Here is a 54898-nt window from a genome sequence, read left to right as displayed (position 1 = left end):
CACCCGCCGGAGAGCGTCGCCAGTGCCCGCAGGAACGCCTCCCGGTCGGCGGGAGGGAGTTTGGCCAGCAGGTCGTCCTCGGTCCGTTGGATGTCGGCCTGCACGGCGCGGCGCTTCGAGCGGCCCTCGTCGGTGATGGCGACGAATCGCGCGCGTCGGTCCGCGGGGTCGCGGGTGCGGTCGAGCAGGCCGTTGTCCTCCAGCTCGTCCAGCACGCCGATGATGCGGCTCTTGTCGGCGCCGATGAACTCGGCGAGCGCGGTCTGGGTGCGCACGGGCTCGCCGTCCAGGGCGTTGAGCACGACATAGCCCCACATGCTCAGCCCGTGCGCCCGCAGCACCGGCAGCTCGGCGGCGATCAGCGCGCGTTGCAGCGGCGCGATCATCGCCGCGAGATCCTGCCGCCCGCCATCCATGATCGGCATGATACCGAGCTTGACGAAATAGTGTGCACCTGCGTATCGTAAGCATGTGCTTATTAATGAACTGCTGGCCGCCCACCGGGTCGTCGTCGACGCCAGCGTTGCCATCGTTTCCCAGGTCCAGGCCGATGACCTGGGCCGACCGACGCCCTGCGCCGAGTGGACGCTCGCCGACCTGCTCGCCCACATGACCGCCCAGCACCGCGGCTTCGCCGCGGCGGGCCGGGGGCATGGCGGTGATCACGCGGCGTGGGAGGTCCGACCGGCCGGCCCGGACGACTACGCCGTCGCCGCCAAGGACGTCCTCGCCGCCTTCGCCGAGTCGGAAGTGCCGGAGTTCGAGCTGCCGGAGTTCCAACCCGTGCCGCATTTCCCCGCTGCCCAGGCGATCGGCTTCCACCTGATCGACTACGTGGTGCACGGCTGGGACGTGGCCCGCTCGCTCGGACTCGACTACGAACTGGCCCCGGAAGTCGCCGAACCGGCGCTGCGGATCGCGCTCGCGGTGCCGAACGGGGACAACCGGCTCGCGCCGGGCGCGGCCTTCGCGCCCGCGCTGGCCACGAGCGACGCGGACCCGCTGCGCCGGATCCTCACCGCGTTGGGGCGCTCGCCGGAGTGGCCCGACGCCGTGTGACCCGCTACTCGACCGGCGCCGGGGCGCGCTCGATCTTCCACGCGCACAAGGCAGTCACGGGGATGAGCAGCAACCAGAGCAGTCCCAGCCCGGCCGAGACGAACGCCAGCATCCCGTACAGGCCCGGCGTGATGGACTGGGAACCCGACAGCACGGCGACCGGCGCCGTCGGATCGGTGTCGCCCGCGTCGGGGAACAGCAGGCCGACGAGCACCAGCGCGACGGCCTGCACGATGAACCAGGTCGAGGTCCAACGGCCGAGCCAACGCCTATGCAGCAACATCAACGCCACCACCACCGGAGCCAGCAGTATCAGGGCCGCGCCGCTGTAGACGAAGGCGAACGTCGCCCACCCGCCGGCAATGCTGCGAAGTTCCCACCAGGCGCCCACGGCCGCGACGGTGATCAGCAGAATGAGCCACGGCCGCATGGTGGATCCCCCTTCTCCGTTCCCAGCACAAGGTTCGGCGGGAGCGGGGTGGGGCACCAGCGCAGAACTACTTATGCGGCCATGACTTCTCGGGTGGCCCAGGCGGCGAGCGTGGGCGCCAGCGCCGCGTAGACGTGCGGGTCGAACGGCATGCCGGTGTGCGTGCTGCCGACCTCGACGCAGGTGGCGTACGGGTCGAGGCACAGCCGCCACGGCGCGATGGCGTCGTGGCGCGAGTAGAAGGCGACGGCCGGCACCGACGGCGGCAGCTCGGCGCGGAGCGCGCGGGTGTTGACCGTGTAGCAGTCGCCGTGGAAGCAGTCGTCGTCGATCAAACCGGCGAAGCCGAGTGCGGACAGGCGTGTGAGCATGCGTGCCATCGGGATGACGCCGAGTCGCGCGCCGAGCAGGTCCAGGACGGGGCTGGCCAGCATCACCAAACCCTGTACCAGATCCGGACGGCGGGCGGCGGCGAGTCGGGCCAACGCGCCGCCGCGGCTGTGTCCCAGCAGGACGACCTTGCGGCCGGTCGCCTCGGCGTGCGCCTCCAGCCGGCGCTCGATTCGCTCGACCAGCGTCGACGTGCAGCCGATGTCGAGGCCGATTCGAGCCGGCGCGGGCCGGAAACCCCGCGCGGCCAGCCACTTTCCGGTCAACGCCAGGCTGACGTCGGCAGCCCCGAAGCCCGGCACCAGGACCACGCCCTGCCCGCCGCCCAGGTCGGGGTCGGGCGTGTGCCAGACGGGGTGCCTCAGCAGTGTCGGCACGCCCAGCATGGCCACGAGGATGTGTTCGCGCGCAACGCATCGCGCCGTCTCGACGAGTCTGCTGACTTCCATGTCACCCTCGCTCACGCCGGTTGGAGCGCGCCGCTCACCGTGTCGCCCAGCTGCCGCCAGCTCTGCTCGAATTTGTGCAGCCCCTCCCGCTCGAGTTGGACGGCCACCTCGTCGAGATCTACGCCGCAGCCCATCAGTTGGCTCAACACGTACCGAGCCTCCGCGTAGCGCGGGCGGATCGTGTCGCCGACGACGTAGCCGTGGTCGGCGAAGGCCTCCAGCGTGGCGCCGGGCATCGTGTTCACGGTGTCCGGGGCGACGAGCTCGGTGACGTACATGGTGTCGGGGTAAGCGGGATCCTTGACGCCGGTGGACGCCCACAGCGGCCGCTGCGGATTCGCGCCGAAGCCGGCGAGGCGCTGCCAGCGCTCGGAGGTGAGCAGCCCCTCGTAGGCCTGATACGCCACCCGCGCGTTCGCGACGGCGGCCCGGCCGCGCAGCTCCGCCACGTGAGGATCACTCAACTTGTCCAGCCGGGCATCCACCTCCGTGTCCACCCGGGAGACGAAGAACGAGGCCACGGAACGGATCCCGGCCAGATCGATGCCGGCCTCGCGGGCTCGCTCCAGGCCCGTCAGATACGCCTCGGCCACCGCGAGATAGCGGTCCACGGAGAAGATCAGCGTCACGTTGACGCTGATGCCCGCCGCTGTCGCCGCGGTGATCGCCGGCAGGCCCTCGACGGTCGCCGGGATCTTGACGAACAGGTTCTCCCGACCGACCGCCTGCCACAGGCTGCCGGCCATCTCGACGGTCGCGGCGGTGTCCCGCGCCAGCCGGGGATCGACCTCGATCGACACCCGGCCGTCGCGGCCGTCGGTGCGCCGGTGGACATCGGCGAACACGTCGCACGCGTCCCGCACGTCCTCGGTGGTGATCGCGAACACCGCCTCGTCCACGCCGACGCCGCGGGCGGCGAGCCCCCGGAGCTGCTCGTCGTAGCGTTCGCCGTGGGACAGCGCGGAGGCGAAGATCGTCGGGTTGGTGGTGACGCCGACGACGTGCCGGTCGGCGATCAGCGCGGCCAGCCGCCCGCCGGCGAGCAGCTCGCGGGAGAGGTCGTCGAGCCAGACCGAGACTCCCTGCGCCGACAGCTCACCGAGCGGGTCCTGGGTCCTTGTCATGGCAACGGCTGCCCTCGGCAAGGCCGTTGAAACCGAAAAGGACGGAAATCACGCCTGTGACTGGTGGGTGGGCCGGCCCAGGCCCAGCCGCCCGGCACGGGCCAGCGGGCGCAGCGGGTGGCTGCCCGTGCCGGCGCCCGCCCGCAGGCCGGCGGCCATCTCGTCCAGCACCTCGCGCGCGTCCCGCTCGGGACGCCAACCCAGCACGCGGCGGGCCCGGTCGGTCTGCACCAGCGCGGCCTTGTCGGCCAGGGCCAGCCAGCCCGGATGCAACGGCTGGAGCCCCAGCCGCCAGGTGAGGCCCGCGAGCGCGCAGCCGGCCGCACGCGGCACCGGAATCCGCGGGCCGCCGCCGAACGGCCGCGCGAGGTCCGCACCGGACAGCACGGGCTCGGCGGCGAGGTTGAACGCCCCGCTCGCACCGCGGACGAGGATCGACCGCAGCGCGGCCGCCACGTCCTGCGCGTGCACCACCTGGAGGCGCAGGTCCGTCCACCACGGCAGCGGCAGCCAGCTCTGGCCGATGACCCGTTCCGGCAGCAGGGGGCTCAGCAGCCAGCGGGCGAACTCGCCGCCGGCGTCGTGCTGGAGGACCGCGCACGGCCGGACCCTCGCGACCGTCCGGTCGTGATGGCCCGCCGCGAACTCGTCCAACATCCGCTCGAACGTGACCTTCCCTCGACTGTAGGCGCTGTGCGGGATGCCTTCGCACGGCCAGTCCTCCGCCACCCGCGTCCACCGATCCGGCGCCGCGTAGGCCGCTACCGAGGAGGCCGCCACCAGGTGCGGCACCTCCGCCCACGCCGTCGCCGCGAGCACGTGTCGACTGCCGGCGAGGTTCGTCCGCTGCATGGGCGGATCGTCGCGGGCCGGGTGGATCGCCCACACCAGATGCACCACGGCGCTCGCCCCGGCGAACACCTCGGCCAGGCGGTCGGTCGCCTCGGGCTCGCCGACGTCGCAGGCCACCCATTCGGCCACGTCGTACGGTGGCCGCGACCGGTCCGGCAGGTGCCGCGCGACCCCCGTGACCTGCCAGTACCCGTCGCGCCGGAGAGCTCTCAGCAGGGCCGTGCCCACGTTTCCGCTGGCTCCCGTCACCACGATCCGCACGGCGACGAGTACCCGTCGATTCCGCGTCCTAACGAGGGTTCAGCGCCGCCGGGACGGTGACGCCGGCGGCGAGCTGTACGTCCGCTGGTCACAAGGCGGCGGACCCGGGGTGCGGCCGTGGGTGGTGCGAGAAGGAGGTCGCGGCGCAGCAGTCGGCCGAGTGGGGGCCGCCGGACCGGCGCTCCTGACGCTGTTTCGAACGGGGAAAGCGGTGGAATCCGCGCCCATGACGGAGGAGTGCGCGGACGCCGTGGTAGTCGGCGCCGGTCACAACGGGCTGGTGGCGGCGAACCTGCTGGCCGACGCGGGGTGGCAGGTCCTCGTGCTGGAGGCGGCCGAGCAGCCCGGCGGCGCGGTCCGCACGGCGGAGATCGCCGCGCCGGGCTACCGCAGCGATCTGTGCAGCGCCTTCTTCCCGATGTCGGCGGCCTCGCCGGTCTTCGCCGACCTGGACCTTCCCCGCTACGGCCTGACCTGGCGGCACGCACCGGACGTCCTCGCGCACGTCCTGCCGGACGATCGCAGCGTGGTGCTGTCCCGTGACATCGACCGCACGGCACGGTCGGTGTCGGCGTTCGCCCGCCACGACGGCGCGGCCTGGCGTCGCATGTACGACCAGTGGATGCGGCTGCGGGATCCGTTCCTGGACGCCCTGTTCCGGCCGTTCCCGCCGGTCCGTGCGGGTGCACGCCTGCTGCGCAGGGTCGGCACGGCCGAGGCGCTGCGCCTGGCGCGCATGGTGGCGTTGTCGGCGCGGACGTTCACCGACGAGTGGTTCGAGGGGGAGGGTGCGCGCCTGCTGGTGGCCGGCAACGCCATGCACGCCGACGTCGGCGTGGACAACGCCGGTAGCGGCGTGTTCGGCTGGCTGCTGGCGATGCTGGCCCAGGACGTGGGCTTTCCGGTGCCGGAAGGCGGCGCCGGCCAGATCACGGCGGCCCTCGTCGGCCGGCTGAAGGACCGTGGCGGCGAACTTCGGTGCGGCCGCCGCGTGGACCGGATCCTCATCGCCGGCGGCCGGGCCGTGGGCGTACGCGACACCGAGGGACAACCGGTGCGGGCGCGCCGCGCCGTGCTGGCCGACGTGCCGGCGCCGGCGCTGTACCTGGACCTGGTCGGCGCCGACCACCTACCGGCGCGGCTCGTCGACGACCTGGGCCGCTTCCACTGGGATCCCGCGACGATCAAGGTGGACTGGGCGCTGTCCGGTCCGGTGCCGTGGACGGCGGAGCAGGTCCGTGGCGCGGGCACCGTGCACATCAGCGCCGACATGGACGGGCTGTCGGCGTTCACCCTCGACCTCGCCCGTGGGCGCACGCCACGCGACCCGTTCCTGCTGCTGGGGCAGATGGCCGCCGCCGACCCGTCGCGCTCACCGGGCGGCACCGAAACCGTGTGGGCGTACACGCACGTGCCGCACCGTCAGCGCTGGGACAAGGCGAAACTGGCGCGGGCCGCCGACCGGATCGAGCGGGTCGTCGAACGCCATGCCCCGGGCTTCGGCGGACTCGTGGTCGGCCGCGCCATCCAGGGCCCGGACGATCTGCACGACCACGATCCGAGCCTGGTCGACGGCGCGATCAGCGGCGGCACCGCGGCGATGCACCAGGAGCTGTTCCTACGACCCGTGCCCGGCCTGGCCCGCGCCGACACGCCCGTGCAGCGGCTGTTCCTCGCCAGCGCCTCGGCCCATCCCGGCGGGGCCGTGCACGGAGGTCCCGGCAGCAATGCCGCACGGGCCGCGCTGGCCCGTGACGGCTGGGCCGGCGGCGGCTACCAGGCCGTGATCAACGCCGCCCACCGCCTGGTCTACGGCTGAGGCCGCCCGGCGGCGAGGTCGGCCAGCCGGCGCAGCACCTCGTGGTTGCGGGCCCGCAGCAGCAGGCCCTGCATCACGCCCGGCAGCAGCGCCACCGGGCCGTCCGTGGCCCGTTCCCCCATCACGATGCGGGTGCCCCCGCTCGTGGCCGTCAGGTCGAAGCGGACGGTGCCCGCGCCCAGCGGCCACAACCGGGCACGCAGCTCGATCATGCGGCCCGGCACGAGCGCCGTGACCTCCGTCCAGTCCTTGAACTGGATCGGCCACAGTCCGGCGCTGTGGTGGATCCGCGCGCCGACGCTCGGCCATTCCGGGTCCACGCCGCGGATGTGGGAGTTGCCCACCACCCACGCCGCGTAGGACCAGCCGTCGGCCAACACCGCGAACACGCGGTCCGGCGGCACCCCGACGGTCCGGCTCACCTCCGTCATGCCGGCGTCGCACCACCCACCAGTTGCCGGATGTCGCACACGTCCGGGCGCTGCGTCAGGGAAACGGGCTGGAGGGGGAGGAAGGTGCGCGCGTCCCACACGGCGTGACAGAGCATCACGCCCTCGCGAAGCGCCCACGGGCACACGTCCACCGAGGGCACGGCCAGCTCCTTCATCGCGGCGTGGGCGACCATCGCCCCGGCCAGCACCTGTCTGGCCCGGGACTGCGACACGCCGCGGAACTGCGTACGCTCGGCGACCGGTGTGCGGGCGAGGCGCGGAATCCACGTGGCGACGTCCTCCACGGCCAGGCGGCGCCGCACGAAGGGCCCCTGGCGCTGGGCCGGCGCCCCGGCCAGCCGCGCCAGCTGTTTGAACGTCTTCGACGTCGCGACGGTCAGCGTCGGCGTGCCCTCCCACGCGACACGGTCGGCGACCTCGCGCAACTGGTGCCGGACGTGCCGCCGCAGCCGCCGCATCTGTTTGCCGAGCGGCAGGTCGTCGGGCAGGAACTGGCGGGTGAGCCGGCCGGCGCCCAGCGGCAGCGTCACCACCAGGTCGGGCAGCAGCCCGGTGCCGAACACGATCTCCATCGAGCCGCCGCCGATGTCCAGGGTGAGCAGGCGGCCGCCCGACCAGCCGTACCAGCGGCGGGCGGCGACGTAGGTCAGCCGCGCCTCGTCCTCGCCGGACAGGAACTGCGGTCGCACACCGGTCTCGGCGTCGAGCAGGTCCACGACCTCGTCGCGGTTGGCGGCGTCGCGGATCGCGGACGTGCCGAACGCGTAGAGCTGTTCGACTTCCAGCCCGCGGGCCGTCTGCATCGCCCGTCCCACGGCGCCCACGACCCGGTCGACGCCGTCCGGGGCGATGGCCCCGTCCGCGGTGAACGATTCCGCCAGCAGCGTCGGCTCCTTGAGGGCGTAGGCCGGCAGCGGTGGCCCGCCGGCGACGACGTCCACCACTTCCAGCTGCGCCGAATTCGACCCGATGTCCAACACACCCAATCGCATGGGGGTGGCTACCCAGGCCGTCGCGCGGCAACCGCCGGCCCGCCGGGTCGGACTGTGACCGCGTGTCCTTCGACACGGCGTTTATTCGGCGGCGGAGGGGGTACCGGCGTTGCCCCGCAGGGCGGCGGGACATACGGTGAACACAGGTTGAGACAGCAGCCGATGGCGTGGCACGTTCGTGTCCGATCCGAGCTGCGTCCCCGACCACTATGAAAACGGTGCCCATGCACACGTCACCGAAACCCGCGACACCGCCGATCTCCGTCCGTATGCAACGGCTCGGCCCGGTCGCGGTCGTGCACCTGTCCGGCGAGCTCGACCTCGCCACCGTGGACCACGTGGAGCGCGAGCTCGGCGACGTCGCCGACGGCGTCGATGGACTGGTCGTCGACCTGGAGGGGCTCAGCTTCCTCGCGTCCACCGGCCTGGCGCTGCTGGCCCGGTGGCACGGCAGAGCCGGCGAGCAGGGCTTCGCCTTCCGCGTCGTGGCCGCCAACCGCCAGGTGCTGCGGCCGATCCAGCTCACCGCACTGGACGACGTGCTCGCCCTCGACGCCACAGTGGACGAGGCCCTGGTGGCGATACCGCGGCAGGTGAACCGGTAGTATTCCCCGCCAGGTGCGTTGAGCAGGCAGCGGCCGTCGTAGAACTTTTACGATCATGCTCGACGCAGGGGAGACCGCCCGATGACCGACCGTGTGCCGCTCCCGGCCGCCCAGCTCGCGGAGATCGCCGCGGCGCTGGAGTCGCTGACCTCCGTGCTGGTGTCCACCACGCACAAGGAGACGATCCTGCAGGCGGTCGCCGAGCAGGTGGTCAGCGTGGTGCCGGGGGCGGACATGGCCAGCATCACGCTGCTCGCCGAGGCGGGGCCGTACACCAGCGCCTCCACCGATCCGCGCGCGTGGCAGATCGACGACGCGCAGTACGCCGAGGGCGACGGCCCCTGCCTGCGCGCCGCGCGCCGCGGCGAGTTGGTCCGCATCGAGGTGCCCCGCGCCGAGCAGCTGTGGCCGGTGTTCGCCCGTGCGGCCGGCGACCTCGGTGTCGGCAGCTTTCTGGCCGCCCCGTTGACGATCGACCGGCACGCCGTCGGCGCCGTGAACCTGTTCAGCTTCGGCGGCCACGGTTTCCACGAGGTCGACGCCCAGTTCCTGCGGCTGTACACGGTGGTCGCGCAGGCGGCCATGCAGTCGGTCGGGCGGGCCCGGGTGGCCGAGGAGCAGGTGGAGCAGCTGCGCGGGGCGATGGCCTCTCGCGCCGTCATCGAGCAGGCCAAGGGCATCCTGATGGCCGTGCGCGGGCTGACCGAGGACCAGGCGTTCCAGGAGTTGGTGTCGCAGTCGCAGCGCAGCAACGTGAAGCTGCGCACCCTGGCCCGTCGGTTCGTGGCCATGGCCACCGGCCGCGCCGAATCGTCCACAGAGGACGAACCGACGGCGTAGCCGCGCCGGCGGGCGGACCGGCGCGACGGGTCACTGGTGCCAGAAGTGAAGATTGCTCCACTGCACCGTGAGCGGGCCGTTGCCGCTGGCGGTGCGGTACGAGCCGATCTTGTCGTAGAACGTGCCGCCGGGGCTGGCTTCCGTGTACTGCAGGCTGCCGTTGATGTAGACCTGCAACGTCTTTCCGACCGTCTGCACCGTGTCCACGGTCACCGGCGTGCCCACGGTCGCGCCGGTGGCGATGGTCTTCTGGTTCTCCACCGAGTACAGCCGGCCGCCCTTCTCCACCGCCAGCAGGAAGTACGGCCCCTGCGTGCCGTGGAACGTCTGCTTGAGACTGATACGCGAGCCGCTCTGGCTGGTGATCTTGAACGTGCCCTCGAACTTGTGCGATCCGCCGGTGTAGTCGGCGTAGCGGCGTTCCGCGCGGTCGTGCGAGGCGCCGGACTTGGAACACGTCAGCTGGAAGGTGAGGTCGCTGACCTTGCCGCAGCCCTCCTCCTGCACCTTGAAGGTCGGCGAGTACTCGATCCAGGTCGCCCCCGGCGTCTGCGCCGAGGCTGCCGGCGCGACCAGCATCGTTGTGCCGCACAGGATCCCGCACAGCGCGGCGGCATGGCGTTTCAGGGACATGGGCGCCTCCCGATTTCACGTGGCTGAATGGTGCTCACGAGGGATCGGAGGCGAAGCTAGTGACGGCGGCGGAGGGGCGTCAATGTGGAAAGGGCTTGCCGGCGGCCTTCCGCGTGCTCAGCGGCATGCGTTGACAATTGACTGTAAACGTTTTCAGTCTGTCGTCATTTCTCCGGGGATCGCCCTGGTCCGAGGCGGTGTCGGACTGGACCGCCTGTGCGCCGACTTCCGACGGCGCCCGCGCGTGCCCCGTGTGGGCCTCGTCGCGGATCCGGTCGGCCATGTGGCGACAGTGCAGCTCGAACGCCGGCAGCCCGGAGCGGATCCGCGGCAGGGCAAGGAAGTTGTGCCGCGGCGGCGCGCCAACTCCGTGCGCATCGGCAGCGCCGTTGTGGTCGAGTGCCGGCCTGGGCCACCTGCCTCCTCCCGGCCCGAACCTCCGGGGTGCTACTCCATTCGGGTGGCGATCGGATTGACCGCCGCCGCCGCGGGTATTGCCGCCGGATCCGCTTCGCCGCCCACGGGAGGCATGGTCATGGGCGTGCACGAGGTCCCCGCCGCGGCGACCGGCCGTCCCGCCACCGGCCGACGGCGGCTGGTCGAGATCGCCGAACTGGCGCGGGCCGAGCAGGCCATGGCCGACGGCTGCCCCACGCCCGACCAGGAGTTGCTGCTGATCGCCGCGGGCAGCATGGCGCACCGGGCCCGGCGGCACCCGTCGCTCGGTCGCCGACCGAGGGCCGGTCGGCTGAGGCGATGGCTGCTCGGTTAGCGGTGAGACCGCTGGCACGGATCGGCGGTTGCGCCGAACTACACGCCCGCATCGATGCCGCCGCAGCGGGTACACCCGTGCGATGACGGATGAACGCGGGATCCACCGACAACCCCGACGCCGCGCCTGGCTCCGCATTTTCGGCACCGGTCTGCTGCTGTGGGTGCTGACGGTCGTAGTCACGTTCGCGACCGGCAATCCCAACCTGGTGCCGACGCTGGTGCTGCTGGGCAGCTTCCTGGTCCCCGTCACCTTCGTCGCCTGGGCTTTCGAGCGCCGTCACAGCGGCGAGGTCACCGCCGAGCTCCTGCTCACGACGTTCATCACCGGCGGTGTGCTCGGGGTCCTCGGCGCCTCGCTGCTGGAGACGTACCTGCTGCACCCGTCGGCGGGCCTGTTCCTCGGCGTCGGCCTGGTGGAGGAGGCGGTCAAGCTCGGCGCGCTCATCGTGTTGACCCGCCGCCTGGCCCGCAAGAGCGCCCTGGACGGCATGATTCTCGGCGCGGCGGTGGGTTTCGGCTTCGCGGCGTTCGAATCGGCCGGCTACGCGTTCACGGCGCTGTTCACGGAGCAGGGCTTGTCGCTGGTCGACCTGGTGCAGACGGAGATCCTCCGCGGTCTGCTCGCGCCGGTCGGGCACGGCCTGTGGACGGCGATCCTCGGCGGGGTGTTGTTCTCGGCCAGCGATCACCGACACTTCGCGTTCTCCCGCCGCCTGCTGCTGTCGTACCTCGGCGTCTCGCTGCTGCACGCGCTGTGGGACTCCATGCACGGCATTGCCCTCGCGCTGACGTTGCTGCTGACGGGCACGCCCCGGCAGTTCCAGTTGCTCGAGCAGGGCTACCAACCACGGCCGACACCGTTGCAGGTCAACCTGTTCACGGCGTTGAGCTGGGGTGGCCTGGCGGTGCTGGCCGTGGTTGGCGTGGTGTGGCTGGCCGCCGAACGGCGGATCGCTTCCCGCGCCGAGCGGTCGGCGGTGTTCTGGCGAATGCCAACCACCGGATGACCGCCGTCAGTCGCGCTGGCGGCGGCTCAGCAGCCGCCACAGGACGACCAGCCCGGCCAACGTGAGGAACACGAGGGCGGGACGCTGACGGACGACGGCGACGGTCTGGCGGGCCGGTTCCCGCACCGGCTCGGGCAGGTCGTCGATCTTCTGCTCGGCCTGCTCGAACGTCCGGGTCGCGGCGTCCCTGACCTGCGCGGTGGCCTCGTGAGCCATCCTGGTGACCTGCTCGGTGGCCTGGTGGGCCTTGTCGGCGGCCAGTTCCCCGGCCTGGTGCACCTTCTCGACGCCCAACCGCACGCCTTCCTGGGCGCGGCCCTGCACGTCGAGCTTGTCGGACAGTTCCTGCATGGTCTCGCCCAGGGCCTCGCGCGTGCGCTCGGCGTGCTCACGAAGTTCCGCGACCTGATCGGCCGGCTTGTTCGAGGTCGATTTGCCGCCCATGGCTGCCTCTCCCGTTGCGGGTTTGCGTTGCTCCGGGGATACCCCGGCGCCGCAGCGGTCAATCCGGACGTCAGCCGACCGTGAGGACGCCGAACACGATCAGCCCGGCCACTTTCACGCACTCCAGCGCGACGTGGACGAGGTGCGCCCGGGACCGGTGTCGTCGCCGGCCGGCACAGGTCACTGTCACACCCCTCGGGTCGACGTCCTCCCGACCGTACGACAGGCGCTCGGCGGGTAATCCCCGACGGATCCGGGTATGCCGTGCCCGCACCCTGAACGAGGAGGATGCGATGAGCGAGGAGCGCGTCGGGTACACACCCGAGAACGACTCCGTCGAGGACGATCCGGCGGCGCTGAGCGCCGCGGAGGAGTTGGACGAGGAGTGCCTCGAGGTGGATCCGCTGGAGGCGGGCATGGATCCGCCGGAGCGGTGGGCGGAGGCCGACAAGTACGGCATGACTCCGTACGAGGAGGCACACCCGAAGCCGTTCTCGGAGCGGCTGGACGAGGAGGAGCCGGACGTGGGCGTGGTCCCCACCGGTGGCGATCCCGACCTGGACCGCGAGGTGCTGAACGAGGCGGTGCGCCGCGGCGAGGGCTCGGACGAGGCCGGCGGTTCCGTCGCGAGCACCCTGCGCACGCCGCCGTCCGGCCGCGACGACTGATCAGCCGCCCAGCGTCAGCGTGCGCCGCTGGTCGCCGCGCCATTCCAGCATCAGCACGGTGGCGTCGTCCTGGAGCCGGCCGCGCTGGTGGTCGAGTACCGCTCGCATCAGCCGGCGCAGGGTCTCCGGGGCCGGATAGCCGTCGGCCGCGCCCCGCGTGACGAGGTCCGCGAACCGCCGCAGCCCGAACTCGCGGCCCTCGTCGTCGCGGGCCTCGGTGATGCCGTCGGTGTAGAACAGCACCCGGTCGCCCGGTTCCAACTGGTAGCGGCAGTCCTTGGCCGGGATGCCGAACTGGAAGCCCATCGGCGGCGCGGGTGGGCACCGCAGGGTGGTCAGCCACCGGCCCTGCCGGAGCAGCAGCGGCGGCGGATGGCCGCGGTTGACCCAGGTCAGCACGCCGGTGGACGGCCGCAGCCGGGCCAGCAGACCGGTGGCGAACCGCTCGCGGCCGAACTGTCGCCCGATGGCCACGTCGACGGCGTCGGCGATCTCCGGCAGGTCGGCGCCGCGCCGCCGGGTGTTGCGGCAGGCGCCGACGGCGACCGCGACGGTCAGCCCGGCGGACTGGTCGTGGCCCATCGCGTCGAAGACGGACAGGTGCAGCAGGTCGGGCGCCTGGGCGTAGTCCACCGCGTCGCCGCCGATGTCGTAGGCCGGCTCCATCGCCGCGGCCACCGCGAAGTCCTTGGTGGCGAAGGTGAGCGGCGGCATCAGGGGCCAGACGACCTCGGCCGGCAGCGACATCGGCCGGGACCGGGCGAGCGCCGCGTAGGTGTCGCTGTGCGGCCGCTTGCTGACGATCAACAACGCCGCCAGGGAGGCCAGCGCGCGCATGCGCGCGACCGCCTCGGTGGGGTCCTCGCCGGCGGTCGCGCCGAGCACGCCGAGGCGCTCCGTGCCGTCCAGCATCGGCGCCCACAGCCAGGACCGACCGCCGGTGACGACTTCCACGTTGCGGAACGCCCAGCCGGCGGCGGTCCCGTCGACGGCCAGCCGCTCGTCGCCCTCGCCCATCCGGACCAGGTTCTCCTCGCGCAGGTCGGCGAGGTACAGCGCGGCATCGGTCAGACCGGCCGTCTCGCCGTGCCGCGCGACCAGGGCGGCGAGGCCGTCGAAGGTGGCCAGATGGCTCGCCTCCAACAGCCCGGCCAGCATGCGCGCCGCGGCGTCCGACGAAGTCACGGCCCACCGGCTACCCCCATGCCTCGGCACTAACCGGACCGGTCGCCGTAGTCCGGATAGGACTGCCGCCGCCGCTGGTGGGTACACCGCGTCGAGTGGGAGCGGCTGTCGGAGATGTGATCACGTACTGCGAGGACGGCGTCTGGAAGACGCGTGTCGTGGGGAACGTCCGCGCGTCCCGGATCAGCCCGGACCGCGGCGACGCGATCGCCTTCGGCCGCCGCGTGGCGAGGGAGCGCGGAGTCCGGCACGTCGTGCTGGATCAGGCCGACCCGAGCAGCTGACCGAAGTCGGGGAGCAGCGCCGGCAGCCGGCTTCGGCCGGCGTCGGTCAGCAGCAGTTCGCGGGTGTCGTCCCGCCGCCGGACGAGGTCGTCGGCGAGCAACGCGTCCAGCACAGCACGGCCGAGGACGCCGCCCAGATGCGGCAGCCGGTGCGACTTGTCCAGGCACGCGGTGGCGAGTTTGCGGCGTCCCGGCTCGATCGCCGTCGGATCGACGCCGAGGGCGGCGAAGGCGGACGTGTCCTCGCCCAGCGCGAGCTCGTCGCCGCTGCCGTCCGGCGGCCGCAGCGCCGACCTCTCGACCAGCAGCGCGAACACCGCGACGCCCAGTCGCCCGGCCACGTGGTCGTAACAGGTGTGCGCGAGGTCGATCGGGGACGTGGGACGCTCGGTCAGCGTCAGGTCCCGGTCGTTCGCGTAGCGTGCCAGCGCCGTGAGGACCTCGCCGAGGCCGGCGCGGCCGAGCCGGTAGACGGCGTGCCGGCCGGTGTGTTCGACCGCGACCAACCCGGCCGCCCGCAGTTGGGCCAGGTGATTGCCCAGCCGCGGCGCGGAGACGCCGATGGCGTCGGCCAGTTGGATCATCGTGTGCGGGCCTTCGGCGGCCAGCAGCTGCAAGGCGGTGAGCCGCACCGGATCGGCGAGCTCCCTGGCCAGCGCGGTCACCGAGGACAGCAGCCCGTCGTCCGGATCCACCCAGCCCGCCATGGCCGCACGTTAGCACAGTTCAGGATTTCCTGAACGGTGCTTGTCGACGACGTGTCGGGCCCGCTACCGTGCCACACACCATTCAGGATCGTCTGAAGGGTGGTCGCGCGGTGCGGATGCTGTTGTGGGGTCGGGGTGTCTCCGCACTGGGGGACGGCCTGTGGTTCACGGTCTGGGCGGTGTTCTTCACGCGGGTGCTCGGCCTGTCGTCGATCACCGTGGGCCTCGGCATGGCGGTGGCCGCCGGCGTCGGCATGGCCGCCGCCGTCCCCATCGGCTCGCTGGCCGACCGCGTCGGCCCCAGACGCGTGCTCGTCGCCGTCACGGCGGTCCGTGCCATCGCGATGGCGTCCTATCTGCTGGTCCACAGCACGGTTGTGGTCATGGCGGTCACCATCGCGTTCACAGCGTTGGCCAGCGGCGGAACGGCCGTGCGCTCGGCGCTGATCACCGGCCTGGTGACCGACAACGCGGTGCGGCTGCGGGTGTTCGCGCAGCAGCGGGTCGCGCAGCACGTCGGTTATGCGGTCGGGGCAGGGATCGGGGCGCTCGTGCTCGCCGCCGATCGGCCGACGGGCTACCTGATGGCGGTCGCCGGCAACGCGCTCACGTTCGTGGTGCTGGCGGCGGCGACGCTTGCCGTGCCGAAGCCCGAAGGCCGCCCGGCCGCCGGCTCGCGCGCCGCGCTGCGGGACCGGCCGTACCTGGCGATCGTCGGGTTCACGGCGTTGTTGTCCTTGTGCTGGGCCATGTTGTCCACCGGGCTGCCGCTGTGGATCTCCGGTTCGACCCGGCTGCCGCTCGCGCTGAGCGGCGTGGTGGTGGTGATCAGCTCCGTCGGCATCGCCGCGCTCCAGGTCTCGGCGACGAGGTTGGCCCGCACTGTGCGGCAGGCCTCCCGCACGGCCGTGCGCGCGGGTTCGGCGCTGGCAGCGAGTTGTGTGCTGCTCGCGACCACCTCGGGCGCGGCGGGATTTCTCGGCACGGCAACGGTGATCGTCGCGGCCCTGCTGCACGTGTGCGGCGAGCTCGGTTACGTCGCGGCGAACTGGGGGCTGTCGGTGAATCTCATGCGTGAGGACGCCCGAGGCGCGTACCAGGGCGCGAACGAGGCCGCGACCGCCACTGTCCAGATGTTCGCGCCGGCGGTGTTCACCACCGCCCTCGGCGTGGCCGGAGCGGGCGGCTGGTTGCTCGTCGCCGCGCTCTTCGTGCTGGCGGTCGCGCCGGTGCCGGCGCTCGGCCGGTGGGCCGAACGGGCCAGACCGCCCGAACGTGCCGTGTGGATTTCGGGCCGGTCGGGTACTCCGCGGACGTAGGTGCTGCCGAAACGTAGGGAGAGGGGACGTGCGGATCGCGTCGAGACCTGTCGGCCCGGCGGTGGTGCTGGCGTTGCCCGACGGGCTGTGCAGCGCGGAGCCCGCCGAGGTGGCCGAGGCGCTGGGTGCTGCCGCGGTGCAAGCCCGCTTGATCGTGCTGGACCTGCGCGACGTCGACCTGCTGACGGCGCGGACGGCCCGTGCGCTGATCGCATTCGCGGATGCCAGCGTCGAGCGGGACGCCGAATGCGTGCTGCTGCTCGACCCCTCCCACACCGCGGCGGCGACGGTGCTTGACAGCGCCGACCCCGACGGCGCGGTGCCGCGGTTCCACACCCTGGACGAGGCCCTGGCCAGCCACCAGCGGGTAGTGCACACAGGCCCCGTGCCGACGGTCGCCGCGATCAACACGCTGGCCTTCGACAGCGTGGATCTCGGTCGCACGGAAGAGTTCCTGAGCTCGTCGTACGCCCCGATGCACATCGGCAGCGCCACCGGCCGGTCGGGCGCGCACATCACCCGCGTCGCCGCCGGGCCGGTCAGCGCGGACCTGCTCGACCTGGGGTTCGAGATGAGCTACGACGTGAGCCCGCTGGGCCGGATCTGCCTGTGCGACATCGAATCCGGCACGGTCGAGGACCACCGCGTCGACGGCTGGCGCGAGGCGGAGGCCTTCGGACCGGGCGACCTGTTCTCCTTCGCACCGCCCGACCGTCCCTACACCGGACGGATCTGCGACGCCCGGTACGGCATCACCATGCTCGACCCGTCGCTGCTCGACGAGGTCGCCGGCGAACCGGTGCGGCTGCTCGACCACCATCCGGTGGACGCGGCCGCCGCCGCCCAGGTACGGGCCGCGATCGCCCACCTGCGCGACGACGTGCTGGGTGCGCCGGGAGCCGGCGAGAACCCGCTGGTCGTGTCGGCGGCGTCGCGCTACCTCGCGGCGTCCGTGCTGAACGCCTTTCCGACCACCTCGGCCGTCGAGGAAAGCGAGCGTGACGCGCATTCGGCGACGCTGCGCCGGGCGATCGCGTTCATCGAGGCCAACGCCGACCGCGACATCGGCGCGGCCGACATAGCCCGTGCGGCCCGGGTTTCCGCCCGCGCCGTGCAGCTGGCGTTCCGGCGGTATCTCGACATGACGCCGATGGCGTACGTGCGCCAGGTCCGCCTCGACTGCGCCCGTGCCGAGCTCCGCGCCGCCGAGCCGGGGGAGACCACGGTGACCGCTGTCGCCGCGCGCTGGGGTTACGGCCGTCCGAGCGTGTTCGCGGCACGTTACCGCGCCGCCTACGGCGAATCCCCGTCCCAGACCCTGCGGCTTCGTTCTCACGACCGGTCGGACTTCGTTATCGACGCCGGCGCGGGCGATCCGGTCCTGGACCAGTTCGAGGCGCTCACCCTCCTGCTCCTGGACGCCACCACCGTCGCGGAGGCGCTGCAGCACATCGCCGACGCCGCCGTGCTCGCGATACCCGGGGCCGACCTGGCCGGCATCACCATGCGCGGACCCGACGGCGCGGTGCGGACGGCGGTCGGGACCGACGAGGTGGCTGCCGAGCTGGACGCAACCCAGGTCACGGCGGGTCGAGGCCCCTTCATCGACGTCACCAACCTCGGTTACGTCACCAGCGACGACCTGCGGGCCGAGACCCGCTGGCCCGCGTTCGCCGCGGCCGCCGTCGAGCACGGTTACCACGCTCTCCTCGCCACCGAGATGCTCCCGGCGGCAGGCCCGGGGCAGGTGTCCGGCGCGCTGACGATCTACTCGCGCCGCGCCGGCGGCCTGAGCCGGGCCGACCGCGACACGGCGTTGCTGCTGGCCACGCACGGTTCGCTGGCGCTGGCCCACGTGCGGACGGCGGAGCTGGCCGACCTCCAGCGGGCGCAGCTGCGCCGGGCCGTGGACAGCCGGGACTTGATCGGCCAGGCCAAGGGGATCCTGATGAGCCGGCAGGGCATCAGCTCCGACGAGGCGTTCGACTTGTTGCGCCGGACCTCGCAGGATCTCAACGTCAAGCTGGTCGACGTGGCGCACACGCTGACCACCCGGCACGGCGAGCTCCGGCCGGCGCCGAGCTCGTCCGGTTGCGCGCCGGCCGAGCAGTAGTAGCGTCGAAGACAGCGCGGTTCAGCCTGACGCCGCTGCCCACCTTCCGCATGCGCAGTGCGGGGTGGCGGCCGGTGTGACAGCGCAGTCCCGGCCTCCACCAGCCACGGAGGAGGCTCGAATGTTCACCATCGCCATGGTCACCGAGCAGGTCCGGCCCGGCCAGGTGGCCGCGCTGGCCGCGGCGCTGGCCCGGCTCGGCCACGATGTCGTCGCCCACCCGCGAGATCCCGATGTGTCCGTGAACGACTTCGGCCGCCACCTCGCTGAACAGTGGCGGCAGCAGCCGCCGGACGTGGTGCACTCCCATTCGCCGGAGAGCGGCGTGGCCGCGCTGCTGGCGGCGGGCGACATCCCCGTCGTGCACACGTTCCACTGCCTCGGCTCGCCCGCCGACCAGCGCCTGGACCGGCTCATCGGCCAGCACGCGGCGAGGAGCGTCGCCACCTGCTCCGAGTCGGTGTTCGAGCTGCTCGGCATCGGTGCGCGGCGGTCGCGGGTGTCGGTCGTGCCGTACGGGGTGGATATCACGATGTTCTCGCCGTGTGGTCCCATCGCGCCGCGCGGCGAGCGGCACCGCCTGCTCGCGGTCGGCCTGGTGCTGGACCACCGGGACTACGACACCGCCATCGCCGCCCTGCCCCACATGCCGGACGCCGAACTCGTCATCGCCGGCGGCCCGGAGGCCGAGCTGCTGAGCGAGGACGCCGCCGCCCGGTCGCTGTGGAAGCTCGCCGAGCACTTCGACGTCGGCGACCGCGTGAAGCTGCTGGGAGGCGTTGCCCACCAGGACATGCCGGCGCTGCTGCGATCCGCGGACGTCGTCGTGTGCACGCCGCGGCACGCGCCGGCCGGCACCGTGGCACTGGAGGCCATGGCGTGCGGGATGCCGGTGGTGGCGGAGCCGACGGGCGGCCTGGTCGACATGGTCGTCGACAACGTCACCGGCCGTCTCGTCCCGCCGCGCGACCCGGCGGCGTTCGCCAAGGTCATAAGGCCGCTGCTGGCCAACCCGATGGTCCGCGGGGCCTTCGGCGCCGCCGGCCGTGACCGCGTCGAGGCCCGCTACTCGTGGGACCGCATCGCGCTCGACACCACCCACGCCTACCACCGGGCCGGGGCGGTGCCGCGCGAGCCGGTCGTGCTGAGCGCCGCCCACTGAGGAGTGCCGATGAGTTCCGAGACCCCGATCTACGACGAGCTGCTGGCACGCTTTCCCGACAGCGGTCTCGTCGCCGGGGCGAGCGAGGCGGACCATCGCGACGGCATCCTCGACGGCGAGGAGACCTGATCAGGGCGCGTGCTGCTCGAACGGCGTCGACTGCACTGTGTCGCCGCACCCGGTGAAGTCGCCGCCGCCCTCCAGGGTCAGCTCGAGCTGCTTGTCGCCGACGCCCAGCAGCACCACCGGCGCCTGGAACGGTTCCTGACCGGGCTGGCAGACGCCGAACGTCAGCGTCACCACCGCGCCGTCGCCGGGGTTGAGGGTGAACGGCGCGGACGTGCCGACCTTCGTCACGGTGAGCTGCTTGCGCGGCCAGCCCCCGGTCGCCGGCGGCAGCCCGGTGATCGCCACCGTCGGGAAGCCGTCGATCCCGCACGGGCGATCGCCCCGGTTGTACACGGCGGTCGTCACGACGAACGCCCCGTTGTTGGTGCCGCCCGAGCCGGGGCCGGCGTCCATGCCCTGCGTCATGCACAGCGGCACTGCCGTCGGAGGCGGGGCGACGCCGCTGAGCTGCGTGACCTTGACGTGGGTTTCCTGGAGGGTGTGGGTGGTCGGCAACGGTGTGCTGCTACTGCCCGCCGCAGGTCCGCCGGCGCAGGCCACCACGCCGAATCCGATCACCGGCAGCAGGGCCAGGGCTGCTTTCCGCATTTCGATCCCCCAACGTCGGCGACACCTGACATGCAATTGACGTCGCGATGCGGCCCGCGTTGCATCGGGAATTCGGGTTCGCCCTTTGGGGCAGCGGGTCACCAGTCGTGCATCGAGCCGTCCAGCTTCAGGCGGTTCACCGGCAGGTACGCCGCCGAGTACGGGTGCGCGTCGGCCACCTCGTCGTCGTAGTCGACGCCGAGACCCGGCTCGTCGCCGGGGGCGAGCAGGCCGCCGGCGAAGGTGTAGGTCGGGCGGAACACCTCGTCGGTGGCGGGGGAGTGCTTCATGTACTCCTGGATGCCGAAGTTGGGGATGGCCACGCCGAGGTGCAGCGCGGCGGCCAGCCCGACCGGGGAGACGTCCGTGGGGCCGTGCACGCCGGATTTGATCTGGTAGACCGAGGCGTAGTCGAAGATCCGGCGCAGCGCGGTGATGCCGCCGGCGTGCGTGACCGGCGAGCGCACGTAGTCGATGAGCTGTTCCTCGAACAGCTCCCGGTAGTCCCACACGGTGTTGAACACCTCGCCGATCGCCAGCGGTGTGGTGGTGTGCTCGCGCACGCGCCGCAGCACAGCCGTGTTCTCCGCCGGGGTGACGTCCTCCAGCCAGAACAGGTCGTACGGTTCGAGGGCTTTGCCCAGGCGCGCGGCCTGGATGGGCGTGAGCCGGTGGTGCGCGTCGTGCAGCAGCGGCAGTTCCGGCCCGAACTCCGCGCGTACGGCCTCGAAGACGCCGGGGATGTGCCGGAGGTAGGCGCGGGTGTCCCACTGCTCCTCCACCGGCGCGACGGTCGGCCGTGCGGGCTCGTAGTCGTAGCGGGAGGCGCCGGCGTTCGGGCTGGTGGCGACGCCGTACACCGAGTCGAGGCCGGGAATGCCCGTCTGGATGCGGATCGCTGCGTACCCCTGCTCCAGGTGCGACCGCACGGAGTCGAACAGCTGCGGCAGGTCGGCGCCGCTCGCGTGCCCGTACGCGAGGCAGCCGCGGCGACTACGCCCGCCCAGCAACTGGTACAGCGGCATGCCGGCGAGCTTCGCCTTGATGTCCCACAACGCCGTGTCCACCGCGGCGATGGCCGCCATGGTGATCGGCCCGCGCCGCCAGTACGCGCCGCGATACAGGTACTGCCACGTGTCCTCGATGGCGTGAGCGTCACGGCCGAGCAGCAGCGGTGCCAGGTGATCGCGCAGGTAGGAGACCACCGCCAGCTCACGGCCGTTCACGGTCGCGTCGCCGAGGCCCATGACGCCGTCGGCCGTGTGCAGGCGCAGCGTGACGAAGTTCCGACCGGGAGACGTGACAAGGACTTCCGCGCTGGCGATCTGCGTGTTGCTCACGTCGTCACCGTAGCGACGCCCTGGCAGGATGGCCGCATGTCGTTGATCCACCGGACCACGTTGACGCCTACGAAGCTGGAACTGCTCACCGAGTGGCTGCCGTCGCAGCCGTGGTACCGAGGAACCGGCGCCCCGTCGCTGACCAAGGCCGGCGGCTTCCGGCTGGACGATCCGGCCAATGTCGTCGGCATCGAGTTCATGGCGGTGGCGGACGGCGATGTGCTGTACCACGTGCCGATGACGTACCGGTCCGAGCCGGTGGAGGGTGTGCCCCTGATCGGCACCACCGAGCACGGCGTGCTGGGCCACCGGTTCGTCTATGACGGCGTGCACGACCCGGTGCTGCTCACCACCCTGGTGGCGTTGTTCAACCGCGAGGTGCAGCCGCAGATGCAAAGTGTCAATGACACCGTGGACCCGTCGGTGTCCACCTGCTTCGACGGCCGCATCGAGTCGGCCGGCTGCGAGGCCGTCAGCACCACCTCCGCCGCCACGGACGTGCGGCTGAACCCCGAACTCGTGCTGCGTATCCGCCGCTGCCTCGCCGACCCGTTGCCGGAGCACATCGGCGGCGTGGTTGCGACCGTCGCCGATCAGTCGGTGCCGATGATGGTGTTGCTCAGGCCCGACGCCTGACGGACGTCGCTGACGGCGACGCACACCACGATCACCAGCGCCAGCAGGGTGATCCCGTCGAAGGTGCGGCCGGCGAAGGCGCCGAGGACCACGATGGACTCGCCCAGCGCGATCATGACGCCGAGCAGCAGGTGCGAGATCTGCGTGACGGCGAAGACGTGGACCAGGTCGCGGAAGAGCTCGACGAAGGAGACCTCGGTCTCGCCCTCGGCCCGGTCGCGCGGGAAGTCAGGAATCGACCGGGGCGATCAGGTGCGGCCCGTTGTTGCGGACGCTGTTCACGGCCGAGGACACCTCGTACGGCTCCAGGTGCGGCTCGGGCAGGCTGTTGATCAGCGCCTGGATGTCCTCGGGGTCGTCGAGCTTCGGGTCCAGCCAGGCGTCCAGGATGTCGCCGGTCGGGATGAGCAGGGGGCTGCGGTCGTGGATGTGGCCCAGCGTGTCGGTGGCGGTCGTGGTGATCACCGTGCACGTCCACAGCCATCGGTCCGGGTGGTCCTCGGGCAGGTCCGGGTCGGGCCGCAGCTCGTACAGGCCGGCCATGGCCAGCGGCTGGCCGTCGGCGGCGTGCAGGAACATCGGCACCTTGCGGTTGTCCACCTTCATCCACTCGAAGTAGCCGTCGGCCGGGATGACGCAGCGACGGCGCTTGGCCGCCGACTTGTACGCGGGCTTGGCCAGCAGCGTCTCCACCCGGGCGTTGATCATCTTGCTGCCGATCTTGACGTCCTTGGCCCACGCCGGCACCAGACCCCAGCGCACCGAGCGCAGCTGGCGGGCGGCGGGCGCGTCGGGCTCGTCGCGGGGGACGCGCTCCAGCACCGTGCGCACCTGGTTGGTCGGCGCGACGTTCCAGGACGGCTCGGGCTCGTCGCCGATGACGTCGACGACCTCGAACGCCTTCGCGAGCTCGGCGTCGGTCTGGGCACTGGCGTATCGACCGCACATGATGTGGATTCTGCGACGTGGCCGGCGTCGGTGCTCGCCGGGGGTGGCTACTTCGACCAGCCGGCCAGCAAAGTCCGCACGCCGGCGGCCACCGCGTCGCGGGCCGCCCGCGGATCGGCGGCGTTGGCGATCATCATCGTGCCCCGGGTGAGGGCGCCGAGCAGCAGGCGCGCCACGGTTTCCGGGTCCTCCACGTGCAGCAGGCCGGCCGCGGCGGCCTCGTTCAGGGCCTCCACCAGCATGTCGGAGGCGTACTGCTCGTCCAGCTCGGCGAAGCGGACCGGCCCCAGCACGGACGGGGCGTCGATGATCAGGATCCGTTGGATGTCCGGCTCCAGCGAGGAGTCGAGGAACGCCTCGAAGGCGCGGGCCAGGAACTCGACCTCGTCCGGCGAGCCGGCCGCGGCCTCGGCCGCCGACATCAGCAGCTCGCGGTGCACCAGCTCGAAGACGGCCTCGAACAGCGCCGCCTTGCGCGGGAAGTGGTGGTAGAGCGCGCCGGTGGTCACCCGCGCCTCGCGGGCCAGGTCGTCCACGGACGTCTTGGCGAAGCCCTGGCCGCCGAACAGCCGGCGGCCGGCCGCCACCAGGGCGGCGCGGGTCTGCGCGACCTGCTCGTCACGGAGGGAGAGGGGCTCGGTCACAAGCACTGTGTAGTCACCGGCGGGGATCTTGTAAAGCGACGCTCGCCAGGATAGCGTTCCCATGTCACATAGCGACGCTATGTGAACCGAGTCGAGGGGGTACGTGATGGAGGAGCTGGTGGAGGCCGCCGCCCGCACGGCGGCATTGCTGCGCGAGGTGCCCGACGCGTCGGCGCCGGTGCCGGGCCTGGCCTGGACCGCCGCCGAGACCGCCGCCCACCTGGTCGCCGATCTGGAGGACTACGCGGCCCTGCTCAACGGCGCTGAGTTGCCGCACCCGGCGGAGGTCGGCGCCTCGCGGATCAACGCCGCCGCCAACGCCGGGCAGCTCGACCGGTTCCGCGAGCGGGATCTGTCCCGGCTCGCCGACGACCTCGCGCCGGCGGTGGAGAAGTACCTCGCAGCGGCGGCCGAACACCCGGGCGAGCGTTTCCTCGCCACCAACGGGGTCGTGATGTCCGTGCCGGTCATCACCGCGATCCTGATCGGGGAGCAGCTCATCCACGGCCTCGACATCGCCCGCGCTGCCGGGTTGCCGTGGACGATCACCCGGTCGCAGGCGCTGCGCGTCATCCCCGGCCTGATGGAGATCCTGCCCGACTACGTCGATCACCGGCGGGCCGCGGGGCCCCGGAGCTTCGAACTCCGGTTCCGGGGCGGGAACCGCTACCGGCTGTTCATCGAGAACGGCGCCGCCGCCGTCACGGCGCCGGGGGAGCCCGTCGACTGCTGGATCTCGGCCGACCCGGTGTCGTTCCTGCTCGTCGGTTTCGGGCGATCCCCGCAGATCGGGCACGTGCTGCGCGGCCGCATCGTCGCCGGTGGCCGCAAGCCCTGGCGCGCCTTGGCTTTCGGAAGTCTCGTGACGCCGCCTTGATCCTCCCGGTTGTCCGAGTCACGCCCCCTACTTCCGGTTGAAGTTCGCCGAACGTTCAGCTGAGGTCCTGTTCCCCGGTCATGTGTCGTACTTAGCTTCCTCACAGGCTGCGAAACGGGGAATCCATGGACGACGCGACCCTCGCCGTGCGGGCGCGGGGGATCACCAAGTGCTTCGGCGACGTCGTCGCCCTCGACCACGTCGACCTCGACATCGCGCCGGGGCAGATCCACGGGCTGGTCGGCCCGAACGGCGCCGGCAAGACCACGCTGCTCGGGCTGCTGCTGGGCCTCGCCGTCGCCGACGAGGGCAGCCTGGAGATCCTCGGCGCGCCGGTCGCCAAAGCGAGTGGCGTCGCCGGCTTCGTCGACGGTCCCGGGCTCTATCCCTCGCTGACCGCCAGGAAGAACCTGGCCGCGCTGGCGAAGCTCCGCGGCCTCGACGCCGACATCGACGAGGTGCTGGCCGAGGTCGGGCTCGCCGACGTCGCCGACGACCGGGTGCGGGGCTTCTCGCTGGGCATGCGCCAGCGGCTCGGGCTCGCCGCGGCGCTGCTGACCAAGCCTCGGCTGCTGGTGCTCGACGAGCCCGCCAACGGCCTCGACCCGGCCGGCAAGAAGCACGTGCACGGCGTCCTGCACCGGCTGGCGGCGGAGGGATCCACGGTGGTGGTGTCCAGCCACCGTATGGACGACGTCGAGGCCCTGTGCGCCGAGGTGACCATCCTCGCCACCGGGCGCGTCGTTTTCACCGGCCCGCTGGGCAAGTTGTCCAGCGACGACCAGGAACTCGACTACCGGCTGCGCACCTCCGACCCGTCGGCGGCGAGCCGACTGGCGGCGGAGACCACCGGCGTCGTCGTGGTGGACGGTGCCGAGCTGCTGGTCGTGCGGGCGATGGTGCCAGCCCTGGACGCCTTGATGTCGCGGCTGATCGGCGCGGGCGTCGCGGTGCGCGAGCTCGCCCCGGTGGTGTCGCCGCTGGAGGCCGCGTTCCTCGACCTCACCGAACAGGAGAGCGGCCGATGACCGCCACGGTGGAGGCTGCTCCGGTCGCGGCCGTGCCGGTGACCCGCGGCTACCGCTTCGAGCTGGTCAAGCTGGTGTCCCAGTGGCGGATCCGCCTGCTGGTGCTGGCGTGCTGGCTCGCGCCGGCGGTGTTCGTGGCCGCCGTGAGCCAGCAGAGCGACCTGCCCACCGACACGTTGTTCGGGCGCTGGATGAACATCACCGGCTGGGCCGGCCCGCTGGTGATGCTCGGCTTCGCCGGCGTCTACGCGCTGCCGCTGCTGACGTCGGTCGTCGCCGGCGACGTCTTCGCGGCCGAGGACCGGCTCGGCACTTGGCGGCACCTGCTGGTCGCGGTCCGCTCGCACCGGCGGATCTTCGTGTCGAAGGCGCTGGCCAGCCTCACCGTGATTCTCGTGCTGGTGGCCGGCATGGCCGTGTCGAGCGCGGTCGGCGGGGTGCTGGCCGTCGGCGGCCAACCGCTGGTCGGCCTCGACGGGCACGTGATCGCCCCGGCCGACGCCGCCGGCCTCGTGCTGCTGGCGTGGATCTGCGTGCTGGCGCCGACTCTCGCGCTGGCCGGCATCGGCCTGCTCGGCTCCGTCGCGTTAGGACGGTCGCCGATGGGCCTGCTGCTGCCGGCGGTCGTCGCCCTGGCGATGGGCGTCGCGCAGATGCTGCCGCTGCCCGTGGCGGTCCGGCTTGCCTTGCCCAGCTACGGGTTCATCGCGTGGGAGGGCCTGTTCACCAGCCCCGCGCAGGCCGGCCCGCTGGTGATCGGCATCGTGGTGAGCCTGCTGTGGGCGGTTCTCGCGACCACTCTGGCGTACCTGCTGTTCGTGCGCCGGGACTTCACCAACCTCAGCACCGACGGAACGAGCCGCCGCGCGCTCACCCTCGGCGCGCTGCCGCTGGCCGGGCTGCTCGTCGTGACGATCGGATTCGTCGCGGTGGCAACGCCTTCCACCGGTTCGGGCATCGACCAGGACAAGGTGCAGCAGTCCGTCGCGACGGCGTTCGCGCACCTCTACCGGCTGCAGACCCGGCAGCTGCACCGCCCCGACGTCACCGAGGAGCAGTTGGCGACCACGGTGGCGTGCACCAAGGGCGACGGGCTCGTCGAGCCCGAGGGGCCCGGCAACGACTGGCGCTGCGTCGCCACCTGGCACCTGCCCGGCACTACCGCCGCCGGCCAGGCGATCTACCAGCTCGACGTCGCCTCGGACGGCCAGTACGTGGCCGACGGCGACGGACCCAAGGAAGTGAACGGCTACTTCCAGGTCCGCACTCCCGACGGAGACCAACCGAATCCGCTGTGGCAGTTCGACGGCCACATCGAGCTGCTGTCGAAGGGATGAACTCCATGCAGGTAACGCGTCGCAGAAGGCGTGTGGACGCAAGAGACCACCGCCGGTTACGCGTCTGGACGGCCGGCGCCGCGACGCTGGCGCTGATCGCGTCGGGCGCGGGCGTCGGCTCCGCGTCGACCCGGCAGTTCGGCGACCAGCAGGTCGGCGACATCACCCGCAACGGCGAGGTGATCTCCAGCGACCAGTACATCGACCCGATCGGCGACCGGCTCGTCGTCAACGACGGCAAGATCATGGCGTCGTCGGTCAGCCCGGACGGCGGGCACCTCGCGGCCACGGTCGCCGACGGCCCGGTCGCGCTGGAGATCGTCGACCTGAAGAACTGGAAGCTGCAGCAGCGGATCGGCAACTCGGCCACCGCCGACCTGAAGATCCCCGGCAACGACGTCGGCCAGGAGAGCCCGACGTACTCGCCGGACGGCAAGTCGCTGTGGATGGCGCAGACCGACGGCTACCGCCGGTTCACGGTCAACGCCGACGGCAGCCTCGCCACCCCCACCTTCGTCAGCATCCCGGCCGACGGCGCCAAGCACGGCCTGCCCGCGCAGGCGGTGTTCTCCGCCGACGGCGCCACCGTGTACTCGGCGGTGAACGGCCAGAACCGCGTCGTGGCCATCAACGCGGCGACCGGCGCCATCACGCAGAGCTGGGCCGTCGGCAACGCCCCGCGTGAACTGGTGCGCATCGGCAGCAAGGTGTACGTCAGCAACGAGGGCGGCCGCCCGGCCAAGCCCGGCGACACCACGCTGAACTCGTACAACACGCAGGTGCCGGCCAACCCGGCCACCGGCGCGACCACCAGCGGCACCGTCAGCGTCATCGACCTGGCACACCCGGCCGCCGCCGTCGGCGGCATCGACGTCGGCCTGCACCCGACCGCGTTGTACGTCAAGAACAACGCGCTGTTCGTGGCCAACACCGCCAGCAACACCGTCTCCGTCATCGACACCGGCCGGGACAAGGTCGTGCAGACCGTGTCCACGCAGCCGTGGCCGGAGGCGTCCGTCGGCTACGAGCCCGACGGCATCACCGTCACCAACGACGGCCACCTGCTGGTGACCCTCGGCCGCGCCAATGCCGTTGCGGTGTACCGCTTCAGCCGCGCGCAGGAGCCGGTGAGCTACGTCGGCCTGCTGCCGACGGACTACTTCCCGACGGCGATCGCCACCGTCGGCAACACCGTCGTCGTCTCCAACACCCGTGGCATCGACGCCCGCCGCCCCACCACGGCCGCCGGGCACAACACCCACGACACCACCGCCAGCGTGCAGCGCTTCAAGCTGCCCAGCGACCTCGCCGTCCGCGGCTACACCGGCAAGGTCTTCCAGCAGAACGGCTGGACCGACCACGCCGTGCAGGTGGCCGACAACCACGGCAAGGCGCAGCCCGTGCCGGTGCCGCAGCGACTCGGCGACCCGTCGACGATCAAGCACGTGTTCCTGATCGTCAAGGAGAACCGGACCTACGACCAGGTGTACGGCGACGACCCGCGCGGCAACGGCGACCCGGCGCTGACCCAGTTCGGTGAGAACGTCACGCCGAACCAGCACGCGCTGGAGCAGCAGTTCGGGTTGTACGACAACACGTACGACATCGGCACCAACTCCGCCGAGGGCCACAACTGGCTGATGCAGGCCGACGACCCCGAGTACACCGAGTCCTCGGCCGGCGAGTACCAGCGCAGCTACGACACCGAGGACGACGCGCTGGGGCACCAGAAGTCGGGCTTCATCTGGTCCGGCGCGCAGGCGGCCGGCAAGACGGTGCGCGACTTCGGCGAGTTCCAGCAATTCCTGACCAAGCCGGCCGCGGCCAGCTGGCAGAACCTGTACTGCGACGCCAAGAACATGGCGGCCACCGGCGAGCCCACCGCGCTGCCGCTGGTCTCCTCGTCGCCGATCCCGTCGCTCAACAACGTGTCGCTGCCCGGCTTCCCGAAGTTCGACACCTCCGTGCCGGACATCTACCGGGAGCAGATCTGGCAGCAGGACTTCGCCAAGAACCCGCCGGCCAACCTGAACATGTTCTGGCTGTCCAGCGACCACACCGGCGGCCCGCCCAACCCGGCCGCCCAGGTCGCCGACAACGACCTGGCCGTCGGCCGGATCGTCGACACCATCTCGCACAGCCAGTACTGGAAGGACTCGGCGATCTTCGTCGTCGAGGACGACTCGCAGGCCGGCCTGGACCACGTCGACGGCCACCGCGCGCCGATCCAGATCATCAGCCCGTACGCGCAGCACGGCGTGGTGGACAACCGCTACTACTCGCAGATCACGATGATCCGCACCATCGAGCAGATCCTCGGGATCCACCCGATGAACCAGAAGGACAGCGCCGCCACGCCGATGGCCACCGCGTTCACGAACAAGCCGGACTTCACGCCGTTCACCGCCGTGCCGAACCGGACCTCGCTGACGCTCGGCCTGCCCACGCCGCCCAGCTGCGGCAACGACGTCGTCGCCCCGCAGTTCGCCGCGGCCGCGCCGTCGACCACCGTGCCCGCCGACAAGAAGCAGCTGGCGGACCAGTGGTCGCAGTGGGAGAGCAAGCAGCGCCTGACCGGCCCGGACGCCGTGCCGGACTTCGCCAACCCCGCGCAGATGAACCACCTCACGTGGTACCAGACGCACGGGTGGACCACGCCCTATCCCGGTGAGAACAAGGTCTACGCCCCGGACCAGGTGCCCGGCGGCCTGATCCCGTCGTCCGACTCGGACGGCTGACCGGGCGTCGGCTGATCCGATGACCGCGATCGGGGCCCTTCGATCCCTCGGGTGATCGAAGGGCCCCTTTCGTTGCCGGGACAGGCAATCCCGTGCGGAACCGGATTTCCGGCCGGGGCGGGGTGGCTAGCCTCTGCCGGGCACGACCACCGGAGAACCTGGAGGATCGATGACCGAGCACGGGTTGATGGACTTCGACGCACTGCACGGGGGCGGGGGCGCGAACCTCGGCGAGGACGGGCCGAGGCTGGAGGCCGCGCCGTGGCAGCTCGGCGAGCCCCAGCCGATCATCGTGGAGCTCGCGGAGCAGGGGGCGTTCCAGGGCTCCGTGCTGGATTGCGGTTGCTGGGTCGGGGACAACGCCGTGTACCTGGCCTCTCGGGGCGTGCGCGTGACGGCCGTGGACATCTCCGGGTCGGCGATCGAGCAGGGCAGGGCGAAGGCGGCGGAACAGGGCGTCGAGGTGGACTTCCACGTCGGCGACGCCACCGTGCTGGACGACATCGGCGACGGCTTCGACACCGTGCTGGACAGTGCGATGATGCACTGCCTCAGCGACGAGGACCGGCAGAAGTGGATGGCCGCCGCGCACCGCGTCGCCAGCCCCGGCGCGCGGCTGCACGTGCTGTGCTTCCCGGACTTCGTCGCCGGCGCGTTCCCCATGCCCGGCAACATCGACGAGGCCAGCCTGCGGCGGGACATCGGGCAGTGGTGGCACATCGACCAGATGGAGGTCCGCCGCTACACCACCAACCTGCCGCCGAAGGTGTTGCAGGACCTGGTGCCCGACGCGTCGATGGAGCTCGCCGTCGACGACGGGCGGGGCCGCTCGCTGCTGCCGATCTGGCACATCGTCGCCACGCGCATCGACAGGTGACCGGTTCCCGGCGGCCCCGGCGGGGCCGCCGGAAAACCCCTTGTCCGATATCGGTAGGCTCTCCCCGAATTGTCTGTCTCAGGGGGGATCCTGATGCGTGCAGTGCTGGTTGCCGCCGTGCTCGGCGGCGTGATGGCGATGTCGGCGTGCGGCGGGGCCACGTCCGAGGCGAAGTCGTGCACGACCGAGCAGGCCGCCTACAACACCGCCGTGACGGCCAAGACCAAGGCCGACGCCGACCAGAAGACCGCCGACGACAAGCTCGCCAAGGCCCAGGCCGACGCCAAGGTCCTGGCCGACGCGGAGGCGAAGGCCAACGCCGACTACGAGGCCGCGCAGGCCTCGGCCGGCACCGACGCCACGTCCGCCGCCAAGGTCGCGCAGGCCGCCGCCGACTCGGCCGAGGCCATCGCCAAGTCCGCCGAGCAGGTCTCGGCCGTCACCTCCGCCCAGGGCGCCGACGCCGACGCCAAGCAGAAGGCCGCCGAGGCGGCCAAGTCCGCCGACGGCGCCAAGCAGAAGCTGGACGCCTGCAAGGGCTAGGGTTTCCGGCCATGACGGCGCAGATGCCTGACGAGGTGTTCTTCGAGGGAGAACAGTTCGCGGTGGCGGCGGTCGACGGCACCGGCCTGTTCGACCCGCGCGAGCACGACCTGGAGCCGCAGGCGCTCCATACCGCCTGCTATCGCGGCCGGATCTGCCACTACGCCGTCGTCGATCGGCGATTGGTGCTGCGAGAGCTCGAACTGGGTTCGGAGAACGAGCCGGCTCGGATCGACGGCGTGCGAGCGAGGCGGGACGAGGAGTTCGGGAGTTGGCACTACCAGGGGCTGGCTGTCCCGGTGGCCTTCACCGGTCGCCTGCTGATCGGCAGCGGCGGCATCGACGACCGCCCGCACCTGAACATGGGATTCCGGCCGGCCTGGATGTTCGCCGAGGTGCACGAGCTGACTTTCCGCGCCGGCGAACTGGTCGCCGCCGACGACTGCTCGGCGGCCATCGCGGAGATACGACCGGACATGATCGCCAAGCCGGCGGAAGGGGAGTCGACTGAGGACTGGATCCACCGCACGTTCTCCCTCACCTACGAGTACAGCTGGCCGGGCCGAGGCTGACCCGCCGTAAGCTGGCCGGGTGACGCCGCGGCACCTCAGCGATCGGGAACGGCAGATGCTCGACCTGGTGCTGTCGGCCGACTTCGACGGCGTCCACGAGCTGCGTGAACAGGCGCGGTCGGCGGTGGTGGTGGGGCGCTGCAAGTGCGGCTGCCCGTCGATCGCGTTGGAGGTGTCGGACGACGCCCCGGCGGCCCGGTTGGCGTCCCGGCTCGTGCCGTCGGAAGGCGACATCCTGGACGAGCCGCGGGGCCAGATCATCCTGTTCCTGGACGACGGCAGGCTCAGCTACCTCGAGTACGTGTGGTTCGGCGATCGGCCGTCGGAGTGGCCGGATCCGAGCCGGGTCCGGGTCGTCGGCTAGCTGGTGGAGGAAAGAGTGCGACTGCGGTCCGCCGAACCCGACGAGGCCGAGGCGATCACGGCGCTGATGCGCCGGTCGAAGGCGCATTGGGGCTACGGCCAGGAGTTCATGGACCGGGCCCGGGAAGCGCTGACGGTACGGGCGGACATGATCCGCGACGACCGGGTCGTGGTCGCCGAGCGCGACGGCGTGCTGCTCGGCTTCTACCAGCTCGGCGGCGAGCCGCCGGCGGGCCGGCTGGAGGACCTGTTCGTCGACCCGACGGCCATCGGCACCGGCCTGGGCCGCATCCTGATCGAACATGCCGTCGCGGCGGCCGGGCAGCGCGGATTCCACAGCCTGGAATGGGAGTCCGACCCCAACGCCGAGCCGTTCTACCTGCACCTCGGCGCCGAGCGCGTCGGCGAACGCGAGGTGTCGTACGGCCGCGTGCTGCCGGTCATGAGGATCGCCGTCCACCTGCCCGAACGGGCGAAATAGGGCGAAACCGATTGTCCCTCGTGGACGGTGCTGCTCACCTGTCCCCGGGCAGAAATCTATGTGAGGAGTGGACATGGGGGTACGAACCTGGGCAGCTGTGCTGGCGGTCGGCGCGCTGACGTCGACGCTGGTGGAGGGGGTGGCACACGGCGCGACCGAATGCACCGCCACCACGTTGCCGCACAACGGCGTCGCGACGGCGCTGGTGCAGACGGCGCCGGGAGACATCCTGGGCGCCGGGCGCGGCACGTTGTTGCGTTGGCACAACGGGGAGTTGACGTCGAGCCCGCTGCCGGACGGCTTCACCACCCTGCGTCTGCGAGGCGCCGACAAGAACGGCCGGGCGATCGGCTCGATCGACGGCCGGGCGATCACCGTCGCGGACGGTCACATCGCACCGGTGACCACGACGTCGACAGTGACCACCAGCGCCGGCAAGGGCATCAACCAGGCCGGTGACTACATGGTGCAGGGCTTCGACCCGACCCGCCAGGGCCAGCAGCAGCGGTACTTCGCCTACCCGGCCGGCACCACCGTCTCGGTGGAGATCCTGGTGCACGCCGACCAGTTCCGGACCATGAACGGGATTCTCGACGACCGGCGGCTCGTGCTGGACTGGGCGGCCGACGACGGCCACAGCCGTGCGGCGACGTTCCTCGGCGGCGCCGTGACCCTGCTGGCGCTGCCGGACGGCGCCGCCGACTCCCGGACGACGGCCGCCGCCGGCAGCTGGATCATCGGCTCGGCGGGAAACCGGTCCGTCGCATGGGATCCGAGCGGCACGCCGTACGTGCTGCCGGCCGGCTTCGACGCGGTGTCGGTCAACCGCTCCGGCGAGGTCGCCGGCACGATCTACGGCCTCGCCGCCCTCTGGAGCCCGGACGGCTCCGTGCGTCGACTCGGTTGGGGGACCGTGAACTCCATCGGCGACGACGGCACCATCCTGGGCTCGGCGCACGCCGCACCGACGACGTGGAAATGTCACTGATGAGTGGCTCACTTGAACCCGAGTGAGCCACTCACGTGCCGTCAGTGCTTCGGCACCGCGAAGCCGAGCGCCGCGGCGCGGGTGGCCAGCTCCGGCCAGTCCTCGCCGTGGTGCAGGTGATCGTCCGACGCGAGCAGGCAGCCGAGGGTGATCGGCAGCGGCACGTGGTACCGCGGCGCGGCCAGCTGCGGCGGGTTGCTGAAGTCCAGCACCTCGGCCAGGTTGTTGGCGGCGGCGTCGCGCACCGTCAGCGGCTCCAGGCCGAACCGCCACTCGATCATCTTGAGGACGGACGTGTGGTCGTACAGGCCGTGCGCGACGGTCGAGCGCGGCGACCGCGGCGAGATCACCAGGCAGGGCACGCGGAAGCCGCGCAGGCCGGCGCCGAGGTCGGGGTTGGGGTCCGGCCCGACCGGCGGCGGCACGTGGTCGAAGAAGCCGCCCCACTCGTCGTACGTGATCACGAGCGCGGTGCGCGGCCAGTTCGGGCTGGACACCACCGCGTTGTACACGGTGGCGAGGAAGTTCTGGCCGAGGCGGATGTCGGCGAGCGGGTGCTCGTCCTGGGACATGCCGGGGATCGCCTCGCCGAGGAAACCCGGCTCCACGAACGACACCGCCGGCAGCGTGCCGGTCGCGGCGGCGGCGTAGAACTCCAGGATCGGGCGGCTGATGTCGAGGTGGCGGGTGCCCCACAGCGCCGTGTACGGGACGTCGGTGAAGAAGTAGCGGCCGTCGATGCCGGCGGCGTTCAGCCGGTCCCAGATCGCCGGCATGGTGGCGATCTTGTCCACCGACGTGGTCGTACGGTCGGTCTGCCCGGCGTGCAGGAAGAACCGGTTGGGGAACGTCGGCGCCATCATCGCCGCGAAGTACCGGTCGCACACCGTCCAGTCTCGGGCGGCACTGCCGTAGAAGCCCAGGTCGTCGGCCTCGAAGTAGCCGATGGACAGCTCGTCGTTGGCGCCGGCCCGCAACCAGCCGTCGCAGGCGCCGTTGTTGAACTCCACCCGGCCGCCCTCGTACGAGTGGTCCGGGTCGTTGAAGCCGCAGCCGTGCGGCACGGTCAGGTGGTGCGTCTGATGGGCGACGCCGTTGGCGTCGGTGTAGGTCAGCCCGGCCTGCCGCCCGTCGGCGCCGGGCAGCCAGCCCAGGTAGTGGTCGAAGGACCGGTTCTCCATCATCACCACGACGATGTGGTCGATGCCGGACTGCTCCGGCGCGGGCAGCGGAGCCGCCTCTGCCACACCCGACCCCACCACGCTCGATCCCACCGCGGCGAGCGCCACCGCACCCGCCGTCCCGGCAAGGAATTCGCGCCTGGTCACATCGCTCATCGACATCTCCCCACTGTCCGTCGCAATGCCGCGGCCGAGAGTATCGAGATCGCCGGTGACGGCGTGGTGAACTTAAAGATCCGCCGGACGACGCGGATCCGACGAGCCGATGGTCCGCGCGATGATCTCCTCCATCGCCGGCGTCACGCTGGACGGCCCGTCCTTGTCGCCCGCGTCCGGCGCCACCTGCTCCAGGCTCAGCGCCAGCCCCAGCACGCGGTTCCGCACGGCGTCGACGATCTTGCCGACGACCCCGTGATCAAGGCGGTTCTCCGCGGCGGCCACCGGGGCGACGGTCAGGCCGCCGATCTCGATGAGCTGGTTGAGCAGGTCGACGTGCACCGCGCCCCACGGCCGCACGAGCTTGTCGCCGGCGCGGACCAGCTCCTCGAGGTGCTCGACCGGCTCCAGCACGGTCAGCTCGTACAGGCGCATCAGCTTGGACTGCCGGAGCTCCTCGGCGAACGCGGTGCGCGGAAGCTCGGCCATCGCGCCGGACCGGCCGCGGTGCCGGAGGCGGACCTCCGCCGGGAACGGGCCGCGGTAGGGCGGCACCGGGTCCTCCTCGGCGTAGCCGAACAGCTCGTGATCGGCCCAGCCGGCCAGCTCGGGGGAGTCGATCCGCTCGGCCAGGGCATGGATCGCCCGCAGCACGTCGGCGGTGCTGGAATTCCGGCGAACGGCGTGAATCAGCTTGTCCAGGAATCCCACCTGTCGAGTGTGGCCGGACCGGGTCACGGTGTCATCGGCCGTCCAGCGGCGATGAGACCGTGACGTCCGACTACTCGACCCGGGCCAGTCGATTCGCGCCGGCGACCACGAGCGTCACCGCGTCGGCGAGCCAGAAGGACGTGGTCAGGCCCGCGACCTGCGCGATCACGCCGCCGATGGTCGTGCCGACGGCGGCCCCGTCCAGGTCGAACAGCATCCGGACGCTCCAGCGCGCCGCTGGCGGTGTCGGCAAGGGTGTTGGCGGGGCCCAGCACGAAGAGGCTCCCTGCGCCGACCGGGGCGCGCGCCAGGTCCCGGCCGCCACGCATTCCCGCGGCCGTGGCGGCCGCGGGATATGCGTGCGGGCTCAGTTGCCGGACGGCGTGCCGGTCAGGACGGGCTTCCAGTTGTCGCCCGAGACCTGGTACACGGACAGCACCTTGTTCTTGCTGTCGCCGAACTCGTCGAAGCCGATCGAGCCGGTCGCGCCGTCGGCGCTGTAGGAGCCGATGTTCTTGATCTCGGCCTTCCGCTGCGAGGCGCTCCACGTGCCGGCGTCGCCGAGGGTCTTGGCGGTGCTGGCGATGATCGCGTTCGCCGCGTCGTAGGCGAAGGCGCCGTAGGCCGCGTACGGGTCCTTGAAGCCCTTGGCGTTGTAGGCCTTCACGAAGTCCTGCGCGGTCTGGAGCTGGTCGGTCGGCGCGCCGACGGAGGTGGCCAGGTCGCCCTCCCGCCCGCCGAGCTGGACGTACTTGGCGTCGAAGATGCCGTCGCCGCCCATCATGGCCACCTTGAGGCCCATGGTCGCGGCCTGCCGCGACAGCGGGCCGGCGACCGGGTACTCGCCGCCGTAGTAGATGGTGTCCGGGGTGAACCGCTTGATCTTGGTGAGCACGCCGGAGAAGTCGGTGTCCTTCTCGCTGACCTGCTCGTGGTCGACGACCTTCGCGCCGTCCTTGACGGCCTGCTGGGTGAACTGCTGCACCAGGCCCACGCCGTAGGTCTTGCCGTCGTCGATGGTGACGATGTTCTTGGCGTTGGCATTCTTCACCGCGTAGTCCGCCCCGAACGGGCCCTGGAAGGCATCCGTGGTGCAGACCCGGAAGTAGTTCTCGAACTGCCGCTTCGGGTGGGCCGCGTCCGGGCCCACGGTCAGCGACGGGTTGGTGTTGGCCGGCGAGACCATGGGGATGTGCTTGGTGTTGAGGATCGGCTGCACGACCTGGGCGACCGAGGAGTTGTACGTGCCGACCACGCCGAGCACTGTGTCGTCCGAGGACAGCTTGGTCGCCGCCTGCGCGCCGACCTGCGGCGTCGCCTGGTCGTCCTCCGGGTCGGCGACGAGCTTGTAGCCCTTGACCGCGCACTTGGCGTTGGCCTCGTCCACGGCCAGCTGGGTCGCGTTGCGGATGCCGAGGCCGACGGCGGCCAGGTCGCCGGACAGCGGCGCGATCACGCCGACGACCAGGTTTCCCTTGCCGGTGTCGCAGCCGGCGCTGCCGCCGGCGGCTTCATTCTTGTTGGTGCCGCAGGCGGCCAGTAACAGCACGGCGACCGGCGCCACCGCGGCGAACCTCGCAACGCGAGAGAACATCAGAAGAACCTTTCACGCACTCACGGGAAGCATGCCTGGCGGAGAATTCTGGTCGGGCATGCCGTTCACACACTTGGACGATGTCGCGTCCAGGGCGACGGGAGCATACTTCCGCGAGCGGGTCTCACAAGATCGGCGCTATCGCCACGGCCCGTTTGTCTGCCTCTTCGGTCAGCGAACCGACAGAACGTCAACGAACGATTTTCCGGAATGGCATGGCCTAATTCGCGGCATTTCTGTCCACAATGGCGGTCGACCAGTCGGCGCCCCAGCTGGCGATCAGGCGGAGCGCGTCGACCGACGGGGAGCCGGGCTCGGCGTGGTAGGTGGACAGGGACTGCTCCTGCTCGCCGGGCAGCGTGAACGTCTCGAAGCGCAGGCTGAGCTCCCCGGCCACCGGATGCGCGAGCCGCATGGCGCCGTGTGCCTTGGCCTTGACGTTGTGGGTGGCCCACAGGGTCCGGAAATCGTCGCTCTTCACCGAGAGTTCGCCGACCAGGGCGGCCAGCCGCGGATCGTCGGGGTGCTGGCCGGCGTCCAACCGGAGTTGCCCGACGACGTCGGCGGCCTTGGTGTGCCAGTCGACGAAGAGCTCACGCGACGCGGGGTCGAGAAAGGTGATCCGGGCCCAGTTGCGGTCCTGGGGCGGGCGGTTGCCCCAGTCGCCGAACAGTGCGGAGGCCGTGGTGTTCCACGCGAGGATCTCGGTGCGGCGGCCCCAGACATAGGCCGGCACGTCCATCGCGGACAACAGTTCCAGCAGCGCGGGGCGGACGTGTTGGCGCTGCGGGGCGGGGCGGCGCCGCTGCTGCGTCGGCTTGGCCAGCCGCGCGAGGTGGGCACGCTCGGTGTCGGACAGCCGCAACGCGGCGGCGATGGCGTTCAGCACCTCGGCGGACACGTTGCGGCCGTTGCCCTGCTCCAGCCGCGTGTAGTACGCGGGGGAGACGCCCGCGAGCTGAGCGAGTTCCTCGCGGCGCAGGCCCGGCACGCGGCGGCGGTGCCCGTACTCGGCGATTCCCACGTCGGCCGGGGTCAGCCGGGCCCGGCGGCTGCGCAGGAACTCGCTGAGCTCGGCGCGGGGGTCGAGGTCGTTCGCCATGGCAGTCAGTATCGCGCCGGGCCGCCGTGTCCGCCTGTCCCTGCTGGGGATAGGACTGATGGACACATGGGAGCTCTCGGTTGATCGAGTTGGCCGATATGCCCGTTGTCCTCGTGACTCCGCCTTGACTCATCCGATGTTTGGTGTTTGGCTGGGCATCCGCCGCGCCGAACCGTTGACCGACACGGGAGTGCGAGGTGAGTGCGGTGCCGATGAGGCCCGTTGGGGAATTGTCGTATTTCAGACTGGGCGTGCTGGCCGCCGCCGGCCTGGCCGCGCTGGTCGTCGTGGCCACGCCGGCCGGTGCGAGGACACGGGAGGCGTCGTCGCCGGCCGAGCTGTCGGCGGCGCTTTCCCAGGCGCAACCCGGAGATCGCGTCGAGGTGGGCGCCGGCGTCTACGACTCCGCGCAGATCCACGTCCGGCGTTCGGGCACCGCGCAGGCGCCGATCACCATCGTCGCCAAGGGGCCGGTGGAGTTCACCGGCGCCGGCGGACTCGACCTGACCGGGGCGTCTCACGTTGTGGTGCAAGGGTTCGTCTTCGACAACGACGCCGGCCTGACCGTGCCCGGCGACGCCACCGCCACCCGGATCACCCGCAACGTGTTCCAGGGCAACCCCGGCGGCGCCGACCTGACCGTCAAGGCCGACGACACCCAGGTCGACCACAACACGTTCCAGAACCGCACCGCGCAGGGCGTGTACCTGCAGGTCGTGGGCCCGGGCGCGAGCGACATGGCCAAGCGCGTGCACGTGGACCACAACTACTTCTACAACCACCAGTACAAGGGCGCGAACGGCGGCGAGTCGATCCGCTTCGGGCTGTCCGGCCGCCAGCACGCCGTCGCGAACGGGCTGATCGAGGACAACCTGTTCGACAAGGCCGACGGCGACTCCGAGGCGCTGTCGGTGAAGTCCAGCGACAATGTGGTGCGGGACAACACCATCGTCAACAGCCGCGGCACGCTGTCGCTGCGGCACGGGTGGAACACGCTGGTGGAGGGCAACATCCTCATCGGCGGCAGCACCGGAATCCGGTTCTTCGGCAACAACCACGTGGTCATCAACAACATCGTCGAGGACACCACCGGGCCGGCGATGGAGATCGGCGGCGGCGAGGTGCGCGACGACACCACCAGCGGCACCGACCACGAGGCCGCCGACCACTGCCTGGTCGCCTTCAACACGTTGTCCGGCAGCGACAACATCGTCTGGTACGAGAGCAGCAAGAAGTTCCCGCCCTCGGACGACACCCTGGCCGACAACGTGCTGCTCGGCCACGGCACGGCCGTCGGCACGGGCACCGGCACGTCGCTGCACTTCACCGGCAACATCCTGTTCGGCGCGGCCGCCGGCAGCCTGCCCGCCGGCGCGTACCGCACCGTCGATCCGAAGCTGGCGCGCGACGCCCACGGCCTGCTGCGGCCCGGCGCCACGAGCCCGGTGATCGGCGCGGCGACCGGCTCGTTCCCACAGGTGACCCAGGACATCGATGGTCAGAACCGCCCGGCCGCCAAGGACGTCGGCGCCGATCAGTACAACGTCGCCACTCCGGCGCGTCCCCTGACCACCGCCGACGTCGGCCCCAAGGCCCCGTGACGGTCAGTCGATGTGCGCGATCGCGATCGCCCGCTGGGAGGTGGGGTTGAACACCGAGGAGTTGACGCTCCACCGGATTCCCGTGAACGCGCCGGTGCGGTCGTCGGCGTAGAGCATCAGGTGCCCGAAGCCGCCGCCGGGCCACTTGTGCTGGGTGGTGATCCGACTGTCTGGATAGGACGGATAGTCGCCCACGTTGTAGACGCCGTGCGGGTCCTTGGTGCAGTCGACGACCTGCACGGCGTGCTGGGTGCTGCCGTCCTGGTTGCCCTGCTTGGTATACCGGCCGGCCAACCGGCGCACGAGCATCATGTGCCCGGTGTCGGTGTCTCCGGGTTGGCGGTCGAGGTCGTCGAGCGCGATCAGGTCGCCGACCCGGAGTTCGTCGACCTTGCGCACCGGCGTGAAGTGCGGGACCTCGCCGTGCCGGCCCGTGAAGACCCGGTGGTACTGCCAGGCCTGCGGGCTCGGCGACTTGAAGTAGGTGGTGAAGAACTCGTCGGTCGCCCACTGCGGGTAGGAGTGCTTGAGGACGCCGGTCTGGAAGGAGGCGCACTGCGCCAGGTTCCGGTAGGTCCTCGGGTCGCCGGGCTGGCCCCAGGTCATCTGGTCCGGCTGCTCCGGTTGGCCGGGCGGGGCGGGCATGCGGTAGGAGTTGAAGCCGGATTCCCAGGGCAGTTGGTCGAGATAGCCCAGCAGGCGTTCGGCCTCCAGCAGGTGCGGCGGGAACGGGCCGAAGGGGGGACCGACGTACTCGCGGGGCACGGCCACCGCGGCGGGGGCGGTGGGGGCCGCCATCATCGTCGCCGACGCCGCGCCGGCCGCCGCCAGCATGGCGCGCCGGCTGAACGCCGTCACGAGGCTCGTCCTTGACAGTCGTACGGCACGAAACGTCCTTTCGTCGCGGGTGTCCCACGAGCGCGCGCCATCGACAGCGGCGGAGTTGTCGAATCGCTCCGTGTTATTGTTAACAAGGTTGCCTGTTCGGTGGACGAAGGTACGCCGGTCCGTGGCGACCGGTCAAGCGGAGTATGAGCACGGCGCGTGTTTTCATTTGCCGGCAACCGATCCGTGTCCGTGTGCCGGTGGCACGAATGGCATGCTGATCACATGGCAGACTCCGCTGCGCCGGCGCTGTTCGGCCCGGCCTTCGACGCCGACCCGTCACCCGCCTACGACTGGCTGCGGATCAACTCACCGGTGCACCGCGTGGATTTCCCCGGCGGCACATGGGCGTGGCTGATCACCAGGCACGACAACGCCGTCGAGGCGCTCACCCATCCCGCCCTGGCCAAGAATCCCGACTTCGCCGACCCCGGATGGCGGCGCTCGGAGATGGGGCTGCCGCTCGATCACCGCGCGAGCCTCGTCGCCAACATGATCAACAGGGACGGCGTCGACCACAAACGATTACGTAGGGCCGTGACCGGCGCTTTCACCGCGCGGCGGCTGCGGCCGCTGCGGGAGCGCGCTCAACGGCTCAGCGACGAATTCCTCGACCGGATCGCCGACCGCGGGCACGGCGACCTCGTCCGCGAACTGGCCTCCCCGCTACCCATGGCCATCATCTGCGACCTGCTCGGCGTGCCCGAGGCCGGCCGCTCGGAGCTGCACCACTGGACGTTGGTCATCGATGACGTTCATGGAGACGTGCGCCGGGCGACCGACGAACTCGACAAGCTCGTCGCCACACTGGTCGAACACAAACGCCTGTACCCCGGTCCCGATTTGATCAGCGACCTGATCGCGCAGCAGGACCGCGGCGAACTCACTCCCGACGAAGTCACGTCGACGGCTTTCCTCATCTTGATCAGTGGTCAGGAAACCACCGCCGGAATGCTCGGCAGCGCCGCCCTGGGGCTGCTCACCCATCCCGTCGAGGCCGACCGCGCCCGTGACGATCCCGCCGCGGTGAGCGCGGTTGTCGAGGAGACGCTGCGGCTGCACAGTCCCGTGCAGAACGCCACTTGGCGTTTCGCCCGGGAGGCGGTGGAGATCGGCGGGCAGGTTTTCCGTGCCGGCGATCCCGTTCTGGTGTCCGTGCTGGCGGCCAATCGCGATCCCGCCCGGTTCCAGGGGGCGGACGAGTTCCGGCCAGGGCGGGAGGAGCGGCACATCGCCTTCGGAGCCGGGCCGCATGTGTGCATCGGCGCGGCGTTGGCCCGGTTGCAGGGGGAGATCGCGCTGGGGGCTGTGGTGCGGCGGCTTCCCGGGCTGGAGTTGGCTTGCGGGGTGGGGGAGTTGCGGTGGTGGCCCAGTCCGATCATCCGGGGTCTGTATGAGCTTCCGGTGCGGGTTGGTGGATAGCGTTACGGAGTTCTAGTCGTCGCTGTCGGACCGGAACGGGTCCACGAGTGCGTACAACTCCGCCGGGTCGACCCGTTCGAGCAGGGCGACCGCGCCGAGGTTCTCCTCCAACTGTTCGACGCTGGTCACCCCGAACAGGGTGGTGGCGTTGGACGGGTGGAGGAGCGTGAAGGCGAGGCACAGCTGGGCCGGCGTCGCGCCGAGGCTCGACGCCGCCTCGCGGATGTCCGACACGTGGCCGGCGATGCGGCGCTGCACCTCGTCGACGGGGCCGGGGCTGGTGCCACGGTCCTTGCCGAGGAGGCGGCCGCCCTCGAAGACGTCCGAGGACTGTAGGGACACACCCAGCTCGCCGAACGGCATACCATCCACAGTGGACCTACGGGCGAGGCTGTACGCCAGCTGTGCCATGACGGGGCCGGGTACGGCAGAGGTGGCGGCGATGTCGTGGACGGTACGAAGGGTGGCGGCGGACCAGTTGTTCACGCCCCAGTGGCGGATCAGGCCGGCTCGGTGGAGATCGTCCAACTCGGACACGACGGCGTGCAGGTCGATCTCGTGGCGGATCTCGCCGAGGACGGCCAGATCCGCGTGCTCGACGCCGGCGCGGAACAGGGCGGTCTCCAACTGGGCGCGCAGGCTCTCCCGCGGATACTCCTCCAGCCACAGCTTGGCGGAGAACAGGTACTCGTCACGGCGAAGGCCGGCGGCGCGAACCATGGCGGAGAACAGGACATCGGTGAACACGGGCGGACGGTCCGGAGTGCCGTAGACGCCGACATCGAACAGGGTGATGCCGGCGTCCACGGCCCGGCGCAGCATCCGCACGGCGTCGGGGAAGTGCATGCGGTCGTAGGTGTGCCACGAGCCCATCGCCAGGATGCCGGTGAACGGACCGTCGCGACCGATCTGACGCTGGGGGAGAGTGGCCACGAACAACTCCTCGGCTACTTCTTGACGGCCTGCTCGATCGCCTCGGCCACGCCGGTGTGGGCGTCGGCGGCGGCCACGGTGGTGACGTTGGCGCCGCTGCCCTTGGCGTCGACCAGTACAAAGCGGACGTTCGGGTATTGCGGAGCGTACTGGAGAACGGCGTCGGCGCGCGTCTGGCCGACGGCGACGACGACACCGCATTGCCGTTGCAGCAACGACGTGGCGTACGGGGCGGTGTTGCCGACGGTCTCGGGACCGGCGGCGGCCACATAGGACACCTTCGCCTTGGTGGCGGCCGAGGCGTCCTGCATGCCGGCCCACACCGGCGCGGCGGCGGGATCGGCGAGGCCGTGCGGCCCGGCCAGCAAACAGGCGGAGAAATCCAGGTAAACGGTCGCACGCGCCGGCGGCAGCTCACGTCCGCGCGGCCACAGCACCACGGCCAGCACGATGGCCACGATGAGCGCCCCACCGGCGATCAGCCACCAGAACCGGCGCATCCAGCCCAGCACCACGGTTGTCCCCCCGTTGTCGTCGTTGCCGTCAGTATGCACAACGGGTCCAAATACGGAGTGTCGGCTTCGTCCGTTTGTCGGGTTTTACGGATCCGTCCTGGTGGGAGGCGCCGGCGGACACGCGGTTCCGTTTGCGGCGACACCTGGACGACGTTCACCGACCCTCGGTGACCTCGACGCGGATGGAGTCGGAGTCGCGGAGGACGGAGATGGTGACGCGGGACTGGCCGGGGCGGCGGCCGAGGATGAGGACCCAGCGGTCGTTGGAGTAGATGAGCATGCGCAGGCCGGTGTACTCGTAGTGGAACTTGCCGTCCTCGGCGGGGATGCGGGTCTCGGTGACGAGGGCGGGCGGAAAGTCGATGCGGGTGGTGCTGTCGACGGTGACGGCGGGTTGGCCGGCGGGGTTGGCGTTGATGTACGAGGCGAGGGCGACGCCAGTGCGGCCGGAGTAGACGGCGGCGGACCAGAAGAGGGCGACGGCGATGACCGAGCCGACCAGGGCCTGACCCCAGAGGCGGGTGGTGGTGGAGACGAGGTCGGCGCCGAGGAGGGCGCTGGCGGCGAGGGAAGCGGCGCCCCACAAGGGGTCGATGACGCCGGTGAGAGCAAGTACTGCCCCCGCGACCGCAATGGCCAGCAGCGCGCAGCGGACGACGCGAAGGCGTGAGGCGAAGCGGGAGCCCAGGCGGCCGAGCAGGATGAGCGCGGCCAGGCAGGCAAGGACGATGACCGCCGGCAGGAACACGACGCCGACGCTGCGTAGCAACAAGTCCTGGGCGGAGAGCTTCAGCACGCCGGGGTCGAGCCCGAAGTAGCCGAAGAAAGCGTTCTCACGGTTCCAGCCGAAGTACAGCAGCACGGACGTGATCACCGTCGCCGGCGCGATCACGAGGCCGACCAGCTCCAGCGCGGTCCGAGCGGGACCGCGCTCCTCGGTCACGGCGTCCCGCTGGTGGTCGAGGACGAACCAGGCGGCGGCTTGGTGCCCGTGACGCCGACGCCGGGGATCTCCTCGGGGCGGCTCGAGGTGGTGGTCTCGACGACGACGCTGGTGACAGGAGCATGTGGGGCCACGCCGGGGACCTCGGCGGGCTTGTCGGGGTCGTTGCACGCGGCCAGCGCGCCGAGGCCGGCCAGCGCGGCGCCGGCAAGCAGTAATCGGATCCGCATGGTGACCTGCCTGGTCGGGTCGAGTGTCGATCCACTCGTCGTCGCCACCTGCCAAGCGGTTACCTGGGGTCGCCCGTACGGAGCAGATCAGATCGCCGCCAGCAGGGCGGTCAGCGGCGGCGGGATGTGGTCGAGTTCGGCGGTGAGGAGGCGGGCGTAGCGGAGCTTGCGCCGGGCGCCGGCGGCGAGGAAGCGTCGCATCTGGGCGGCTTCGTCCTTGCCACGCCAGGCGGGCTGCCGCTGGATGGTGTGGAAAGCAGTCAGATCCCCGTGGGCGGCGAAGACGTCCTTCACGCGGTCGGTGCCGGCGGCGCGGATGAGCTCGTCTTCCAGGTCCCGGTCGCAGACGAAGACGTCCCCGCGACCGGCCTCGGCCATGGCGCGTTGTACGACGTGGGCCTCGCCGGCGTCGCAGATTGCGAGAAGTCGGAAGTCGAGAAGGCGCTGGACGTGGCGGCGGACGCCGTGGGCGCCGCCGACGGGCAGGATGACGACGCCCTCGGCGGCGAGGTCCCGGCCGTGCCGGGCGGCCAGCGTCTCGACGGCGACCTGGTCGCTGATGCCCTCGACGAGCACCACGACCCGGGTCGCGTCACGGTCGAGCAGATCGTCCACACTGCCACTGTCGACCATGTGCGCCGGCGGCGCACGTGAATTGAGGGGGAGCGGGCCGTGATCAGGGTGGACTTCAACCCGCAGGACGCGATGCCCCACGTGCTGGGGCTGATCGTCGCGGCTCCGACGGGAGTCGTGTACGAGAACCAGTGCGGCGGGCTTGCCTGCTTGCAGAAGGAGCTCGAGGGCTACCTGGTGGTGGTCGGCCCGGCGACCGACTACCTCGACTTCTTCGCGGAGTTCGACGGCTGGCCGCCGACGAACTGGGCAGAGGGCGGCCACCTCGAGCGCCTACGGGAGCTGGTGGAGGAGACGGGCTACTTCGTGCCGGACGGCAACCTCGACCGGTACCTGCGGTTCACCCTCGACCTGGACCGGCTGGACGACCTCACCGAGGCGTGGATACCGGTCCGGGCCGAGGACGACCGCGCGGTGCTGGTGTTCGCCAACTCGGACTGACGGCTCACCACTGTCCGTAGTGGACGGTCTCGGTCTTCTCCTTGCGCTTGCGGGTGTTGGGGGAGGCGCCCTCGGAGATCTGGATGTCGTCGCCGTGCCCGATGGCGATCGCGCCGATCGGCACGTGGGTGGCGGGCACGCCGAACTCGGCGCGCAGCTTGTCGAAGTCCTCGTCGCTGATGCCGTAGTAGACGGCGCCAAGGCCCTCGTCGACGACGGTCTGAAGGATCAGCAGCACGGCCATGCCGGTGTCGATGTACCAGAACGGCACCGGCCAGTGGCTCTCGCTGCGGTCGGTCCAGCCCTTGTCCTCCTGGGCGTACCGGTCGAGGTAGACGTCCTTGACGGCGAACGGGATCACCAGCACGGGCGCGGCCTTGGCGCTGTCGGACGTCCAGCACTCGACGGTGTCGTGGAATCGGCGCACGTCGTCGCCCTGGAGCACCAGGAACGCCTGCCCCTGGGAGAAGCCGGCGGACGGCCCGCGCAGCGCGTTGCTCATGATCCGGCGCAGGCTCTCCTCGGAGACCGGCTCGTCGGTGAACTTGCGCACCATCCGGCGGCGCCGCACGACGTCCTGGAATTCCATCGCACCCCCCAAGATCAGGCCTACCTTCGGTGATCGTAACCGGTCGAAAGCGGGAGGCACGAGCAATGTTGTCACTATGACTTCAGTTTCGAGTGAAAGCATGCCTCCTGGGGACAAAGCCGGCAACGACGTCCGGAGATGAAGCGCCGGGCAGCCGCCGGCAGGTGTGAGCGTTCCCGGTGCGCGGCAGTCGGCGACTACTTCGCCGGCACGCGGGCGAGGAAGCCGGTTTCGAGGGCGATCCACAGCGCGCCGTCCGGGCCGACGGTGATGCCGTGCGGCTCGGACTTCTCGGTCAGGGCGAACACCTCGACGGTGCCGTCCACCTCGATCCGGCCGACCCGGCTGGCACCCCACTCGGTGAACCAGCACCGGCCGTCCGGCCCGACGGCGATGGCGTGCGGGCGGGATTCCCGGTCCGGCAAGGGGAACTCCGCAACGTCACCATCCACGGTGATGCGGCCGACCTGGCCGGCGTTGATCTCGACGAACCACAGCGCGCCGTCGCCGCCGCGGGTGATGCCGACGGGACCCGCGCCCGCGGTGGGCAACGGGTGCACCGTGACGGAACCGTCGACGGTGATGCGGCCGATGGCGTTGCCCTGGTTCATGGTGAACCACAGCGCCCCGTCGGGGCCGTCGGTGATCATGGCCGAGAAGCTGCCGCTCAACGGAAGTGGGAACTCGGTGACCGTGCCGTCGACGGTGACGCGACCGATCTTGTCGGTGTTCATCTCCGTGAACCACAAGGCCCCGTCCGGGCCGACGGCCAGCCCGTACGGGCCGGCAGAAGGCACGTCGACATGCGACACCTCGCCGTCGACGGTGATGCGCCCGATCCGATGCCCCTCGGAGTCGGTGAACCACAGCGCCCCGTCCGGCCCGGCGACGATCACGCACGGGCGGCCGCCGACCGGATGGGAGCGGTACTCGCCATCCGGCGTCATCCGTCCGATCCGGCCCTCGTGCACCTCGGTGAACCACAGCGCGCCGTCGGATCCCGTGGCGATCCCGTACGGACCCGAGCCGACCGGGTACTCCACAACGTCCATCACAACTCCTCGTCACGAAAGCGGTGCGCGACGGCGAACCCCCAGGGAATGCCCAACAACACCACCAGTACCACACACAGCACGATCGGCGGCGGCCGCAGGAACCCGAGAGTCAAGCACAGAACCGCCATCGCCAGCGACGCACGGGACAGCGGCCGGTACAGGTCGCGGCGGCTCTGCCAGTCCTGCAACGTCGTCGCCAGCACCATGGTCGCGACGAGCACGACGGCCGCGCCGCCGCAGAGGACCCACGCCGTGGCGACGGGCGTCCGGTCCTCGTGGGCCTGCTCGACGAGGCTCACCATGGCGGCCCCCATCGCGGCCACGGTTGCGGTGAGCGGTAGATGGAGGTACATCCACCGGATCGCCACCCTGTGGCCCGCCTTCGGCGCGCGGTGCCCGGCGAAGTCGAAGTACACCCACCAGGCCCCGAAGCCGACGGTGACGCCGACGAGCCCGACGGCCAGGGTGAGCGGTTCGATCGGCGTCTCGGCCAGGCCGGCGACCACTCCGGTGACCGTCTCGCCGAGCACGATGATGATCAGCAGACCGAACCGCTCGGTGATCGAGTCGGTGACGGTGATGGTGGCGGCGCGCAACCACCGCGCGCTGATGATCGCCGCGAAACCGGCCAGGTAGGCCCCGTCGATCACGCCCCAGGCCAGCACGCGGAGGTCGTCGGGCAGCAGCGCGCTGCCGGCCAACCCCACCGCGGCGGCGGCCGTCATCGCCACGTACGTGAAACTCGCGCGGCGGTAGCCGGGAGCGTCGCCGCGCTGGGCCAGGTACCAGAGCACGGCCAGCACCGCGAACAGGAGCCCGGCGTCCACCGCGAACGCCGCCCCGCGCTCGCCGCCGGCGTCGGGGATGAACGCCCCCAGCGGCACCAGGACGAGGATCTGGAGCAGGAACATGCTTCGCCCGCGGGCGTCCTCGCGGCCGTGCAGCTCGTGGTGCAGACTGCCGTTGATCCAGGCGAGCCACACCAGGCCGAACACCGCGGCGTACTCGCCGAGCCCGTGCCAGCTCAGATGCGTCGCCAGGTGGTGCGCGGCCTGGGCGACCAGCACCACCACGACCAGGTCGTAGAACAGCTCGAGCGGCCCGACCACACGTTCCTGCGGCTGCTCGCCGTGCCGGCGCGGCGGCTGCCACAGCGTGCGGCGCAGCCGCGACCAGCTCGTGTCTCCCGTGGGCATGCCCGGAAGATAGATCACCCCGCGCGCATTCCCGTCGCTAACCCGTGCCGCGCCCGCCGCGCCGGCCGCCAACAGCCCGGTTGTCACGAAGTTGCCGCGGTCACGGGGCAAGCGTGTTCGTGACGATTGGCGCGTGCCGATCCGGTCGTCGAGGGCCGGACTGGACCTCCAGCGCACCTGAGGTTGCAGGCTGTCGGTGTGACCGTGGTGACCGGGAAGAGCGCGCTGTGGGCGCCGGATCGGCGGGCGGCGACCGTCGGCCTGCTGATGCTGGTGACGCTGTCGGCGTTCGAGTCGATGGGCGTCACCACGGCGCTGCCCACGCTGGTGCACGACCTGCACGGCGAGGAGCTGTACTCGTGGCCGTTCACCATGTTCCTGGCCGCCCAGGTGGTGGGGAACGTGGTCGGCGGCCGGCTGTGCGACCGTCGCGGCCCGACACCGGCGTTGACGGTCGGGCCGGCGATGTTCGCGGTGGGCCTGCTGGTCGCCGGCGTCGCCCAGGGCATGACCCAGCTGCTGGTGGGGCGGGCGTTGCAGGGCTTCGGCGGCGGCGTGGAGATGGTCGGCCTCTACGTGCTGGTCGCGCAGGTGTACCCGGAGCGCCACCGGCCCGTGGTCTTCGGCGCGTTCGCCACGGCCTGGGTGGTGCCGTCGCTGGTCGGTCCGACCGTCGCGGGCCTGCTCGCGCAGTACCTGAGCTGGCGGTGGATCTTCCTCGGCCTGGCCCCGCTGGTTCTGGTCGGCTGGGGCCTGGTGCTGATCGTGCTGCGCCGGCTGCCGGCGTTCGAACCGCCGGCGACGGAACCGCATCGGCGCGGGTTGACGGCCGCCGCCGTCGCGGCCGCGATCGGGCTGGCCGTGCTGAGCTGGGCCGGCGACCACCCGAGCGGCGCCGGCCTCGGGGCTGCCCTGCTCGGGGCGGCCGCACTCGTGCCCGGGGTGCTGGTGTTGCTGCCGCGCGGAACCCTGCGCGCCCGCATCGGCCTGCCCAGCGCGGTGCTGGCACGAGGCCTGATGTCTGCGGCGTTCATGGGCAGTGAGGCGTTCTTACCCCTTGTGCTGCAACAGGTTCACGGCTTCAGCCCGGCCTGGGCGGGCGTGCCGCTGACGACGGCCGCCCTGGGATGGGCGGTCGGATCCTGGTTGCAGCCGAGATATCCCGAACTGAGCCCTGCTCGGTTCGTGCGGTGGGGCTTTCTCGCCATCGCCGCCGGCGTGGGGCTGGTGACCCTCGTCGCGCCGGCCTGGGGACCGCCGTGGGTGGCCGCGCCGGCGTGGATCCTCGCCGGTTTCGGCATGGGGCTGGGCACATCCAGCGTGTCCGTGCTGGTGCTGAACCTGTCCCCGGCGGCCGAGCGCGGCTTCAACTCGGCGGCGCTGCAAATGTCCGACCTGTTCGGACAGTCCATCCTCATCGGACTCGGCGGGGTGCTGGTGGCCGCGCTGGGGCCGACCGCCGGTTGGACGCCGCTCAACGCGCTGCTCGTCGCGCTGGCGCTGCTCGGTGGGCTCGTGGTCAGCCGCCGGAGCGATCAGAGGTCGTAGGCGACGGGGTGCCGCGGCTGGTAGAGCAGGATGTCGCCGGCGCCGGGCACCTTCATGGCCACCGTGCGGCCGAACGCCCGGGCCTCGGGCTCGCCGGTGAACTCTGCGCCCTTGGCGGCCAGCTCGGCCATGGTGGCGTCGAGGTCGTCGCACATCAGCGAGATCTCGTGGCTCGGCGCCCCGTCGGCGGGGTGCACGCCCAGCTCGGACGGTCCGGTCCGGAAGATCAGCCAGCCGTCGTGGGCGTCCACGTTCGGCCACTCCAGCACGTCGCGGAAGAAGGCGCGGGCGGCGTCCGCGTCGGTGGCGTACACCAGGGTGTGAACGGCGGTAATCATGGACGCCGACAATACTGACGCCGTGCTGTACATGCTGCTTATCTACGACTGCGAGCGGCCCGAACCCGGCGATCCGGGCTTCGCCGAGGCGCTGGCCAGGGTGAACGCCTTCGCCGACGAGTGCCGTCGGCGAGGCGCCTTCGTCTACGGGCATCCGTTGCAGGGCGAGCACACCGCGACCACGGTCAGTGTCCGCGAGGGCCGCACGCTGATCACCGACGGCCCGTACGCCGAGACCCACGAGCACCTCGGCGGCGTCTACGTGTTCGACTGCCGTGACCTGGACGAGGCGCTGGAGCTGGCAGCGCTGTGCCCGATGGCGGAAACCGGCTCGATCGAGGTGCGGCCGGTCGCCGGCGTGCCGGGCCTGGACCACCGGCGCGCATGACCGTGCTCCAGCGGGTCTACCGCGAGGACCGGACCCGGATGCTGGCGGCGTTGATCCGCGTGCTCGGCGATTTCGAGCTGGCCGAAGAGGCGTTGCAGGACGCGTGCGCGTCGGCATTGGCCAAGTGGGGCGCCGCGCCGCCGGACGACCCGGTGGCGTGGTTGCTGACGGCCGCCCGTAACAGTGCGATCGACCGGCTGCGGCGGGCCCGGCTCGGACGGGAGAAGCTCGCCCAGCTCGACCCGCCACCTGCCATTGTCGAAGTGGACGAGGATCGCCTGCTCAACGTCGGTGACGAGCGCCTGAGCCTGATCTTCACCTGCTGCCACCCGGCGCTGGCCGAGGACGCGCGGGTGGCGCTGACGTTGCAGGCGGTCGCCGGGCTCACCGCCGCGCAGATCGCCCGCATGTTCCTGATCGGCGAGGCGACGCTGGCGCAGCGGCTGGTGCGGGCCAAGCGCAAGATCCGCGACGCCGGCATCAGCCTGGCCGTGCCCGCCGACCACTTGCTGCCCGAGCGCCTCGACGGCGTGCTCGCGGTGGTGTACCTGATCTTCACTCGCGGCTACACCGCCGAGCACGCCCTGTGCGAGGAGGCGATCCGCCTCGGCAAGCTGGTCGCCGCGTTGATGCCCGACCAGCCCGAGACCCTGGGCCTGGTGGCGTTGCTGCTGCTGCACGATTCTCGCCGCAACGCCCGCTTCGACGCCGCCGGAGACGTCGTGCTGCTGGAGGATCAGGACCGGTCCCGTTGGGACGCCGACGAGATCGCCGAGGCCGTGGGCGTTCTGGACCGGGCGTTGCGGGTCGGCCGGGTCGGCCCGTACCAACTCCAGGCGGCGATCGCCGCGCTGCACGCGTCGCCTGGTGAGACGGACTGGGCCGGCATTGTCGGCCTGTATGACCAGTTGCTGGCGCTGTCGCCGTCGCCGGTGGTGGCGTTGAATCGGGCGGTCGCCGTGGCGATGGCGTTCGGGCCTGGTGACGGTCTGGCGCTGATCGACGAGATCCCCGGCCTGGACGGCTACCACTTGTGGCACGCCGCCCGCGCGGACCTGTTGCGTCGCCTGGACCGCAAGGAGGAAGCGGCGGCGGCGTACCGGCGCGCGCACGAGCTCGCCGCGAGCCCCGCCGACCGCCGCTTCCTCGCCGGCCGTCTGCGCGACCTCGGTTAGGGCTTGCGCCCCAGGAACGCCAGCATCCGGGCCTGCTCGTCGGCGTCGTCAGGCGCCGGCAGCTCCGGGCCGAAGAAGCCCGGCCGCCGCATGGCGTTCCGGCGCGACCACTCGAACGCCACCGTCACCGCCTCCGGCTCGAGCCTCACGTCCGCGCCGATCGCGTGCCCGATATCCCACGTATGGGTGACGGTGTCGGTGACCAGCAACGTCACCAGCGCCATCAGCGGCACCTCGCCGATGCCCGGGACGGTGGTGGGCCTGGCCAGCACCGCCTCGGACAGCTCGACGGTCGCCGCCTCGCGGGCCGCCCGCCAGGTCGTCAGCGGGTCGCCGTCGATCACCACGGCGGGGTGCGCCGAGCCGGGCCCGCCCTGCTCGGCGTAGTGGTCGCCGGTCGCCCACGCGCGCAGCTGCCGCTGGCCCCAGATCAGGTGGCCCGCGACGTCCCGCACCGACCACTCCGCGCACTCCGACGGCGCGTCCCACTGGTCCGGGCCGACCCCGGCCAGCACCGTGTCGAACCCGTCCTGGGCCCGGCCGTACAGGTCCATAACATTCATGATTCATACCTTTCTCGGCGACACTTCATACCGAGGACGAGCGGCGGCGGCCGAACTCGACAGCGGATTCCCGCCAGCGTTCGGCAAGGTGCGGCGGCAGTCTGGGGACGTGACCAAGTACGACAAGCGCGTCGCCGCGGCCGACTGGGCCGCGGTGGCCGCCGAACTCGACGACTACGGCTGCGCCCTGCTGCCGCAGCTGCTCACCCCGGCCGAGTGTGCCAAGATCGCCGCGCTGTGGGACGCCACCGAACGCTTCCGGGCGACGGTGAACCTGCGCCGGCACCGGTTCGGCGACAACGGCGACTACCGCTACTTCGCCGCGCCGTTCCCCGAGCCGGTCGAGCAGCTGCGGCAGGCGCTGTACCCACGGCTGCTGCCCGTCGCGCGCGACTGGCACGCGCGGCTCGGCCGCGAGGCGGAGTGGCCGGACACGCTGGACGAGTGGCTGCGGATCTGCCACGAGGCCGGACAGACCCGCCCGACGCCGATCCTGCTGCGCTACGAGGCCGGCGGCTGGAACGCGCTGCACCGCGACCTGTACGGAGACAAGGTCTTCCCGCTGCAGGTCGTGATCAACCTCAACGATCCCGGCGTCGACCACACGGGTGGCGAGTTCCTGCTCGTCGAGCAGCGACCGCGGGCGCAGTCACGGGCGACGGCGACGCTCATCCCCCAGGGACACGGGCTGGTGTTCACCACCCGGGACCGTCCGGTGCGGTCGGCTCGGGGATGGTCGGCGGCGCCGGTGCGGCACGGTGTTTCGGCAGTGCGGGAAGGCCGGCGGCACACCCTGGGCCTGGTGTTCCACGACGCCAGCTAAGTTCGTGTCATGCAGGCATCGGACGTCTCGGCGGCCCTCGCGGCGGTCGCTGACCCCGGCAAGGTCGACGAGAAGGCGAAGTACCTCCGCGCCGTGCCCGGCGGCTACGGGGAGGGCGACCGCTTCCTCGGCGTCACCGTGCCCGATCAGCGCCGCGTCGCCCGCCGGTTCGCGACCCTCGACCTGCCCCAGATCGAGGTCCTGCTGACCACCGGCGCCCACGAGGAACGCCTGACCGCCCTGTTCATCCTCGTGCTGAAGTTCGCCAAGGCCGACGACGTCGCGCGCCGCGGGATCGTCGACTTCTACCTGGCGCACACGGCCTTCGTGAACAACTGGGACCTGGTCGACTCGTCCGCGTCCCAGCTGCTGGGGGAGTGGCTGCTGGACCGCGACCGGTCACTGCTCGACGACCTGGCCGGGTCGGCGTCGCTGTGGGAGCGCCGGATCGCGATCATCGCCACGTTTGCCTTCATCCGCCGCGACGACCACGCCTGGACGCTCCGCATCGCCGACCGGCTCGTCGGCGACCCGCACGACCTGATCCACAAGGCCGTCGGCTGGATGCTGCGCGAGGTCGGCATCCGCGACCGCGACGCCGAGCTGGGCTGGCTGGCCCGGCACCAGACGACGATGCCGCGCACGATGCTCCGCTACGCCATCGAGAAGTTCGAACCGGACGTGCGAAAGGCTTTTCTCGCCGGGACTTTCTAGCCTCACTCGGTACGCATGGCGGCCAGCCGGGTGGCGCCGCGCAGCGCCGGCAGGGTCAGCGCGGTCACGGCGAACACCAGCGCCACGGCGGCCGCGGCGAAGACGCCTATGGTCGGCCAGTCCACCCGTAGCGGCAGGTCGACCATGCGGATGACCAGCCCGGCGATGCCGATCCCGATGCCGACGGCGACCACCACGGCAAGTGCGACCGGCACGGCGGTCTGCCACAGCAGCGAGCGGGCCAGCGTCGACCGCGGCACGCCGGCGGCGGCGAGCATGGCCAGCGGCCGGCGGCGTTCGCGGATCTGCTCCAACGCCAGCACAAGCATGCTCACGCCGGCCAGCAGCAGGGTGAACAGCGAGGCGGTCAGCAGCGCGTTGCGGATCGTCGCGTACGCCTGCTGGTTGCCGCTGAGCTGGTCGGCGCCGCTGAGCCCGATGAAAACCTGCCACGTGAGGTCGCCGAGGCCGGTGGCGATCTGGTCGGTGGCACCGGCCTGGGTC

63 protein-coding genes (2 of these 63 only partly in view) are annotated in these 54898 nt (G+C 71.3%); 30 read left to right on the top strand and 33 right to left on the bottom strand.

What is annotated here, in order from left to right; genetic code table 11:
* Window positions 1–425: the 5' portion of a MarR family transcriptional regulator gene (locus tag BCF44_RS34495; protein WP_116178636.1), read on the bottom strand. It extends 1 nt beyond the left edge of the window; 425 of the gene's 426 nt are visible here — the first part of the coding sequence; the start codon lies at window positions 423–425; only part of the stop codon is in view: it crosses the left edge, with 2 bases visible at window positions 1–2.
* Window positions 426–471: 46 nt separating this feature from the next.
* Between BCF44_RS34495 and BCF44_RS34490 the strand changes: the two genes are divergently transcribed.
* On the top strand, window positions 472–1059 hold the full coding sequence (locus tag BCF44_RS34490) for a TIGR03086 family metal-binding protein (RefSeq protein WP_211353340.1): 588 nt from the start codon (window positions 472–474) through the stop codon (window positions 1057–1059).
* A 4-nt stretch (window positions 1060–1063) separates the two neighbouring features.
* Here BCF44_RS34490 and BCF44_RS34485 read toward each other — a convergent pair whose 3' ends face one another.
* The 4 genes from BCF44_RS34485 to BCF44_RS34470 form a co-directional block, all read right to left on the bottom strand.
* Entirely contained in the window at window positions 1064–1489 is a 426-nt protein-coding gene (locus tag BCF44_RS34485; protein ID WP_116178635.1) for a hypothetical protein, read from the bottom strand.
* 71 nt (window positions 1490–1560) lie between these two features.
* Window positions 1561–2328, bottom strand: a complete 768-nt coding sequence (locus tag BCF44_RS34480; protein WP_116178820.1) for an esterase/lipase family protein — start codon at window positions 2326–2328, stop codon at window positions 1561–1563.
* 11 nt (window positions 2329–2339) lie between these two features.
* Window positions 2340–3452, bottom strand: coding sequence for a transaldolase (tal, locus tag BCF44_RS34475; protein WP_116178634.1), 1113 nt, complete (start codon window positions 3450–3452; stop codon window positions 2340–2342).
* Window positions 3453–3500: 48 nt separating this feature from the next.
* On the bottom strand, window positions 3501–4565 hold the full coding sequence (locus BCF44_RS34470) for an NAD-dependent epimerase/dehydratase family protein (protein ID WP_116178633.1): 1065 nt from the start codon (window positions 4563–4565) through the stop codon (window positions 3501–3503).
* A 226-nt stretch (window positions 4566–4791) separates the two neighbouring features.
* Between BCF44_RS34470 and BCF44_RS34465 the strand changes: the two genes are divergently transcribed.
* Window positions 4792–6384, top strand: coding sequence for a phytoene desaturase family protein (locus BCF44_RS34465; RefSeq protein WP_116178632.1), 1593 nt, complete (start codon window positions 4792–4794; stop codon window positions 6382–6384).
* Here BCF44_RS34465 and BCF44_RS34460 read toward each other — a convergent pair.
* Together BCF44_RS34460 and BCF44_RS34455 are read right to left on the bottom strand one after the other, a co-directional pair.
* The gene (locus tag BCF44_RS34460) at window positions 6375–6815 is read right to left on the bottom strand and encodes an SRPBCC family protein (RefSeq protein WP_116178631.1); all 441 of its coding nucleotides are present in this window, start codon (window positions 6813–6815) and stop codon (window positions 6375–6377) included. The genes BCF44_RS34465 and BCF44_RS34460 overlap by 10 nt on opposite strands.
* A complete protein-coding gene (locus BCF44_RS34455; protein WP_116178630.1) occupies window positions 6812–7828 on the bottom strand; it encodes a Ppx/GppA phosphatase family protein in 1017 nt (338 codons plus the stop codon). The genes BCF44_RS34460 and BCF44_RS34455 overlap by 4 nt, the downstream gene beginning before the upstream one ends.
* A 224-nt stretch (window positions 7829–8052) precedes the next feature.
* Between BCF44_RS34455 and BCF44_RS34450 the strand changes: the two genes are divergently transcribed.
* Both BCF44_RS34450 and BCF44_RS34445 read left to right on the top strand, forming a co-directional pair.
* Entirely contained in the window at window positions 8053–8433 is a 381-nt protein-coding gene (locus tag BCF44_RS34450) for an STAS domain-containing protein (RefSeq protein ID WP_170217895.1), read from the top strand.
* An 81-nt stretch (window positions 8434–8514) separates the two neighbouring features.
* Entirely contained in the window at window positions 8515–9273 is a 759-nt protein-coding gene (locus BCF44_RS34445) for a GAF and ANTAR domain-containing protein (RefSeq protein WP_116178628.1), read from the top strand.
* Window positions 9274–9303: 30 nt separating this feature from the next.
* On the opposite strand, the gene BCF44_RS34440 is transcribed toward BCF44_RS34445, so the two are convergent.
* Entirely contained in the window at window positions 9304–9906 is a 603-nt protein-coding gene (locus BCF44_RS34440; RefSeq protein WP_379801624.1) for a hypothetical protein, read from the bottom strand.
* Between the two features lie 460 nt (window positions 9907–10366).
* Here BCF44_RS34440 and BCF44_RS34430 point away from each other — a divergent pair, with 460 nt between their 5' ends.
* A complete protein-coding gene (locus BCF44_RS34430) occupies window positions 10367–10678 on the top strand; it encodes a hypothetical protein (protein ID WP_170217894.1) in 312 nt (103 codons plus the stop codon).
* An 82-nt stretch (window positions 10679–10760) separates the two neighbouring features.
* Window positions 10761–11687 (top strand): PrsW family intramembrane metalloprotease, encoded by a 927-nt coding sequence (locus BCF44_RS34425; protein WP_116178625.1) that lies wholly within the window; start codon window positions 10761–10763, stop codon window positions 11685–11687.
* 6 nt (window positions 11688–11693) lie between these two features.
* Here BCF44_RS34425 and BCF44_RS34420 read toward each other — a convergent pair whose 3' ends face one another.
* Entirely contained in the window at window positions 11694–12131 is a 438-nt protein-coding gene (locus BCF44_RS34420) for a DUF3618 domain-containing protein (protein ID WP_116178624.1), read from the bottom strand.
* A 293-nt stretch (window positions 12132–12424) separates the two neighbouring features.
* On the opposite strand from BCF44_RS34420, the gene BCF44_RS34415 reads away from it, so the two are divergent.
* Window positions 12425–12799, top strand: a complete 375-nt coding sequence (locus BCF44_RS34415) for a hypothetical protein (RefSeq protein ID WP_116178623.1) — start codon at window positions 12425–12427, stop codon at window positions 12797–12799.
* Here BCF44_RS34415 and BCF44_RS34410 read toward each other — a convergent pair whose 3' ends face one another.
* Window positions 12800–13984, bottom strand: a complete 1185-nt coding sequence (locus BCF44_RS34410; RefSeq protein WP_211353339.1) for a PP2C family protein-serine/threonine phosphatase — start codon at window positions 13982–13984, stop codon at window positions 12800–12802. It abuts the gene before it with no gap.
* Between the two features lie 95 nt (window positions 13985–14079).
* Between BCF44_RS34410 and BCF44_RS34405 the strand changes: the two genes are divergently transcribed.
* A complete protein-coding gene (locus BCF44_RS34405; protein ID WP_116178622.1) occupies window positions 14080–14268 on the top strand; it encodes a DUF2188 domain-containing protein in 189 nt (62 codons plus the stop codon).
* On the opposite strand, the gene BCF44_RS34400 is transcribed toward BCF44_RS34405, so the two are convergent.
* Window positions 14247–14975 (bottom strand): ArsR/SmtB family transcription factor, encoded by a 729-nt coding sequence (locus BCF44_RS34400; RefSeq protein WP_116178621.1) that lies wholly within the window; start codon window positions 14973–14975, stop codon window positions 14247–14249. The two genes, BCF44_RS34405 and BCF44_RS34400, sit on opposite strands and share 22 nt — an antisense overlap.
* 116 nt (window positions 14976–15091) lie before the next feature.
* On the opposite strand from BCF44_RS34400, the gene BCF44_RS34395 reads away from it, so the two are divergent.
* From BCF44_RS34395 to BCF44_RS34380, 3 genes are all read left to right on the top strand, one after another.
* Window positions 15092–16294 (top strand): MFS transporter, encoded by a 1203-nt coding sequence (locus tag BCF44_RS34395; protein ID WP_116178620.1) that lies wholly within the window; start codon window positions 15092–15094, stop codon window positions 16292–16294.
* 28 nt (window positions 16295–16322) lie between these two features.
* Window positions 16323–18407 (top strand): ANTAR domain-containing protein, encoded by a 2085-nt coding sequence (locus tag BCF44_RS58995; RefSeq protein WP_342775677.1) that lies wholly within the window; start codon window positions 16323–16325, stop codon window positions 18405–18407.
* Window positions 18408–18528: 121 nt separating this feature from the next.
* Window positions 18529–19569: a glycosyltransferase gene (locus BCF44_RS34380; protein ID WP_116178619.1), complete on the top strand. Its 1041-nt coding sequence runs from the start codon at window positions 18529–18531 to the stop codon at window positions 19567–19569.
* Window positions 19570–19698: 129 nt separating this feature from the next.
* Here the strand turns inward: BCF44_RS34380 and BCF44_RS34375 are convergent, their stop codons facing one another.
* On the bottom strand, window positions 19699–20286 hold the full coding sequence (locus BCF44_RS34375; RefSeq protein WP_116178618.1) for a DUF4232 domain-containing protein: 588 nt from the start codon (window positions 20284–20286) through the stop codon (window positions 19699–19701).
* A gap of 98 nt (window positions 20287–20384) precedes the next feature.
* Window positions 20385–21626, bottom strand: coding sequence for a D-mannonate dehydratase ManD (gene manD, locus BCF44_RS34370; protein ID WP_116178617.1), 1242 nt, complete (start codon window positions 21624–21626; stop codon window positions 20385–20387).
* Between the two features lie 36 nt (window positions 21627–21662).
* Between manD and BCF44_RS34365 the strand changes: the two genes are divergently transcribed.
* Complete coding sequence (locus BCF44_RS34365; RefSeq protein WP_116178616.1) at window positions 21663–22262, top strand: maltokinase N-terminal cap-like domain-containing protein; 600 nt, start codon at window positions 21663–21665, stop codon at window positions 22260–22262.
* On the opposite strand, the gene BCF44_RS55875 is transcribed toward BCF44_RS34365, so the two are convergent.
* From BCF44_RS55875 to BCF44_RS34355, 3 genes are all read right to left on the bottom strand, one after another.
* Window positions 22220–22378 (bottom strand): hypothetical protein, encoded by a 159-nt coding sequence (locus BCF44_RS55875; RefSeq protein ID WP_170217893.1) that lies wholly within the window; start codon window positions 22376–22378, stop codon window positions 22220–22222. The two genes, BCF44_RS34365 and BCF44_RS55875, sit on opposite strands and share 43 nt — an antisense overlap.
* A 112-nt stretch (window positions 22379–22490) precedes the next feature.
* Window positions 22491–23210, bottom strand: coding sequence for an SOS response-associated peptidase (locus BCF44_RS34360; protein WP_116178615.1), 720 nt, complete (start codon window positions 23208–23210; stop codon window positions 22491–22493).
* A gap of 47 nt (window positions 23211–23257) precedes the next feature.
* Window positions 23258–23854, bottom strand: coding sequence for a TetR/AcrR family transcriptional regulator (locus BCF44_RS34355; RefSeq protein WP_211353338.1), 597 nt, complete (start codon window positions 23852–23854; stop codon window positions 23258–23260).
* A 106-nt stretch (window positions 23855–23960) separates the two neighbouring features.
* Between BCF44_RS34355 and BCF44_RS34350 the strand changes: the two genes are divergently transcribed.
* The 10 genes from BCF44_RS34350 to BCF44_RS34305 all read left to right on the top strand — a co-directional run bounded on the left by BCF44_RS34350 (window position 23961) and on the right by BCF44_RS34305 (window position 33658).
* Complete coding sequence (locus BCF44_RS34350; protein WP_116178613.1) at window positions 23961–24731, top strand: maleylpyruvate isomerase family mycothiol-dependent enzyme; 771 nt, start codon at window positions 23961–23963, stop codon at window positions 24729–24731.
* A 125-nt stretch (window positions 24732–24856) separates the two neighbouring features.
* Complete coding sequence (locus BCF44_RS34345; protein WP_116178612.1) at window positions 24857–25759, top strand: ABC transporter ATP-binding protein; 903 nt, start codon at window positions 24857–24859, stop codon at window positions 25757–25759.
* Window positions 25756–27096 (top strand): ABC transporter permease, encoded by a 1341-nt coding sequence (locus tag BCF44_RS34340; protein WP_116178611.1) that lies wholly within the window; start codon window positions 25756–25758, stop codon window positions 27094–27096. Before BCF44_RS34345 ends, BCF44_RS34340 begins: the two co-directional genes overlap by 4 nt.
* A gap of 5 nt (window positions 27097–27101) precedes the next feature.
* Window positions 27102–29834, top strand: a complete 2733-nt coding sequence (locus BCF44_RS34335) for a bifunctional YncE family protein/alkaline phosphatase family protein (protein ID WP_116178816.1) — start codon at window positions 27102–27104, stop codon at window positions 29832–29834.
* A 169-nt stretch (window positions 29835–30003) separates the two neighbouring features.
* A complete protein-coding gene (locus BCF44_RS34330; protein WP_116178610.1) occupies window positions 30004–30711 on the top strand; it encodes a class I SAM-dependent methyltransferase in 708 nt (235 codons plus the stop codon).
* Between the two features lie 93 nt (window positions 30712–30804).
* Window positions 30805–31254 carry a hypothetical protein gene (locus BCF44_RS34325; protein ID WP_147328731.1) on the top strand — a complete coding sequence of 150 codons (450 nt, stop codon included), beginning with the start codon at window positions 30805–30807 and terminating at the stop codon, window positions 31252–31254.
* A gap of 11 nt (window positions 31255–31265) precedes the next feature.
* Window positions 31266–31826, top strand: coding sequence for a hypothetical protein (locus tag BCF44_RS34320; RefSeq protein WP_116178608.1), 561 nt, complete (start codon window positions 31266–31268; stop codon window positions 31824–31826).
* Between the two features lie 19 nt (window positions 31827–31845).
* Window positions 31846–32190: a hypothetical protein gene (locus BCF44_RS34315; protein ID WP_116178607.1), complete on the top strand. Its 345-nt coding sequence runs from the start codon at window positions 31846–31848 to the stop codon at window positions 32188–32190.
* Window positions 32191–32205: 15 nt separating this feature from the next.
* Complete coding sequence (locus BCF44_RS34310) at window positions 32206–32670, top strand: GNAT family N-acetyltransferase (protein ID WP_211353337.1); 465 nt, start codon at window positions 32206–32208, stop codon at window positions 32668–32670.
* Between the two features lie 73 nt (window positions 32671–32743).
* Window positions 32744–33658 carry a hypothetical protein gene (locus BCF44_RS34305; protein WP_147328730.1) on the top strand — a complete coding sequence of 305 codons (915 nt, stop codon included), beginning with the start codon at window positions 32744–32746 and terminating at the stop codon, window positions 33656–33658.
* A 41-nt stretch (window positions 33659–33699) separates the two neighbouring features.
* Here the strand turns inward: BCF44_RS34305 and BCF44_RS34300 are convergent, their stop codons facing one another.
* The 5 genes from BCF44_RS34300 to BCF44_RS34285 form a co-directional block, all read right to left on the bottom strand.
* On the bottom strand, window positions 33700–34995 hold the full coding sequence (locus BCF44_RS34300; RefSeq protein ID WP_211353336.1) for an alkaline phosphatase family protein: 1296 nt from the start codon (window positions 34993–34995) through the stop codon (window positions 33700–33702).
* Window positions 34996–35067: 72 nt separating this feature from the next.
* The gene (locus BCF44_RS34295; RefSeq protein WP_116178604.1) at window positions 35068–35706 is read right to left on the bottom strand and encodes an AbiTii domain-containing protein; all 639 of its coding nucleotides are present in this window, start codon (window positions 35704–35706) and stop codon (window positions 35068–35070) included.
* 70 nt (window positions 35707–35776) lie between these two features.
* Entirely contained in the window at window positions 35777–35923 is a 147-nt protein-coding gene (locus tag BCF44_RS55870; RefSeq protein WP_170217892.1) for a hypothetical protein, read from the bottom strand.
* A gap of 150 nt (window positions 35924–36073) precedes the next feature.
* On the bottom strand, window positions 36074–37300 hold the full coding sequence (locus tag BCF44_RS34290; RefSeq protein ID WP_116178603.1) for a branched-chain amino acid ABC transporter substrate-binding protein: 1227 nt from the start codon (window positions 37298–37300) through the stop codon (window positions 36074–36076).
* A 220-nt stretch (window positions 37301–37520) separates the two neighbouring features.
* Window positions 37521–38402 (bottom strand): helix-turn-helix domain-containing protein, encoded by an 882-nt coding sequence (locus BCF44_RS34285; protein WP_116178602.1) that lies wholly within the window; start codon window positions 38400–38402, stop codon window positions 37521–37523.
* Window positions 38403–38632: 230 nt separating this feature from the next.
* Between BCF44_RS34285 and BCF44_RS34280 the strand changes: the two genes are divergently transcribed.
* The gene (locus BCF44_RS34280; protein ID WP_170217891.1) at window positions 38633–40003 is read left to right on the top strand and encodes a polysaccharide lyase 6 family protein; all 1371 of its coding nucleotides are present in this window, start codon (window positions 38633–38635) and stop codon (window positions 40001–40003) included.
* Between the two features lie 3 nt (window positions 40004–40006).
* Here the strand turns inward: BCF44_RS34280 and BCF44_RS34275 are convergent, their stop codons facing one another.
* Window positions 40007–40861 (bottom strand): hypothetical protein, encoded by an 855-nt coding sequence (locus BCF44_RS34275; RefSeq protein WP_116178600.1) that lies wholly within the window; start codon window positions 40859–40861, stop codon window positions 40007–40009.
* A gap of 252 nt (window positions 40862–41113) precedes the next feature.
* On the opposite strand from BCF44_RS34275, the gene BCF44_RS34270 reads away from it, so the two are divergent.
* Window positions 41114–42310, top strand: coding sequence for a cytochrome P450 family protein (locus BCF44_RS34270; protein ID WP_211353335.1), 1197 nt, complete (start codon window positions 41114–41116; stop codon window positions 42308–42310).
* Window positions 42311–42322: 12 nt separating this feature from the next.
* Here BCF44_RS34270 and BCF44_RS34265 read toward each other — a convergent pair whose 3' ends face one another.
* The 5 genes from BCF44_RS34265 to BCF44_RS34245 all read right to left on the bottom strand — a co-directional run bounded on the left by BCF44_RS34265 (window position 42323) and on the right by BCF44_RS34245 (window position 45546).
* Window positions 42323–43243 carry an aldo/keto reductase gene (locus tag BCF44_RS34265; RefSeq protein WP_116178813.1) on the bottom strand — a complete coding sequence of 307 codons (921 nt, stop codon included), beginning with the start codon at window positions 43241–43243 and terminating at the stop codon, window positions 42323–42325.
* Window positions 43244–43257: 14 nt separating this feature from the next.
* Window positions 43258–43797: a type 1 periplasmic-binding domain-containing protein gene (locus BCF44_RS34260; RefSeq protein ID WP_116178599.1), complete on the bottom strand. Its 540-nt coding sequence runs from the start codon at window positions 43795–43797 to the stop codon at window positions 43258–43260.
* A 115-nt stretch (window positions 43798–43912) separates the two neighbouring features.
* The gene (locus tag BCF44_RS34255; protein ID WP_116178598.1) at window positions 43913–44701 is read right to left on the bottom strand and encodes a hypothetical protein; all 789 of its coding nucleotides are present in this window, start codon (window positions 44699–44701) and stop codon (window positions 43913–43915) included.
* Window positions 44698–44931: a hypothetical protein gene (locus tag BCF44_RS34250; protein WP_116178597.1), complete on the bottom strand. Its 234-nt coding sequence runs from the start codon at window positions 44929–44931 to the stop codon at window positions 44698–44700. Before BCF44_RS34250 ends, BCF44_RS34255 begins: the two co-directional genes overlap by 4 nt.
* An 87-nt stretch (window positions 44932–45018) precedes the next feature.
* The gene (locus BCF44_RS34245; RefSeq protein ID WP_211353334.1) at window positions 45019–45546 is read right to left on the bottom strand and encodes a TOPRIM nucleotidyl transferase/hydrolase domain-containing protein; all 528 of its coding nucleotides are present in this window, start codon (window positions 45544–45546) and stop codon (window positions 45019–45021) included.
* A gap of 57 nt (window positions 45547–45603) precedes the next feature.
* Between BCF44_RS34245 and BCF44_RS34240 the strand changes: the two genes are divergently transcribed.
* Complete coding sequence (locus BCF44_RS34240; RefSeq protein WP_116178595.1) at window positions 45604–46005, top strand: DUF6210 family protein; 402 nt, start codon at window positions 45604–45606, stop codon at window positions 46003–46005.
* 4 nt (window positions 46006–46009) lie between these two features.
* Here the strand turns inward: BCF44_RS34240 and BCF44_RS34235 are convergent, their stop codons facing one another.
* The 3 genes from BCF44_RS34235 to BCF44_RS34225 all read right to left on the bottom strand — a co-directional run bounded on the left by BCF44_RS34235 (window position 46010) and on the right by BCF44_RS34225 (window position 48845).
* Complete coding sequence (locus BCF44_RS34235; protein WP_116178594.1) at window positions 46010–46594, bottom strand: nitroreductase family protein; 585 nt, start codon at window positions 46592–46594, stop codon at window positions 46010–46012.
* Window positions 46595–46791: 197 nt separating this feature from the next.
* Entirely contained in the window at window positions 46792–47646 is an 855-nt protein-coding gene (locus BCF44_RS34230; protein WP_116178593.1) for a Vgb family protein, read from the bottom strand.
* Window positions 47646–48845, bottom strand: a complete 1200-nt coding sequence (locus BCF44_RS34225; protein ID WP_211353333.1) for a low temperature requirement protein A — start codon at window positions 48843–48845, stop codon at window positions 47646–47648. Before BCF44_RS34225 ends, BCF44_RS34230 begins: the two co-directional genes overlap by 1 nt.
* Before the next feature lie 126 nt (window positions 48846–48971).
* On the opposite strand from BCF44_RS34225, the gene BCF44_RS34220 reads away from it, so the two are divergent.
* Window positions 48972–50393 carry an MFS transporter gene (locus BCF44_RS34220; protein WP_342775676.1) on the top strand — a complete coding sequence of 474 codons (1422 nt, stop codon included), beginning with the start codon at window positions 48972–48974 and terminating at the stop codon, window positions 50391–50393.
* Here the strand turns inward: BCF44_RS34220 and BCF44_RS34215 are convergent.
* Window positions 50381–50731: a VOC family protein gene (locus tag BCF44_RS34215; protein ID WP_116178591.1), complete on the bottom strand. Its 351-nt coding sequence runs from the start codon at window positions 50729–50731 to the stop codon at window positions 50381–50383. The genes BCF44_RS34220 and BCF44_RS34215 overlap by 13 nt on opposite strands.
* A 22-nt stretch (window positions 50732–50753) precedes the next feature.
* Between BCF44_RS34215 and BCF44_RS34210 the strand changes: the two genes are divergently transcribed.
* Both BCF44_RS34210 and BCF44_RS34205 read left to right on the top strand, forming a co-directional pair.
* Entirely contained in the window at window positions 50754–51119 is a 366-nt protein-coding gene (locus BCF44_RS34210; RefSeq protein ID WP_116178811.1) for a YciI family protein, read from the top strand.
* Window positions 51116–52294, top strand: a complete 1179-nt coding sequence (locus BCF44_RS34205) for an RNA polymerase sigma factor (RefSeq protein ID WP_116178590.1) — start codon at window positions 51116–51118, stop codon at window positions 52292–52294. The genes BCF44_RS34210 and BCF44_RS34205 overlap by 4 nt, the downstream gene beginning before the upstream one ends.
* Here the strand turns inward: BCF44_RS34205 and BCF44_RS34200 are convergent.
* Window positions 52291–52857 (bottom strand): TIGR03086 family metal-binding protein, encoded by a 567-nt coding sequence (locus BCF44_RS34200; RefSeq protein WP_116178589.1) that lies wholly within the window; start codon window positions 52855–52857, stop codon window positions 52291–52293. The genes BCF44_RS34205 and BCF44_RS34200 overlap by 4 nt on opposite strands.
* A gap of 109 nt (window positions 52858–52966) precedes the next feature.
* Between BCF44_RS34200 and BCF44_RS34195 the strand changes: the two genes are divergently transcribed.
* Both BCF44_RS34195 and BCF44_RS34190 read left to right on the top strand, forming a co-directional pair.
* Window positions 52967–53680, top strand: a complete 714-nt coding sequence (locus BCF44_RS34195) for a 2OG-Fe(II) oxygenase (protein ID WP_116178588.1) — start codon at window positions 52967–52969, stop codon at window positions 53678–53680.
* Between the two features lie 9 nt (window positions 53681–53689).
* A complete protein-coding gene (locus BCF44_RS34190; protein ID WP_116178587.1) occupies window positions 53690–54394 on the top strand; it encodes a DNA alkylation repair protein in 705 nt (234 codons plus the stop codon).
* Window positions 54395–54396: 2 nt separating this feature from the next.
* Here BCF44_RS34190 and BCF44_RS34185 read toward each other — a convergent pair whose 3' ends face one another.
* On the bottom strand, window positions 54397–54898 hold the end of the coding sequence (locus BCF44_RS34185; RefSeq protein WP_116178586.1) for an FtsX-like permease family protein. It continues 1763 nt past the right edge of the window; 502 of the gene's 2265 nt are visible here — the last part of the coding sequence; its start codon lies beyond the right edge, outside the window; it ends in the stop codon at window positions 54397–54399.

The organism is Kutzneria buriramensis, assembly GCF_003387475.1.
Taxonomy (GTDB): Bacteria; Actinomycetota; Actinomycetes; order Mycobacteriales; family Pseudonocardiaceae; genus Kutzneria; species Kutzneria buriramensis.
This window is presented reverse-complemented; position numbering and strand designations above follow the sequence as displayed.

Coding starts and splice junctions, on each gene's coding strand:
- BCF44_RS34485 (WP_116178635.1), bottom strand. CDS start 1,489: ATGCGGCCGTGGCTCATTCTGCTGATCACCGTCGCGGCCGTGGGCGCC.
- BCF44_RS34480 (WP_116178820.1), bottom strand. CDS start 2,328: ATGGAAGTCAGCAGACTCGTCGAGACGGCGCGATGCGTTGCGCGCGAA.
- tal (WP_116178634.1), bottom strand. CDS start 3,452: ATGACAAGGACCCAGGACCCGCTCGGTGAGCTGTCGGCGCAGGGAGTC.
- BCF44_RS34465 (WP_116178632.1), top strand. CDS start 4,792: ATGACGGAGGAGTGCGCGGACGCCGTGGTAGTCGGCGCCGGTCACAAC.
- BCF44_RS34460 (WP_116178631.1), bottom strand. CDS start 6,815: ATGACGGAGGTGAGCCGGACCGTCGGGGTGCCGCCGGACCGCGTGTTC.
- BCF44_RS34455 (WP_116178630.1), bottom strand. CDS start 7,828: ATGCGATTGGGTGTGTTGGACATCGGGTCGAATTCGGCGCAGCTGGAA.
- BCF44_RS34450 (WP_170217895.1), top strand. CDS start 8,053: ATGCACACGTCACCGAAACCCGCGACACCGCCGATCTCCGTCCGTATG.
- BCF44_RS34445 (WP_116178628.1), top strand. CDS start 8,515: ATGACCGACCGTGTGCCGCTCCCGGCCGCCCAGCTCGCGGAGATCGCC.
- BCF44_RS34440 (WP_379801624.1), bottom strand. CDS start 9,906: ATGTCCCTGAAACGCCATGCCGCCGCGCTGTGCGGGATCCTGTGCGGC.
- BCF44_RS34425 (WP_116178625.1), top strand. CDS start 10,761: ATGACGGATGAACGCGGGATCCACCGACAACCCCGACGCCGCGCCTGG.
- BCF44_RS34420 (WP_116178624.1), bottom strand. CDS start 12,131: ATGGGCGGCAAATCGACCTCGAACAAGCCGGCCGATCAGGTCGCGGAA.
- BCF44_RS34415 (WP_116178623.1), top strand. CDS start 12,425: ATGAGCGAGGAGCGCGTCGGGTACACACCCGAGAACGACTCCGTCGAG.
- BCF44_RS34400 (WP_116178621.1), bottom strand. CDS start 14,975: ATGGCGGGCTGGGTGGATCCGGACGACGGGCTGCTGTCCTCGGTGACC.
- BCF44_RS34395 (WP_116178620.1), top strand. CDS start 15,092: ATGCTGTTGTGGGGTCGGGGTGTCTCCGCACTGGGGGACGGCCTGTGG.
- BCF44_RS34380 (WP_116178619.1), top strand. CDS start 18,529: ATGTTCACCATCGCCATGGTCACCGAGCAGGTCCGGCCCGGCCAGGTG.
- BCF44_RS34375 (WP_116178618.1), bottom strand. CDS start 20,286: ATGCGGAAAGCAGCCCTGGCCCTGCTGCCGGTGATCGGATTCGGCGTG.
- BCF44_RS34365 (WP_116178616.1), top strand. CDS start 21,663: ATGTCGTTGATCCACCGGACCACGTTGACGCCTACGAAGCTGGAACTG.
- BCF44_RS55875 (WP_170217893.1), bottom strand. CDS start 22,378: ATGATCGCGCTGGGCGAGTCCATCGTGGTCCTCGGCGCCTTCGCCGGC.
- BCF44_RS34360 (WP_116178615.1), bottom strand. CDS start 23,210: ATGTGCGGTCGATACGCCAGTGCCCAGACCGACGCCGAGCTCGCGAAG.
- BCF44_RS34350 (WP_116178613.1), top strand. CDS start 23,961: ATGGAGGAGCTGGTGGAGGCCGCCGCCCGCACGGCGGCATTGCTGCGC.
- BCF44_RS34345 (WP_116178612.1), top strand. CDS start 24,857: ATGGACGACGCGACCCTCGCCGTGCGGGCGCGGGGGATCACCAAGTGC.
- BCF44_RS34340 (WP_116178611.1), top strand. CDS start 25,756: ATGACCGCCACGGTGGAGGCTGCTCCGGTCGCGGCCGTGCCGGTGACC.
- BCF44_RS34335 (WP_116178816.1), top strand. CDS start 27,102: ATGCAGGTAACGCGTCGCAGAAGGCGTGTGGACGCAAGAGACCACCGC.
- BCF44_RS34330 (WP_116178610.1), top strand. CDS start 30,004: ATGACCGAGCACGGGTTGATGGACTTCGACGCACTGCACGGGGGCGGG.
- BCF44_RS34325 (WP_147328731.1), top strand. CDS start 30,805: ATGCGTGCAGTGCTGGTTGCCGCCGTGCTCGGCGGCGTGATGGCGATG.
- BCF44_RS34320 (WP_116178608.1), top strand. CDS start 31,266: ATGACGGCGCAGATGCCTGACGAGGTGTTCTTCGAGGGAGAACAGTTC.
- BCF44_RS34305 (WP_147328730.1), top strand. CDS start 32,744: ATGGGGGTACGAACCTGGGCAGCTGTGCTGGCGGTCGGCGCGCTGACG.
- BCF44_RS34300 (WP_211353336.1), bottom strand. CDS start 34,995: ATGAGCGATGTGACCAGGCGCGAATTCCTTGCCGGGACGGCGGGTGCG.
- BCF44_RS55870 (WP_170217892.1), bottom strand. CDS start 35,923: ATGCTGTTCGACCTGGACGGGGCCGCCGTCGGCACGACCATCGGCGGC.
- BCF44_RS34290 (WP_116178603.1), bottom strand. CDS start 37,300: ATGTTCTCTCGCGTTGCGAGGTTCGCCGCGGTGGCGCCGGTCGCCGTG.
- BCF44_RS34285 (WP_116178602.1), bottom strand. CDS start 38,402: ATGGCGAACGACCTCGACCCCCGCGCCGAGCTCAGCGAGTTCCTGCGC.
- BCF44_RS34270 (WP_211353335.1), top strand. CDS start 41,114: ATGGCAGACTCCGCTGCGCCGGCGCTGTTCGGCCCGGCCTTCGACGCC.
- BCF44_RS34250 (WP_116178597.1), bottom strand. CDS start 44,931: ATGCGGATCCGATTACTGCTTGCCGGCGCCGCGCTGGCCGGCCTCGGC.
- BCF44_RS34235 (WP_116178594.1), bottom strand. CDS start 46,594: ATGGAATTCCAGGACGTCGTGCGGCGCCGCCGGATGGTGCGCAAGTTC.
- BCF44_RS34230 (WP_116178593.1), bottom strand. CDS start 47,646: ATGGACGTTGTGGAGTACCCGGTCGGCTCGGGTCCGTACGGGATCGCC.
- BCF44_RS34225 (WP_211353333.1), bottom strand. CDS start 48,845: ATGCCCACGGGAGACACGAGCTGGTCGCGGCTGCGCCGCACGCTGTGG.
- BCF44_RS34215 (WP_116178591.1), bottom strand. CDS start 50,731: ATGATTACCGCCGTTCACACCCTGGTGTACGCCACCGACGCGGACGCC.
- BCF44_RS34205 (WP_116178590.1), top strand. CDS start 51,116: ATGACCGTGCTCCAGCGGGTCTACCGCGAGGACCGGACCCGGATGCTG.
- BCF44_RS34200 (WP_116178589.1), bottom strand. CDS start 52,857: ATGAATGTTATGGACCTGTACGGCCGGGCCCAGGACGGGTTCGACACG.
- BCF44_RS34190 (WP_116178587.1), top strand. CDS start 53,690: ATGCAGGCATCGGACGTCTCGGCGGCCCTCGCGGCGGTCGCTGACCCC.